This window comes from Phenylobacterium sp. CCH9-H3, assembly GCF_001557235.1.
Classification (GTDB): domain Bacteria; phylum Pseudomonadota; class Alphaproteobacteria; order Caulobacterales; family Caulobacteraceae; genus Phenylobacterium.
The window spans coordinates 1-55,057 of sequence record NZ_LSJI01000062.1; the positions used below are offsets into that span (position 1 = coordinate 1).

Here is a 55,057-nt window from a genome sequence, read left to right on the forward strand (position 1 = left end):
CAATAGGTCGAGCGCCGCCCGCCGCCCCGCTCGTGGTCCCACCCGCCCAGGGTCTGCGCCCGCGCCAGCGCCCGGCGGAACCGCCCGTGCGCCTTGGCCCAGGCGGTCACCGTCCCCCGGTTGGGCATGCCCTCGTCGGCGCAGATCCGCTGGATCGTCTCCCCCGCGGCCACCCGCCGGCAGATCGCCCGCCCCACCTCGGCCGAAAACCTCACGCCCGGCCGCCGCCCGCGCGGCGACGCCGCCTCAATCACCTCGTCCATGGGTCCGCCCCTGATGTCCGGAAACGAAAAAGGGTCCCGCCGCGCCACCAGGCGCAGATCGAGACCCTGACAGAACCCTCTCACAAATGCGCGCGAACGTCAAGAACAAAAGAAGAACAGTTGCGCGGCCGGAACGGCGCCCCGGCCGCGACCGCAACTAGGCCGAGGCCGCCGCCGCCGGCGCGTCCTGGCGATAGGGGCACAGCGGCCGGGCCTGCAGCCGCGCCACATAGGTGGTCAGGTGCGGCAGGTCGTCGGTCATCCCCTGCCACACGCCCCAACAGGCCGCATAGCCGGCGAAGATGTCGGTCAGCGAGAACCGGTCGTCCACCAGCCAGTCCCGGTCCTTCAGGTGGGCGTCCAGCACCGCCAGTCCCCGCCGCGCCGCCGCCGCGTTCTGGGGAAACACCGCCGGCAGCCGCTCGTCCTCCGGCAGGATGAACATGTTGCGCGCCGTGTGCCAGAGGAACGCCTCGATCTCCGACAGGGTGAAGGCCACCCACTGGTCGTGCAGCGCCCGCGCCCACGTGCCCGAGGGCGCGACCAGCCCCGCCTCCGGATGGCTGTCGGCCAGCCAGTTGCAGATCGCAGCCGACTCGAACAGCGGCCGCCCCCCATCGCGCAGCGCCGGCAGCTTGCTCAAGGGGTGGATCTCCGCCAGCTCCGGCATCGCGAACACCTCGCGCCCCGCGATGCTCTCGAACGGCAGGCCCAGCTCCAGCAACGTCCAGCGCACCCGCGCCGACCGGGTGGGTTGAAGCTCGTAAAGCGTGATCGTCATCGGCCATGTCCTCAAAGCCGCGACCCCCATCGGGCCGCCCGCAGAGGACGAACCAGCCACACCCCGGCCGACACTTTTGCGCGCCCCGGCCTTTACCTCCCCCGCGAAGCGTATTCCACGCCCGGACGTCAACCCCCTAGAGGTCGTTCGGCGGCGGCGTGATCGGCCCTTCCAGCACCGTGTCCTGGTCGGCGAAGGCGTTGAACGTGGTCCCCTTGGGGATCGTCACGTTCTTGCCCTTCACGAAGCCCGCGAACACGCCGACCAGCACCACCGTCACGATCTGGGTGCCGGTGCGGTGGTCGCCCTGGGCGCTCTTGGCCGCCCGCAGCCGCACGCGCTGGTCGCCCACCTTCAGGTAGTTGACCCGCAGGTTCACCTTGCCGGTCTTGCCCAGCGCCCCGTTCTTGCGCGCCTCGACCACCTCGCCCACGCCGCGATACCCGGCGCGCAGGATCGTCCCGTCGGACAGCTTCACGTCGTCCATCAGGCTCACGGTGAAGCGGTCGCCCTCGTTCGCCGTCTTGCTGGAGATGGTGTCCTCCAGGCGCAGCGGAAACTCCGTCCCCTCCAGCACCTTGGTCTCGGCCAGCGCCGGGCCGCAGGCAAGCGACAGCGCGGCCGCAAAGGCCGCAACAGATTGGATTTTCAAGATAAGCCCCCCAAGACTTGTAGTTCTACGGCTAAGCTATGCCGGGTTGTGTAGGACGTCTAGGGCAGCGAGCGCGCTTACGCTGCTGACCTCGACCCATCTACCCCTCTACAGCCGGCGGCGCGGCACCCGCCTCGGCACCCGCTGCTCAAGGGAAATGCCGGGCTAGTCACCTCCTATTTCCGTTTCCAATCGACCTGAGGCTGTGCGCGTGCGGCAAAACAATTGACGATCTCGATTGGTGTTGGCGATATGCGGCGCACTCTGGGGGATGAGTTTGACAAGCGCACCGGGCCGAGGTGGGATCTGGGAATGGCCGTTTGAACAATCCAGCACTCTTGAAGTTCAGGGGGTTGGATTCTGGCTCAACGTGGCCGGCCTGGGTCTAACACTTGGTGGCTTTGCAGTTACCTGGTGGCAGCTAGTTCGAACTCGAACGGCTGCGATTTCGGCAAAGAACGAAGCTCACCGGATCGAAATACAACTCAAGAGATACGACGCCGCGCAGGATGTATCTCGCGCCAGTTACGCTCTTCATACCGCAAAGCGACACCTTTCTAACGACGCATGGAGTGATAGTGCCGAAAGTTATGAAGATGTCGGGAGGGCGTTGTTGGCGATCAAGGCAAATCTGGATGCCTTGGACGATAAAGTAATAGTAGATATAGATAGAGCGATATCATATATACGAAAATACTGCGAGCGAGTAGATCGGGGTCAATTAAATGGACCTTCGGATTCGGCGAAGGCGAAATCGGTTATTCGACGGCATGAGCAGTTGGTATCAGAAATAGAAGCTTTTCTTCACAGGGGTGTGTTCTGATGACGGCTGTAAAGTTCGCGAAGCTTCTAGATAAGATTTCCGAGAACACCGACCTTGGAGCGATCCATTGGCAGCTCGACGAGTTTGGCGATCCCTATTTCGAGTTAAACGGGCGGAAAGTGTTTGTAGAGGAGTCGGTAAACGAAGAGATTGTGCCGGTCATGGTTGTGAGAATCTTGAATACCGCCGGCCAATTGGTAGAGAAGTTTACGGATGATGATCTAAGAAATCGCGAGCCGCCGGCCGGCATGAGTTTCTTCGACTATATGAAAGAGCTCCAGCAAAAAGCGATTCGTCAGGCAACAGGTGCCGATAAGGCTGTGGATGAGCTAATTTCTGATCTTGATGGCTTAGTGCCATTCTAGATCGGGTCTCCCCCACCACAGTTCCCCTTCCGTTCATCCCCCGTCCGGCCTAACCTCCCGCGGTGTCCGCCCCGCCGATTCCGCTCACGCTCGCCCCGGCGCTCGTCGTCCTGCCGGGCCCGCGCTGCGCGGTCTGCACGCCGGCCGGTGACGCCCAGCCCATCCGGCCCCCCGACGCCCGCGACCTCTTCGAAACCGCCCCGGTCCTGCTCGCCCACGCGGGCATGACCGCCCGGCGCCTGGGCCTGCACGCCCCGCCGCGCAGCCCGCGCATCTTCGACGCCCTCGAGCTCTTCGCCTTCGTCCGGCCGGCCCAGTTCACCGCCCCGTCCGCCGCGGGCCTGGCTCAGGCCCTGGGCCTGCCCGAGCCCAAGGGGCCGGAGAGCCAAGCGGCCAGCCTGCAACAGGCCGTCCACGCCCTGCTCGCCGACCTCGCCGCCGCGCCCCAGCCCTCCCGCGAGGAGGCGCTGGCCGTGGCCGAGACCCTGGCGCGGGCCGGCTGGCCCTGGGGCTCGGCGGTGCTGGGCGCCCTGCGCTCGGCGCCCGCCGGCAACCAGTTCCGCTCGTCCGGCCTCGACGTCTGGATGCGCATCCCCGAGTGGGAGGCCGAGGCCCCGCCGGGCGAGCCGGGGTCCAAGCCCATCCGCGCCGCCGACGCCGCCGCGCGGCTGCGGTCCCTGCTGCAGAGCGCCGGCCTCGACGAGGCGCGCCCGGCCCAGGCCGACTACGCCGCCGAGGCCGCCCACGCCTTCCAGCCCCGCGACCGCGAGGGCGAGCCCAACATGATGCTGGCCGAGGCGGGCACCGGGGTCGGCAAGACCCTGGGCTACCTGGCCCCCGCCTCCCTGTGGGCCGAGGCCAACGGCCCCGCCGTGTGGGTCTCCACCTACACCCGCGCCCTCCAGCGCCAGATCGAGCGCGAGAGCCGGGCCATCTGGCCCGACGAGAAGGTGCGCCAGAAGAAGGCGGTGGTGCGCAAGGGACGCGAGAACTACCTCTGCCTGCTGAACTTCCAGGAACAGGCCAACGCCGCCCAGCTCGGCGGGTCCGACCTTGTGGGCATGGCCCTGACCGCCCGCTGGGCCCGGGCCACCCGCGACGGCGACATGACCGGCGGCGACTTCCCCGCCTGGCTGCCCGGCCTGTTCGCCGTGCCCCCGGCGGCCCAGGCCAGCGCCGCCAACCTCGTCGACCGGCGCGGCGAATGCGTCCACGCCGGCTGCCAGCACTACCGCGCCTGTTTCGTGGAAAAGGCGATCCGCGGCTCGCGGCGGGCCGACATCGTCATCGCCAACCACGCCCTGGTCATGACCCAGGCGGCCTTCGACGGCGCCCGGGCCGCGCGCGGGTCCAAGGGCGACACCGAGACCACCCAGCTTCGCCGCATCGTCTTCGACGAGGGCCACCACCTGTTCGACGCGGCGGACAGCGCCTTCTCCGCGGCCCTCTCCTGCGCCGAGGCGGCCGAGCTGCGCCGCTGGATCCGCGGGCCGGAAGGTCGTGGAAGACGTGGTCGGGGCCTGGAAGCCCGCCTGCTCGACATGCTGGGCGACCGGGAGGAGGCGCGGGCCGCCCTGGACGAGGCGATCCGCGGCGCCGCCGCCCTGCCGGGCGAGGGCTGGAGCGGCCGCATCGCCAACCCCAACGGCGAGGTCAATCCGATCGGGCCGATCGAGCACTTCATCGTCGCGGTGCTGGAGCAGCTTCGCGCCCGGTCCCAGCCGTCGGAGGTGGGCATGGAGTGCGCCGCCCGCCCGGCCCTCGACCTGGTCCGCGCCACCGCCCGCGACGCCGCCGTCGCCCTCTCGCGCCTGGAGGCGCCGCTCCTGGCCCTGGCCCGGGCGCTGGAGGACGTCATGGACCAGGAGGCCGAGACCCTGTCCGGCTCCGAACGCGCCAGGATGGAGGGGGCCTTGCGGGGCCTGGACCGCCGCGCCCGCATGACCCTGCCGGCCTGGCGCTCCATGCTGCGCGCCATCGACGAGGACGCCGAGGACGACCCCGACTTCGTGGACTGGTTCGACGGCACCTTCCTCTACGGCCGGGTGGTCGACGCCGCCTGCCGCCGCCACTGGGTCGACCCGACCGAGCCCCTGACCAACGCCGTCATCGCCCCGGCCCACGGGGTGCTGGTCACCTCCGCCACCCTGGCCGACCCGACGCTGGAGGACCCCTTCGCGCTGGCCGAGATGCGCACGGGCGCCGCGCGCCTGCCCGAGCGGCCCAAGACGCTCAAACTGGCCTCGCCCTTCGACTACGCCGCCAACGCCCGGGCCCTGGTGGTCACCGACGTCAGCAAGGACGACGCCCGCCAGGTGGCCGCCGCCATGCGCGAGTTGTTCCTGGCCGCCGGGGGCGGGGGCCTGGGCCTCTTCACCGCCATCCGCCGGCTGAAGGCGGTGCACGAGCGGATCGCCGCGCCCCTGGCCGACAAGGGCCTGGCCCTCTACGCCCAGCACGTGGACCCGCTGGAAGTGGGCGCCCTCGTGGACATCTTCCGCGCCGAGCAGGACGCCTGCCTCCTCGGCACCGACGCCGTGCGCGACGGGGTGGACGTGCCGGGCCGCTCCCTGCGCCTCTTGGTCTTCGACCGCATCCCCTGGCCGCGCCCGGACATCCTGCACAAGGCCCGTAGAGCCCGGTTCGGCAACAAGACCTACGACGACGCCATCGCCCGCGGCCGCATCGCCCAGGCCTTCGGCCGCCTCATCCGCCGCGCCGACGACAAGGGCGTCTTCGTCATGCTGGACGCCGCCGCCCCCACCCGCCTGTTCTCCGGCCTGCCGCCCGGCGTCGAACTGCAACGGGTGTCGCTCGTGGAGGCCATCGAGCAGGTGGAGGCGTTCCTGAAGGTGGAGGGGGCGTAGGCCGGGGGGCGGCGCTTCTGGTGTTCGTGATTTGTTCTTTACAACGACGTCGCCTAACGGCTACGCTTGAAGCGAGTGCGGAGTAGGGGAACATTCACGGTTGCATTTCATCCTCCGCGCTCCGTCGGAGGAAGGATCGATCGTGAAAGTGCGTCCGCTCATCGCCCTGGCCGCGGCCGTTCTGGTCGCCGGCGGTCCCGCCCATGCCGCTCCGGAGGATGCGGTGATGAACAAGGAGGGCTACTGGGGCATCGACGCCGACGAAAGCGGTTGCGCCGCCAGCATGACGCTTCAGGGCGGCTCGGTTTTCGCGCTGCGCGCGGTGGACGGGAACGTCACCTTTGCCCTCTTCAGCCGCACGGCCCTTGCCCGCGGCAAGACGGGGCGGATCGAGACCGAGGCCTATGGAGTCGACTTCGAGCCCAGCTACGGCGAGGATTCCACCACCCTCTACTTCAAAGGCGACCTGGACGCCCGGGCCCTGGCCGCCCTGCGCCTGGCCCGGCAGGTGCGCGTCCTGACCGGCGGCCGGATGGTGGCCTCCATGACCTTCGAGGGCACCGGCTTCGAGTCGGCCCTGGACGGCGTGACAGCCTGCTCCAAGGGCGAGAGCGGCTGGTGGGGCAAGGGCGTGGGGGCGGAGCCCGCGGTCGCCGAGCACAAGGACGGGCTCTGGCGCATGATGGCGGACAACGAGAACGGGATCTGCACCGCGCTGGCCGCTGTGGACGACAAGTACACCTTCGCCCTGCTCGCCGCCGGCGGACAGATTGGCTTCAGCGTCCTCGGTGACAAGGCCTTCAAGCGTGGCCGCAAGGGGCGGTTCGAGACCGACAAGTACAGCTTCGACTTCAAGCCGGGCTACGACGAGGAGGTCATGTTCTCGGAGCAAAGCCTGGACAGCCAGGCCCAGTTCGCCTTGCGGCGGGCCAAGACCGCGTTGATCAGCATCGACGGCAAGCCCCTGATCGACATGGCCCTGGACGGCGTCGGCCAGGGCCAGATCATGGACGACCTCGCCGCCTGCGCCCGCGGCGAGGCCGGCTGGTGGGGCGAGGGGCTGAAGGCCCGCTAGATCGCCGCCTCCAGGGCGCCCAGGATCATCGTCCAGCCCTCGCGGTCCTGCTCGACCCACTCGGGCGGCACGTCGGTGTGGGTGAGCGTCAGGCGGCAGCCGTCGCCGTCGGGGACGATCTCCACCGTCACCGTCGTCTCGGTGGGGTCGAACTGCGGCACGCCGAAGGTGAAGACCAGGCGGCGCGGCCGGTCGATCTCCAGGTAGCCGCCCACGTGCTCGATGTCGCCGTCCTCGCGCCGGTCGACGATGGTGAAGCGTCCCCCGGGCCGGGCCTCGATGTCGCAGCGCACGATGTGTCCGCCGGGCGCGGTGAACAGGAACCGCGAGGCGACCTTGGGGTCCAGCCAGGCGTCGAACACCTTCTCCGGCGGGAAGGGGTAGCGGTGGGTGACGGTCAGCTCAGCCATCGGTCAGCGCCTTCTCCAGTTCGCCGAGGCGCCAGGCCCACAGCGTCTTCTGCTCCGCGATCCAGTCCGCGGCCTCGTCCAGCGGCGCGGGGGTCAGGGCCAGGAAGTGCTCCCGCCCCGCGATCCGCCGCCGGACCAGCTTCGCCCGCTCCAGCATCCGGATGTGTTTCGAGACCGAGTTCAGCGAGATCGCGAACGGCCGCGCCACATCCGTGACCCGCGCCTCCCCCTCAGCCAGCCGGCTCAGGATGGCCCGCCGGGTGGGGTCGGCGATGGCGATCAGCGTCTCGTCCAACATATTCACCTCTAAGGGTGAATATCGCGCCAAAAAGAAGGCCGGTCAACCCGGCCTCCTCGAGGGGTCAGCCGCCCCGCTGGCGCATGGCCGCCATGGCCGCGTCCAGCTCGGCGGCGGTGACCTTGCCGTCCTTGTTGGCGTCGACCGCGTCGAACCGCTCGGCCGGCCGGCCCGCCGCGGTCCACTCCGCCTTGTCCACGGCCCCGTCGCCGTTCTTGTCCCAGTTCTTGATGATGTCGGCCGGCGCCGGCATCTGGGCGAAGGCGGCCCCGGCGCTGGCCAGCAGGGCGGCGGCGGCGGCGAAAACAAGCTTGCGCATCGGGTCGTCTCTCTCCGAAATTGGAGGGCGAGTTGAGCTCGCCGACGTTACCCGCTTATTGCGCGATTGTGGCGGATCAGTGCTTGCCGCGGTCGCGGCCGAAGTTGGGCTCGGCGCTTTCCTGGCCCATGGCGACGATGCCGCGCCGGATCTCCCGGGTGCGGCTGAACAGGTCGAACAGCTTGTCGCCCTCGCCCCAGCGGATGGCGCGGCTCAAGGCCTGGAGATCCTCGGTGAACCGGCCCAGGACCTCCAGCACGGCGTCCTTGTTGGTCAGGAACACGTCGCGCCACATGGTGGGGTCCGAGGCGGCGATGCGGGTGAAGTCGCGGAAACCGCCGGCCGAGTACTTCATCACCTCGGCCTCCGCCACGCCCTCCAGGTCGGCGGCGGTGCCGACGATGTTGTAGGCGATCAGGTGGGGCAGGTGGCTGGTGATGGCCAGGACCAGGTCGTGGTGCTTGGGGTCCATCTCCTCGACCCGGGCCCCCAGCGCCGTCCAGAACCGGGCGAGCTCAGCCACCGCCTCGCGGTAGGGTTCGTCCTCCCGGGCCTCCGGCGTCAGGATGGTCCAGCGGTTCTGGAACAGCTCGGCGAAGCCGGCGTCGGGGCCCGACTGCTCGGTGCCGGCGATCGGGTGGCCAGGGACCACGAAGACGCTGTCCGGCAGCGCCGCCGTCAGGGCGTCGGCCACATGCGCCTTGACCGAGCCCACGTCGGTGACGGTGGCGCCGGCCTTCAGGCCGGGCGCGGCGGCCTTGGCGGCGGCGGCCATGGACATCACTGGCACGGCGAAAACCACGAGGTCGGCGTCCCGCACGGCCTCGGCCGCATCGTCGAACACGGCGTCGGCCAGGCCCAGGGCCACGATCCGCTCCCGCGCCGGCGCAGAGGTCTCCGCGACCGCGATCTCGCCGACCGCGCCCGCCTCGCGCGCCGCCCGGATCACCGACGATCCGATCAGGCCGCAGCCGACCACCGCCATCTTCGCGTACACGGGCTCGCCCATCGTCAGGCCTTCATGAACTCGGCCAGGGCGTCGACCACGGCGCGGTTGTGCTCTTCGAGGCCGATCGTGAGCCGCAGGTGATCGGGCAGGCCGTAGTTCAGCACCCGGCGGGTCAAGAGGCCGCGCGCGCTGAGGAAGTCGTCCGCCGCCGCCGCTGTCTTGCCCGTCTTGGGAAAGCCGATCAGCACGAAGTTGGTCGCCGAGGGGCCGACGATGTCCAGCCCCAGCCCGCCGATCTGCTGGGCCAGCCAGGACCGCCACTGCTCGACGTGGGCGATCGACCGGGCCTGGAAGTCCTCGTCCGCCAGCGCGGCCACGGCCGCCCGCTGACCGGCGATCGAGGTGTTGAACGGCAGGCGGATGCGGTCGACCGCCGCCGCGATCTCGACCGGCGCATAGCCCCAGCCCACGCGCAGGGCGGCGAGGCCATGCAGCTTGGAGAAGGTGTGGGTGACCACGACGTTCTCCGTCCCGCGCGCAAAATCCAGCCCATCCTGGAACGCCGGGTCGGTGGCGAACTCGCTATAGGCGCCGTCCAGCACCAGCACCACGCTGGGCGGCAGCGCCGCGTGCAGGCGCAGAACCTCGGAGAACGGGATCCAGGTGCCGGTGGGATTGCCAGGATTGGCCAGGAAGACCAGCCGCGTGCGCTCGTCGACGACCTTCAGCATCTCGTCGACGTCGATCCTGTAGCCGGGCTCCTTGGCCAGCTTCACGTCGGCCTGGCAGGCGCGTGCGCCGATGGCGAAGGCGGCGAAGCCGTATTCGCCCTGCACGATGTTGTCGCCGGGCTCGAGGAAGGTCTGGTTCAGCAGGGCGAACACCTCGTCCGACCCGCAGCCGAAGATCAACCGCTCCGGCTCCAGCCGGAACCGCTCGGCGATGGCGGTCCGCAGGATGGTGGTGCGGCTGTCGGGATAGACCTGCAGCTCGTCGACCGCGCCGACGAACGCCTCTCGCGCGTTCGGGCTGGCGCCCAGGATGTTCTCGTTGGCGGACAGCTTGATCGGATTGGCCACCCCGTCCGCCTGCGCCTTTCCGGGCACATAGGCGTGGATGTCCATGATCCCCGGCTTGGGAAGCGGCTTGGCCGCGCGGGCGCGGTTCACGGGATCGGCGGTGTCGGGCATGCGGGGCGTGGCCAGGAGCGAGCGGAAGCGTTGCGGCGGAGGCGTCGTCTTACACGTCCAGCGGAGCGGGCGCAGCCCCGATCACGCCGCTCAGCCGGCCGGGCGCCCGCGCGAGGCGCTCGTCCTCGCGCTGGTAGAAGCCGGCCAGCATGAACAGCTTCAACCCGCCGGCCTCGGCGACCAGCTCGCCGGCGACGCCGTCGCGCCCCAGCGCCTCTTCGACGCCCGCGGCGGGGCCGGGGGCGTCGGTGACCCAGAACGTGCGGTCGTCTCCGGTCGGCTCGACGTCCACCGCGGCCATGGCCAGGGCCGACATCGGCCCCCAGGCGGCGAGACACGGTAGGGCGGCGAACACCTTGAGCTGCGGCTCGGCGAGCAGGCGGCCCCACCAGGCGCTGTCGGGAGCGAGGGCGCAGACGGCCACGCCGCCCGGGGCCCGCGCCGCGGCGAGCGCCTCCTCCGCCTTGGCGAACTGGCGCAGCGGCGGCGCCGCGCCGAAGCGGTGGCGCGCCAGCTCCACCACGCGGCCCGGATCCTTGCCGCCCCAGGCGTTGAGGTGGAACGGGCCCTGGACCGACAGGCTGTCGCCGATCATCTCCCGCCAGATCCGCACCACCAGGCCCGGACCGGCTGCGGACCGCTCGGCGGCGATCAGGCGTCGCAGGATGGCCGCCTCACGGCCGGGGCGCAGGGCGAATTTGTCGCCGTCGCCGGCCGCGCGCTTGGCGGCGGCCACGACCCGGGCCAGGGAGGCGCGCTCGTCCACAAGGCGCAGGAGTTCGGCGTCCAGCGCGTCGATACGCTGGCGAACCGCGTCCAGCGACGGCGCGGAGCCCGTCTTCGCCTCGGACATAAAACTCCCCCAAAACAGGAGCTCGCGACCTAAGGGATTGCAGCCGGGGGCGCAATAGGGCCGCCCGACGCAAGAAAGTTGCAGGTGAAACCGTCTAGGCCGCCGCGGCGCTGCGCTGCGGATCCAGCGCCTGCTGGAGGGCCGCGAGCAGGTGCTCGGGCTTCATCGGCTTCTCGACGACGCCGTTCATCCCGGCGGCCAGATAGGCTTCGGCGTCGTCCGGATCGGCGTTGGCGGTCAGGGCGATGATCGGCACCACGCCGACGGGGCCGGGGATCGCACGGATCGCGCGAGTGGCGGCGATCCCGTCCATCCGCGGCATCTTGATGTCCATCAGGATCAGGTCGAACCGGCCCGTGCGCGCGGCTTCGACCGCCTCCTCGCCGTCCTCCGCCGACTCGCTGGTGCACTCGAACATCTCGACGAGCGACTGGGCCACCATGCGGTTCGTGGCGTTGTCGTCGACCACGAGGATGTGCGCGGCGCGGCCGGTCTCCTCGACAGGCTCCTCCACGGTCTCGGGGATCGGCGCGAGCTGGAGCTCGAAGGTGGCGGTATCGGAGGCGCCGGCGTTGGCCTCCTTCCGCAGCTCGCCGTCCAGGCTCTTGAGCAGACGACGCGCCAGCATGGCGCCCAGGGCCACTTCCAGGCCCAGGCGCTCCTCGATGGCGCGGATCCGGGTTTCCTCGTCGGTTTTGTCCCACCCGGAATCGCGGGGGCCACGAACGCGGCCCTCCAAACGCACGCCATCGGGGCCGGAATGGGCGAAAAGGCCGGCCTCGACCGCGCCGCGCGCCTGCGCGGCCACCGCCTCGCCGATGAAGCCGTCGAAGATCTGCAGGAGACGCTTGCGGTCGCCCATGGCCGCAGCTTCCGGATCGCCGTCGTAGGAGACCAGGAGCGTGATCCCGGCGGCGCCGGCGCGCGGCTGCCAGCGCGCCTCGATCTCATCCATCAGTTCGCGAAGGCGGATGGGCTCCGCCTCGATCCGCACGCCGTCCGCCACGGACTTCAGGTCCAGCGCGGTGTCCAGCATACGCCGTACGGCTTCGGCGGCCTCGGCCACGCTGGCCACGCACGCTTCCCCGTCCGGCGTCAGGCGCTGCCGCCCCAGTTGGCCGGTCATGGCGAGCATGCCGTCCATCTGCTGGCGGATGTCGGCCGTGACGCGGTCGAAGAAGAACTCGGGCAGGGACATGGGCCGCCGGGAAACGAGGAACCTTTAGGTACTCATTCTGTGGGGCGAGCACTTGCGCAGAGGTTAAATCCCGGAGCAGCCGGCCGGGATTCTCGTAGGCTGCGTCAAAAGGCGGCGTGTGGCGGGCCCCCCCGTCCAGTTCGCGACGGCGGCAAAGAAGAAGGGCGGCGGACCGAAGCCCGCCGCCCCAAGTGGGCACGTAAATGGGAGGAAACGCGCCTTAACTAGAAGCGGTACTGCAGCTCCACGCCGTAGGTGCGGGGCTGGATCAGGCCGCGCGTGATGGCGGTGCGCGTCTGGACGATCGACGTCGTGCCCGGGTTCGGGTTGTCGAAGATCGCCGTGGGCGTGGTCGAGCCATTCGACGTGTAACCCTTGTTGTCGAAGGCGTTCTTCACGTAGCCGATCAGGGTGTAGCGATTGTCGATATCGTTCCACAGCACCCGGAAGTCGGTGACGTCGTAGGCCTTCACCTTGTTCGCCGCGCTCTTGAACGGCTGGTAGAAGGTCTCGTCCGTCCAGGTGTAGGTCGCCGACAGGATCAGCGAACCCGGTTCGAAGTCGAAGGTGTAGTTCGCGTTGCCGGCGAACTTGTTCTCCGGCGACTGGTAGATCTTCGAGCCCTTGAGGGTCTGGAACACCAGGCGGGTGCCGTTCGAGACCACCACGCCGCCCGAAGGGGTGGCGTTGGGGTCCAGCGCGCCCGGATCCGCCGGATCGTAGAAGCAGCAACCCTTGGTGATCTTGGTGTGCAGGTAACCGTAGCTGGCCGACAGATCGAGGTTGTTGATCGGCCGCCAGATGGCTTCCAGCTCCAGGCCGTAGGCCTCGGCGTCGACGTTGACGAAGTTGTTCGCCGCCGCCGTGCCCGCCGCGTTCAGCTGCGACAGGTTGAGCTGCAGGTCCTTGTAGTCGTTGTAGAAGGCGGCCGCGTTGATCTGGAACCGGCGCGCGATGGTCTTCTTCAGGCCGACTTCGACGGCGTCGACCTGTTCCTGCTTGGCTTCAGGCTGCGAGGAGAGGGTGCCCAGCAGGAAGCCGCCCGATTTGTAGCCGCGGCTGTACTTGGCGTAGCCGAGGGTGTCGGTGTCCGGCGTCCAGTCCAGGTTCAGCACGCCGGTGACGGCGTCCCAGCTGTTCTTCAGCGAGCGGAAGTTCTGCACGCCCGGCGTGGTCGGATCCATGTCCGACGACACGTCGAACGCCGCGGCGCCGCCTGCGATCGCCGGCGACTGGATGATCAGCCGCTGGAACTCGGTGCCTTCCTTCTTGTCCTTGGTGTAGCGGATGCCGGCGGTCACCGCGAACTGATCGTTGAGCTCGTAGGTGGCCTGACCGAAGACCGCGTAGGCCTTGGAGTCGAGCGTGGCCTGGGTGTCGGCGAAGTTGCGCAGCGGGTTCGGAGCGGCCGGCGCGCCGGTCAGGGTCAGCGGGTTGGCCAACTGGGACTGGTTGGGGTTACCGAGCTGGATGCGCTGGCGGTACTCTTCCTCGTACTGGTAGACGCCGAGGATCCAGCGGAAGGGCCCGTCGCCGTTCGAGGTCAGGTTGATCTCGTTGGAGTAGTAGCGCTTGTGCTCGTCGAAATCGGTGGTCTGGGTCGGGAAGTACGGGACCAGCATGCCGGGGACGCTGATGGCAGTCGTACGGCTGGTGCCGTCATAGTCGCCGCCGGTCTGGTAATTGTACTGCTGGAAGCCGCCGATGTACTTCAACGAGGCGAAGCCCAGGTCGTAGGTCACCGTCGTCGTCAGGACGTGGTTTCCACGCAGCTGGCCATAACCGTTCGTATTCGTGTTCTGGACGTAGGGATCCTCGACGCCCGGGTTCGGCGTCGCATAGCCGAACTGCGGGTTCACCTGCAGCTGGCCGATCAGGCCGAACACGCGGGTGGTGTCATAGGGCGTGACCAGGTTCGACAGGCGGTCGCCGACGCCCAGGGTGTCGTCCCAGCTGGAGCGATTGTAGCGGGCGAAGATCGACAGCTTCTCGGTCGGCTCGGCCTCGACCTGGAACTCGAAGTAGGTCCGCTTGATCTTGGCGCCTTCGTTGGCGGTGCCGATGTTCTTGATGAAGCCTTCGCGCTGATGGTCCTGGCTGCCGCCGACCTTGAAGCGCAGGTTCTCGGCGACCGGCAGCGAGACGACGCCCTCGATCCGCGTACGGTCATAGTTGCCGTAGGACGCACGGATTTCGCCGCCGAACTCCTGGGCCGGGCGCTTGGAGATCTGGTTGATCGCGCCGCCGATGGCGTTACGGCCGTACAGGGTGCCCTGCGGACCGCGCAGGATTTCCGTCCGCTCGATGAACAGCGGGGTCTTGAACAGTTCGGACGACGAGGCCGAGTAGAAGCCGTCCGAATAGGACGCCACGCCCGGGTCGTTGCCGATGTAGAAGGTGTTACGGCCGGCGCCCCGCAGGCTGACCCGGTCGGTGCCGGAATAGTTCATGCCGGGCGTGAAGTTCACGAAGTCCTGGATGCCGGTGATGCCGGCGATATCCCGCTTCTCGGACGTAAAGGCCGAAACGGCGACCGGCACGTCCTGCAGGGACTGCTCGCGCTTTTCGGCGGTGACCACCAGTTCCTCAAGGGTCGCACCTTCGTCGGCGGCGGCCTGGGCCAGGGCGGGTTGGGCGATGGCGGCGAGGGCGACGAACGAGACGCCGGCAGCCAGAAGAGCGCGCGCGGGCGCGGTTTTGCGAGCCATGAAATCCTCCCGAGGCGCGGACGGGGTCGCCGGCCGGTCTCGTGCTTTTGATATTGTTGGAACGGACGCGGGGAGGCGTCCGGGCGGCGGACCCTCAATGTGTCCGAGCGGTTCCGTCAACTGTACGGTGATAACTTGCGCCGTTAGGACGCCGCTTTTTTCATAGTGTGGCGAAAAGACCGCATTTTCGAATCCTTCGTGCAAAATAGAACGACGGTCGCTCAATTCGGTCCCTGATGGGGGACTCGTGCGGCGACCTAACGCGTTCGATGCGTACCGTTCAGTCAAAAAAGGGTGAATCAGCGGCCGGACGGGCCCGTTCTGTGGTGATCAGCGGCGCGCTGTTGCCGGCCGGGCACGAAAAAGGGGCGGCGGATCGCTCCGCCGCCCCCGAAGGCTTCCCCTGGAAGGGCTGGGTGTTACCAGCGCTTGGTCACCGAGACGCCGTAGGTGCGCGGCTCGGTATAGAAGACGTTCCGGAACAGGCCGGAGCTATCGTCGGTGAGGTAGAAGTCGGTGATCGCCTTTTCGTTGGTGGCGTTCTTGACGAAGCCCGCCAGCTCGACGCCCAGGTCCCGGTTCTCGACCGTCAGGGTCAGGTTGACGTTGTCCCAACCTTTGATCCGGTCGGCCTCGGAGTTGTAGATCCGGGCGTAGGTCTTGGTCTGCTTGTAGTAGTCGCCGCGCAGCGTCGCGTCCCAGTCGCCCATCGTCCAGGTGTACTGGGCGCCCAGCGAGATGGTCCAATGCGGCGCGTTCGGCAGGCTGTTGCCGTCGAGGTCGACGGTGACGCCTTCCGAGACCAGGCCGCCGAAGGCGTTGGTGCCGGCGGCGATCGCGCCCGTGCCGTTGATATTCGTGCCCGCCCCGGCGGCCGAGGCCAGGGTGCAGACGCCGAGCAGGTTGAACGGGTTGGGCGTGAAGCCCGGCACCTGGCCGTTGGAGATGGCCAGGGCCGTGGCCGCGGCCGCCGTCGACACCACGCAGTTCGAGGCCGCGCTCGACTTCACCAGGGTCAGGCCCGCGTTGCCTTGGGTCCGGTTGAAGGTGTCGATCGAGGTTGCGTTCTTGATCTTGGTGTCGAGGTAGCCGATCGCCGCGTTCAGGCGCAGGCCCTCGACCGGCTGCCAGATCGACTCGAACTCGGCGCCCATCACCTCGGCGTCGATGTTCTCGTTGGTCGAGGCGCGGTTCACGATCTTGGAGACCTGGTAGCCTTTGTAATCGTAGTAGAAGCCGGTCAGGTTCAGCTGCATCGTGCCGTTGAGCAGCGTGTTCTTCGTGCCGATCTCGTAGGAGTTGATGAACTCCGGCTCGAAGGTGGCCGGCACGGGAACCACACCGATGCCCGGGCTGGGCGGCGTATTGAGGCCGCCGGCCTTGTAGCCGCGCGAGTAGAACGCATAGACCAGGGTCTCATCGGTGAAGCCCAGGTCCGGCTTCCAGTCGAAGCCGAAGCGGCCCGTCGGCTCCTTGAACTTGGTCTTCAGGATCGCCGGCGCGCCGGGAAGCGGGCCGCCGATGCCGACGCCGGGCGTGCCCAGCACGACCGAGTGGTTCTCGACCTCCTTGCTGTCCACCGTGTAGCGCAGGCCGAGCGTCCATTTGAAGTTGTCGGACATCTGCCAGTAGAACTCGCCGAAGGCGGCGTAGGACGTCAGGTCGTAGGGGCCGTAGCTGTCGTAGTAGTTGTGGCCGCTGCGGTTCGGATCGGCGTTGGGATCGATCGCCACGCAGGGGGCGGCCCCCGCGCAGTTGGCGTTGCCGGTCGTGAGCAGGTTGTTGATCTGGTAGTAGCCGGTCCCGGTGTTGAACATCACGTAGTAGTCGCCGGTCGCCTGGTAGCGCGAGAAGATACCGCCGATGTTGTAGTTGAACGGCCCGTCGAAGTTCGACTGCAGCCGAATCTCGTGGCTCCACTGCTCGGTGTAGGCCGAGGAGATGTCGCTGGTGGTGAAGCGGTTGAACGCGCCGTTCTGCGGGTCGTTGATCCTGCCGCCCGGGAACAGGCTGGCGTAGATCGCGGCATAGTTCGGCACCGCCGCGAACGCATTGACCGGGTTCGGCGTGGTGTTGAAGCTCGTGCTCGGCGTGTAGCGGTTGTAGTCCTGGCGCGTGTACAGCTTGTAGAAGGTGTAGGCCGACAGCCAGTTCAGCGTCAGGTTCTCGGTGACGTCGAAGGCGGCGTTGAACTCATAGATGTCGGTCTTGGACTTGTAGATCGGGTCGAACGTCGACTCGATGTCCCGGATGTTCGGGGTCTGCATCTTGCCGGCGTAGGCGTCGCCCGTCTGGAAGCCGCCCAGGGCGCCGAAAAGGCCGCCCAGCGTGGCTTGCGAGTTCACGGTGCCGAGCGCGCTCGGATCGTACAGCGAGGTGGCCGAGCAGCCCTGGCTGAACAGCCCGCGCTGGATCTGGCCGATCAGGCCGCCGGCGGCGGTCGAATAGCCCAGGCCGCCGACGTTCGCCGGACCGTTGTCCTTGGTGCAGAACTGCTTGCCGATCCGCGAGCGGTTGTCGTCCTCCTCGAAGTGATCCCACATCGCCCAGGCCCGGAAGCGGTCGGTGGGGTTGAGGGCGATGGTGGCGCGGACGCCGTAGAGGTCGCGATCGTCCGCGTCGTTGCCGGTGACCAGGTTCTCGCCGAAGCCGTCGCGCTTCAGGTACGAGCCCGCGAAGCGCGCGGCGAGCGTCTCGCCCAGCGGGATGTTGATCATCCCGCGCGCCTTCATGGTGTTGTAGTTGCCGTATTCGGCGCGGAGGTTGCCCTCGAAGATGTCCTTCGGCTTGGCGGTCAGCAGGTTGACCACGCCGCCGGTGGCGTTCCGGCCATAGAGGGTGCCCTGCGGGCCCCGCAGCACTTCCACCCGCTCGACGTCGTAGAACTCGGTCTCGAACAGGTTGTTGGCGATCAGCGGGGCGTTGTTCAGGTGGATGCCGGTGCCGGCGTCGCCCGAGCCGGCCACCAGCTTGGAGCCGATGCCGCGGATCTGGAAGTTGTAGCCGGTGAAATTCCCCTTGGAGAAGTTCACGTTCGGCACGGCCAGAACCAGGTTCGGGCCGCCGTCGATCTTGGATTTCTCGAGCGCGTTCTGGTCGAAGGCCGAGACGGCGATCGGCACGTCCTGGAGGGCTTCCTCCTTCTTCTGCGCCGTGACGACCAGTTCTTCGATCACGTTCGCCCCGGCCGTCTGGGCCATTGCGGGCATAGCGATCGCGGTCAAGGCCGTGGCGGAAACGCCAACAGCCAGCCAACTCCGAAGAGTGCGGATATCCTTCATATTGTTCCTCCCAGGGGCGTCCCGAGCTCTTTTTGGCCCGTGGTCCGCCGTTACGCCGCTAAAGCGCAAGCCAAACGGGGAGGCGGCGCGCCCCCCATTCGGCCGTGTTCACGGTCCACCCGTGTTCGCTGACTGTCAACGGAAGCTAAGCCGGCTAAGGGATTGCGGTGGCTAGTGTGGCGCCCGGAACACCCAAGCTTCCCTAGCGTCGCTTCCCTGAAAGGCGCTTTCCGCCCATATGGGGCCGATGCACGACGGCGCTCTCGTCCTCTTTTCCGGCGGCCAGGATTCCACCGCCTGCCTGGCCTGGGCTCTCGACCGCTACCCGCGGGTCGAGACCGTCGGGTTCGACTACGGCCAGCGCCATGCCGTCGAGTTGCAGGCGCGACAGGCGGTGCGAGCGCGCTTCGTGCGCGAGTTTCCCACCTGGGCCCCCCGCCTGGGCGACGACCACATGATCGATATCGCGAGCTTCGGGGCCCTGGCCGAGACGGCCATGACCTCCGACCGCGCGATCGAGATCACGGAGAAGGGCCTGCCGTCCACCTTCGTCCCGGGCCGGAACCTCGTGTTCCTGACCTATGCCGCGGCGCTGGCCGACCGGCGGGGCCTGAACGTGCTGGTGGGCGGGATGTGCGAGACGGACTTCTCCGGCTATCCCGATTGCCGGCGCGCGACGCTCGATGCGATGGAGACCGCGCTGAACCTCGGCATGGAACAGGCCTTCCGCATCGAGAGCCCGCTGATGCGCCTCACCAAGGCGCAGACCTGGGCCTTGGCCAAGGGGCTGGGCGGCGAGCCGCTGGTGGCCCTGACCGTCGAGGAGAGTCACACCTGTTATCTCGGTGAGCGCGGGACCCTGCATCCCTGGGGCTATGGCTGTGGGACCTGTCCGGCCTGCGAGCTGCGCCAGCGGGGGTATGAGGCCTGGGACGCGGAAGGCCGGCCCTCGTTGGGGGGCGAAATGGGATGAGCTACGCGGTCAAGGAGATCTTCCTGACCCTCCAGGGCGAGGGCGGCCAGGCCGGTCGGCCGGCCGTGTTCTGCCGCTTCGCCGGCTGCAACCTCTGGAGCGGGCTGGAGCGTGACCGCGACAAGGCCGTCTGCACGTTCTGCGACACCGACTTCGTAGGCATGGATGGGCCGGGCGGCGGGCGCTTCGCCGACGCCGACGCGCTTGCGCGCGCCGTCGAAGCGGCCTGGGTCGGCGGGCCTGACCAGCGCTTGGTCGTGCTGACCGGCGGCGAGCCGCTGTTGCAGGTGGACGAAGCTCTGATCGAGGCTCTGCACACTCGCGGCTTCTCCATCGCCCTGGAGACCAACGGCACCCTGGCGGTTCCGCCGGGCGTCGACTGGATCTGCGTCAGCCCCAAGGCCGACGCGCCCGTCGTGCAGACCCACGGCCAGGAGCTGAAGCTGGTCTTCCCCCAGGAAAAGGCCCGCCCGGAGCGCTTCGAGCACCTGGATTTCGAGCGTTTCCTGCTGCAGCCGATGGACGGGCCCGACCGCGCCGCGAACACTGAAGCGGCGATCGCCTATTGCCTCGCACACCCCCGGTGGCGTTTAAGCGTCCAAACCCACAAATACCTCGGCATTGCCTAGAGCCTGCAGGGCTTCGGCAGCCACTAGATTTGCGATGAACCAGCCCACGTTCGAAATCACCAAGGCCGCGACATTCGACGCGGCGCACTACTTCGCCGAGGGTCCGGAACACCGGCCCTACCAGAACCTGCACGGCCACTCCTTCAAGGTGGAGGCGACGGTCCGCGGCCACACGCAGGAGCCCGTGGGCTGGGTCGCCGACCTCGCCGACCTGGAGGCGGCGCTCAAGGGCGTGGCAGGCGAGCTGGACCACGGCCTGCTGAACGAAAAGCCCGGCCTGGAGCGCCCGACCCTCGAGCACATCTGCCTCTATTTCGCGGAACGCCTGCGGGTGAAGTTCCCCGGCCTCTCCCGGATCGTGGTCTCGCGGCCCACGATCGGGGAGAGCTGCGCGCTCAGTCTCTAGCCCTCAACCCACCTGCTTTTGAGTGTCGCCGCTGCGGCGGCGCGGGCCGCCGTAGTTGGGATCGTTCCGGCGGCGGCGATCGGGACCGAAATAGTCCTCCGTGCGCACGAAGGATCGGGGGTGTTCGACGGCCTGGTGCAGCCGCTCGATGACCCCCCGCGCCGTCAGCGGCTTGGCCAGGAACTCGCTCACGCCGGCGTCCCGCGCCTCGTTCACCCGGGCGAAGGTCGAGTGGCCCGTGATCATGATCACCGGGGCCATCTGGTTCGGGCTGTCGGGCGAGTTGCGCAGCAGGCGGACGAAGTCGATGCCGTCCAGCGGCTGCATCGACAGGTCGGTCATGACCACGTCGATGGGATAGTCCCGCATCATCTGCAGGCCTTCGGCTCCGTCGTTCGCCTCGTAGATGTAGTGCACGCCGATCGCGCGCAGGATCTCCGCCAAGAGAACCCGCATGTAGTGGTTGTCGTCCACCAGAAGTATCTTCAGGAGGTCGTAGCGCACGGCGCGATCTTAGCTGTCCACTGTGACGAACCGGGTTGAGCAAGGGCAATGCGCGCCCGGCGAACCGGTTTCGTGGATTAGGGTGACCCGCGTTCGGCGGTCAACGGAATATCGACGTCATGCGACGCGAAACGGGTTCCGGATCAGGGAGTTGGTCGCCCGGCAGTAGTCCGCGCGATCCTGTTCAACCGATGGATGGACCAGGGGCGAAGGCGCCGCCGCCGGTCTGGGCTCGATGGCGCAGGAACGCGTCGGCCAGGACGCAGGCGACCATGGCCTCCACCACGGGGACGGCGCGGATGCCGACGCAGGGGTCGTGCCGCCCCTTGGTGCGCAGGTCGATCTCCTCGCCCGCCTCGTTGATGCTTCGGCGCAGGGACAGGATGGAGGACGTCGGTTTGAAGGCGACGCGCGCCGTCACCGCCTGGCCGGTGGAGATGCCGCCCAGGACGCCGCCCGCCTTGTTCGACAGGAAGATGGGCCCATCGGCGCCCATCCGCATCTCGTCGGCGTTTTCCTCGCCGGAGAGCGCGGCCGAGGCGAAGCCGGCGCCGATCTCCACGCCCTTGGCGGCGTTGATCGACATCAGGGCCCCGGCCAGTTCCGCGTCCAGCTTGCCGTAGAGCGGCGCGCCCCAGCCGGCGGGGACGCCCGTGGCCTCCACCGCGACGACCGCGCCGGTGGAGGAGCCGGCCTTGCGGATCTGTTCGAGATGCTCTTCCCAGATCGGCACGATCTGCGGGTCAGGCGCCCAGAACGGATTGTCGCCGGTGACGGCGAAGTCCATCCGCGCGGGATCCACGGCGTGCGGCCCGATCTGGACGACCGCGCCGCGGATCGTCACGCCGTCGATCACCTTGCGGGCGATGGCGCCCGCCGCGACCCGGGCCGCCGTCTCGCGGGCGGACTGCCGCCCGCCGCCGCGATAGTCGCGGACGCCATACTTGGCGAAGTAGGGATAGTCGGCATGGCCGGGCCGGAAGGCCTGGGCGATCTCGGAATAGTCGCGGCTGCGCTGGTCGACGTTGTCGATCATCAGCGAGATCGGCGTGCCGGTGGTCACCTGGCCGGCCGTGCGCTCGTCCTGGAACACGCCCGAAAGGATGCGGACCACGTCCGGCTCCTGGCGCTGGGTGACGAACTTGCCCTGGCCCGGGCGGCGGCGGTCCATCCACGGCTGGATGTCGGCCTCCGAGAGGGCGATCCCCGAAGGGCAGCCGTCGACCACGCAGCCTAGCGCCGGCCCGTGGCTCTCGCCCCAGGTGGTGACGCGGAAGAGGTGGCCGAAGGTGTTGTGCGACATGGCGGGCGTTCTGTAGCCGGTTCGCCCGCCCGCGCCAAACGGCGGCGCTCTAGATGCGCAGGTCGACGAAGGCGCCCATGGCCTGGACGGGCGGAGGCGCGGTGCGGCGGGCGGTTTCGGCCAGGATGGCGGCCTCGGCCTGCAGCCGCTGCTGCGGCGGCAGCTTGAAGAGCGAGACCATGTCGACGCCGCGCTCGGCCATGACCTGGCGGCGAGCCTGTTCGCGGGCCTCGGCGCTGTTCTCGACCGGCGCCACGGGACGCACGTTGGACACCTGGAAGTTCCGCGCAGCCTGGCCGGTGATGCTCAGCCCGGCGGGCGTCTGGGCGACGTCCGCGACGGCGTAGGCCGCGCTGCGGGGCGTTGCGCCAAAATGGATCAGGCCGACGTTCATGCGACAGCACGTCGCAACGGCGGCGCCAGACGGCCGATCTCCCCCACCGCCACGGCAGCGGGGGAGGCCGAAGGCTTACGCCGGCTGCTTCTGTGCGGTGGCGCCGGGCAGGGTGGCGCGGTTCAGGTCGAAGAACTTCGGCGCCATCTTCGGCACAGCTTCCTCGAGGATCGACTTCACCGTCCAGCCCTCTTCCTTGGTGACGGTCTCGATGGGCCGCGGCTGCGAGTAGAGGATGATGTTCTCGCCCGACGAGCCGAAGATCTGGCCCGAGACGTGGGCCGCCTCGGGGCTGACCATCGCCACGGAGAATCGGGCCGGCTGGTCGGCGCGGATCTTCTCGGCCATCACCTTGCGGCGCTCGGCGGCGGCCTCGTCCTTGATCGGCACCGACTGGGTCATGCGCGTCCAGGCGACAGGCGCCAGGCAGTTGGACCGCACGTTGTTGCGGGCGCCCTCCATGGCGATGATCCGCGAGAGGCCGGCGATGCCCATCTTGGCCGCGCCGTAGTTGGCCTGGCCGATGTTGCCGAACAGGCCCGAGGTGGACGTGAAGAACATGTAGGCGCCGTCGTTCTGCTCGCGGAACAGCTCGATGGTGGCGCGGGCCACGTTGAAGGAGCCGCGCATGTGGACCGCGATCACCGCGTCCCAGTCGGCCTCGGTCATCTTGTGGAACATCACGTCGCGCAGGATGCCGGCGGGATTGATCACGGCGTGCAGGCCGCCGAATTCCTTCTTGGCCTGCTCGACCATGCCGTAGACGGCGTCCAGGTCGGTCACGCTGTCGGAGTTCGAGACGGCCTGGCCGCCATTGGCGCGGATCAGGGCCGCGACCTCCTCGGCGGGGCCGGCGGAGCCCGCATCGTCGCCCTTCAGCCCGGCGCCCAGGTCGTTGACCACGACCTTCGCGCCTTCCTGCGCTGCGATCAGCGCGCAGTCACGGCCGATGCCGTTGCCGCCACCGGTAACCAGAACAACCTTGCCGTCCAATGCGCCCATGACCGTCAATCTCCCTAAAATGAATGGGCGACAGTTATTCGAGGCGATCGGCCCGGCGCAAGTCGGGGAACAGCTTGGCCCAGAGGCCGGTGACCATCACCGCGCCGACCCCGCCGAACACCGCCGCGCCGACGGGGCCGAGGATGCGCGCCACGACGCCGCTCTCGAATTCGCCGAGCTCGTTGGAGGCCCCGATGAACACGGAGGAGACCGAGGCGACCCGCCCGCGCATGTGGTCGGGCGTGACCAGCTGGACCAGGGTCTGGCGGACGAAGACGCTCAGCATGTCGGCCCCGCCCAGCACCGCCAGGGCCGCCACCGACAGCCAGAGCGACTTGGACAGGCCGAACACGACGGTGGCCATGCCGAACACCGCCACACCCCCGAACATGAACAGCCCGGCCTTCGACCGGATGGGGTTGGCCGCGAGCCACAGCGCCACGGCCGTCGCGCCCATGGCCGGCCCGGCGCGTAGCAGGCCGAAACCCTCTGCGCCGACGTGCAGCACATCCCGCGCGAAGACCGGCAGCAGCGCCGTCGCCCCGCCCAGCAGCACCGCGAACAGGTCCAGCGAGATCGCGCCGAAGACGATCTTCTGCCGCCAGACATAGGCCAGGCCTTCCTTGACGAGCTGCCAGCGCGACCCGGGGTTGGTTTCCGGCTTGGCGTTGGCGCGGATGCTGAACACCAGCACTGCCGAGAGGCCGTAGAGGGCGAAGGTGGTGAAATAGGCCGTCTCGGCCGAGCGGGCGACCAGCAGGCCCGCCGCCGCCGGCCCGGCGATCGAGGCGGTCTGCCAGGCCAGCGAGTTCCAGGCGATGGCCCGCGGCAGCAGCTTGCGCGGGACCAGCATCGGCCCGAGCGCCGTGTTCGCCGGGGCGAAGAAGGCGCGGCTGGCTCCGAACAGCGCCGCCACGACCAGCAGCAGCGCGGGCGAGGCGTGACCGTTCACGGTCGCGAAGGCCAGCACCAGCACGCTGACGATCTCCCCCGAGAGACAGAGCAGCAGCACCTTCTTGCGGTCGTACCGGTCCGCCGCCTCGCCGGCCGGCAGGGTGAGCAGGAACACGGGCACGAAGGCCGCCAGCCCGATCATCCCGACCAGGAAGGCGCTCTCCTCCACCGACCGGTCCAGCCGGGCCAGGGCGTACATCTGCCAACCCATGGCCACGCTCTGGATCTGGCTGGCGAAGCTGCCCGTCCAGCGGGTGCCCCAGAACAGCAGGTAGTCGCGCTCCTTCAGCAGGGCGCGGGCGGAAGGGACGGGCTCGTCGGGCGGGGAAAGGTCGACCATCTGAAGGCCTGCGAACCTGCCCTGCGCCGCACATCGTCGCAACGGCGTTGACGCGAGGGGGCGATGGCCCTATCTGCGCGCCTCCGATCCACGGCCCGGAGGGCCTTTCGATGCGACGACGTCCGCTGGCCTGAACCGCCGCCGAACCCGCACCGGCGCCGGGCGTTCGCCCGACGCCGAAACGTCGTCCTTCGCCTTTAGAGATCGGTCCATGTCCCTCCAGCCCGACCGGCCCCCGCCGGAGCTCATCTTCGTCAACGAGACCCCTGCGCACGGCGCAGAGGTCGAAGCCCTGCTGAACCGCGCCTTCGGGCCCGGCCGTTTCGCCAAGGTCTCGGAGCGCGTCCGCGAGTTCGCCACCTTCGCGCCGGAACTGTCCTTCTGCGCCCTTGAGGCCGACAAGGTCGTCGGCGTGGTGCGCATGTGGCGCGTCAGCGTCGGCGACCAGCCGGCGGTCTTCCTGGGTCCGCTGGCGGTCGAGGAGAGTGAGCGGCGCCATGGTCTGGGCGCCCAACTCGTCGAACGCGCCTGCGCGGCGACCCAGGCGGCGGGCGAGCCTGCGGTCCTGCTGGTGGGCGATCTCCCGTACTTCCAGCGCGTCGGCTTCGCGATCGCCCCGGATGTGATCCTGCCCGGCCCGGTGGACGCCCGGCGCGTCCTCGCCCGCAGCTTCGGCGACCTTGCGCTCAGCGGTCCGGTTCGGCCGCGCTGAGCCCTTCCGCCCGCGTCGCGCTTGAGCCGACTCCGGCCGACGCCTACCTTCCGGCGATGGCGGAGGTTTCTTCCCAGTCCGGTCTCGACGGCATAGCGGCGGCGGCCAAGCAGGCGCCGGGCCGCGGTCTGCCGCCCGTACATCTGTGGAATCCCGCCCACTGCGGCGAGATCGACATCGTCATCAAGCGCGACGGGCGCTGGCTGCACGAGGGCGCCCAGATCAACCGCGAGGCGCTGGTGCGGCTGTTCTCCACAGTCCTGCGCAAGGACCCCGACGGCTTCCACCTGGTCACGCCGGTCGAGAAGATGCGCATCGAAGTGGAGGACGCGCCCTTCATCGCCGTCCGGGTCGATCGGGAGGGGGAGGCGCTGCGCTTCGTCACCAACGTCGGCGACGAGGTGGAGGCCGGTCCCGAGCACGCCCTGCGCGTCGAGCTGGGCGAGGACGGTGAGCCGCGGCCCTACCTTCACGTCCGCCGGGGGCTGGAGGCGCTGGTCGCCCGGCCGGTCTTCTACGAACTGGTCGAGATGGCCGAGGAGCGGGAGACGCCGGAGGGGCGGATGCTGGGTGTCGTCTCGAACGGCGCGTGGTTCCCGCTGGGACCCGCCGAGGCGCAGACGTGAACCATCTTTCGCCGCGAGGGCTGCGCGACTGGATCGCCGAACATTTGGACCCGCTTCAGGACCACGCGGTGGAGGGCGGCCAGCGCCGCTCGGACTTCGACCTGACGCCCGGCGGCTGGGCTGACGCCGCGGCCGGGCCGCTGAAGTCGGCCGCCGTCCTGATCGGCCTCGTCGAGCGCGAGGCCGGGGTCAACGTACTGCTCACCCGCCGCTCGGACACCCTGCGCAGCCATACCGGCCAGGTCGCCCTGCCCGGCGGGCGCCAGGATCCGGGCGAGCGACCGTGGGAGACCGCCCTGCGCGAGGCCCACGAGGAGGTGGGGCTGGCGCCGCATTTCGTGGACCTGATCGGGCTTTCCACCCCCTACCAGACCGGCAGCGGCTATCTGATCACACCGGCGGTCGGGTTCGTGCGGCCCGGCTTCACGCTGCAGCCCAATCCCGACGAGGTGGCTGACATCTTCGAGACGCCGTTCGGCTTCCTGATGGACCCGTCGAACTACGAGGAGCGGGAGGGCCAGCTGCCGTCCGGCGAGAAGCGCCGCTTCTACGCGACGACCCACGAGGAGCGGTACATCTGGGGCGCGACGGCCGGCATCCTGCGCGCGCTCTACGAGCGACTCTACGGGGCGTCGCTTGCTTAGCCTGGTGCTGAGCCGCGTGGCCCTGGCGGCCGTTCCGTTCCTGCTGTGGTTCCTGTGGGCGGCCTGGGCGCGTCGCACGGGCAGGCCCATGGGTTCGACGCCTTGGCCCTGGCTGATCGCGGTGGCCGGCGCGCTGATCGGCCTGTCCTTGATGGCGACCGCGGTCTTCCATAGGGACAATCGCGCAGAGCGCTACGTGCCGGGCGAAGTCCGTCCGGACGGGCGCGTCACCGAAGGCCACTTCGAACCCAAATGACCGACAGCCTGGGCCAGCCCCGTTGGATGACCGCGCCGGCGACGGCGGCGGTCCTGGACGCTCTGGAGGCGGCCGGCGGGCCCGACTGCGCCCGCTTCGTGGGGGGATGTGTGCGCAACGCCCTGGTTGGCCGGCCGATCGACGACATCGACATCGCCACCCGGCTGACGCCGGAGCAGGTCACGGCGGCGCTCCAGACGGCGGGCATCCGCGCCCTGCCCACCGGCATCGAGCACGGGACCGTCACGGCCGTCTCGAACCACCTACCGCACGAGATCACCACCCTGCGTCGCGACGTCTCCACCGACGGCCGCCGCGCCACCGTGGCCTTCACCGACGACTGGCATGAGGACGCCGGGCGCCGCGACTTCACCCTGAACGCCCTCTACGCCCGCCGGGATGGCGGCATCTTCGACCCCACCGGGCATGGGGTGGCCGACACCCGCGCCGGACGCATCGTCTTCGTGGGCGAGCCCGAGCAGCGGCTGCGCGAGGATCACCTGCGCAACCTGCGCTTCTTCCGGTTCTACGCCTGGTTCGGAAAGGGGGCCGCCGATCCGGCCGCCGTTACGGCCTGCGCCGCCCTGAAGGACAGTATCGACAACCTGGCGGCCGAGCGGATCTCCAAGGAGCTGCTGAAGCTGCTGGCGGCCGACGACCCCCGGGCCTCGGTCCGGCTGATGGCCGAGACGGGGGTCCTGGAGGTCGTGCTCAAGCTGCCGGCCGACCTGGACCGCTTCGAGGCGCTCTGCGGCATCGAAGGCGACCAGCTGTTCGAGAACGATCCGGTCTTGCGTCTGGCCGCCCTGTTGCCGAACGACCAGATGGCGGCCGCCCGGCTGGCCGAGCGCTTGCGGCTGTCGAACCCCGACCGCGACCGCATCGTGGCCGCCCTGTCGCCGATGCCGGTCCTCAAGAGCTGGATGAGCCCGCGCGAGATCCGGCGGGAGGTCTATCGGGGCGGGCAGGGGACCTTCCGCGACCGCGCCAAGCTGGCCTGGGCGGCGGCCGCCCGCACGGCCACGACCATGCAATGGCGCGGACTGATCGCGCTGGCCGACGGTTGGAGCCCGCCGACCCTGCCCCTGACCGGCGACGAGGTGATGAACGCCGGCGTGCCGAAGGGCCCGCTGGTCGGCCAGGTGATCCGCGAGGTCGAAGACTGGTGGGTCGACAACGACTTCCTCGACGACAAGCTGTCGATCATCGAGAAGCTCAAGGCCGTGGCCCAGGGCATGGTCTATTGAAGGTCGGCATTCTCAAAACCGGGCGGCCGCCTAAGCCGGCGATCCCGCAGTTCGGGACCTATCCCGACATGTTCATGCGTCTGCTGGGGCCGGACGCCTACGACTGGCGGGTCTATGCGGCGGACGAGGGCGAACTGCCATCCGCGCCGCAGGATTGCGCCGCCTACATCGTCACCGGCTCGGCGGCCGGGGTCTACGAGAGCGATCCGTGGATCGGCGAGCTGCTGGACTGGCTGCGCGCCGCCAAGGGCCGCACGAAGCTGGTCGGGATCTGCTTCGGGCACCAGGCCATGGCCCAGGCCTTCGGCGGCCAGGTGATCAAGTCGCCCAAGGGCTGGGCGATCGGCCAGCAGGACTACCACGTCCTCCGCGCCGAGCCCTGGATGGACGGCCCGCCCGCCATCCGCCTGCCGGGGTCCCACCAGGACCAGGTGGTCGAGCTGCCGCCCAACGCCGAGGTGATCGCCGCCAGCGCCTTCACGCCGCTGGGCGCCCTGGCGTGGCGCGACCAGCCGGCGATCTCGATGCAACTGCATCCCGAGTTCGAGCCGGCCTACGCCCGGGCCTTGATCGAGGCGCGGCGAGGCAAGGTCTATGGCGACGAAGAGGCCGACCGCGCCGTCGCCAGCTACGACGGCTCCGACGACCGCGCTCGTGTCGGCGCCTGGATCAACCGCTTCCTGCAGGGCTGACCACTCGCCTCATTCGCGAGTGCGCTTGACGAAACCCATGTCTCCGATTGTATTGACATGAATAATGTCATTTGTTGGGGCGGGGTTTCCAATGCGGGTTTCGAACATGCTGGCCGGCGCCTTGGGCGCCGCGATTGTAGCCGGGTCGCCGGCCTCGGCGGCGGTGATGATGGCGACGTTCTACGGGTCCACGGACTTCGGCGGTTACGACTACGCGGGGCTGTTCGGGCCCCCCGACAGCAGCCTGGCCTACAAGTCGATGTCGGTGACCTTCGTCTACGACACCGCCCTCGGCGTCCGCGTGACGACGGCGGGCGAGGACATGGTGGTGCAGTCTGGCGGCCTGAACCCGATCCTCAGCGCCTCGATCACCATCGATGGCGTGACCCTCGATCTCGACCTGGCCGACTACGGCTATGCCAGCTCGACCGACAACTATTGGACCTGGCTGTCAGCCCGCGGGACCAATCCCTCCAACTACGACAACGAGTTGAGTGCGATGGTCATTGGCGCCGGCATGCCCGGCGACCTGGAGACGCCTTTCATGGCCTACAGCTATGGCGGCGGGTCCCTGCGGCTGTGGTCGCCCACCAACTTCGGCGAGGCCCTGGCCGAGACAGACTTCAACCTGGGCGGCGTCGAGGTGACCTATGTCGGCCCGTCCAGCCCCGGACCTGTGCCCGAGCCCACGACCTGGGCGCTGATGATCGTCGGCTTCGGCCTGGCCGGCGCCGCCCTGCGCGCTCGCCGGCTGGCGGCGCCTTAGACGCCAAAGGTCATCCACACCACGGACTTCGGCCCCACGCCCTCCAGCCGCCGCCAGCCATAGCGCGCGTAGAACCGCTGCGCCCGGTGATTGGCGGGTTGGCAGCCTAGGTGGGCGCGACCCCCGACGGTTTCCAGCCACCGGTCCATCAACGCCCGGCCCACGCCTCGGCCCTGAAGCTGCGGCAGCAGATCGATGTGCAGGTGTGCCGGCGCGGCGTCGACGACGGGTTGCGGGACCGAAGGCGGATGGTGGATGTGGAAGGCGTCCCATTCGTCGCGCGTGCGGTCCGGCGGCGGCACGTCCGCGGTGTCGGCATAGCGGCTGCGCAGCGCCGGCCACCACGCCGCCTCGCAACGCGCCTCGAACGGGCGGGTGTCGGCGGTCCCGAGGATGTATCCCGCCACCGCGCCGCTATCGTCCTCGGCGACGAAGGCGAGGGCCGGCTCGAGGGCGGCGTAGGGCGCGGCGTAGATTTCACCGATGATCCGCGGATCCGAATAGAGGTGTGTGGCGTCGGCGCCATTGTCGCCCGTCTTCAGGCAGATCTCGTACAGTGCGGACAGGTCGTCCGGCCGATAGGGGCGGATGAGGCTCATTTCGCGCCGCGCTGCAGGTCGCGGAGCGGCGCAAAACTGATCAGGGTCGCGCCCGCCGCCGCGATCATCGCCGGCGTCTCCGGATCGGTCATGAGCGCCAGATCATCCACACGGATCTGCGGATGGTCGGGGTCGTAGGCGCGCAGTTCCGGGCCATCCTCCACCGGGTGGACATAGACCTCGGTCACCCCCGGCCGCAGCCGGGCGAGGATGTCGGCGAACGCCGCCTTTGCCGGCCGGCCCCAGGTGGTGGTCAGATGATCGGGGAACACCAGGCCCCGGTCGGCGGCGAGGCTCCGACCCGGGAAACCCAGCTCCGCCTCCGCCCGCGACCCGAACATCCGCAGCGGCAGGTCGTATTCGGCGGCCAGGTCGACGAAGAGGCCGAAATAGCGCCGGTCGACCTGCATCGTGCCCATGTGCGCGTCCAGGTGGGTGACGTCGACACCCCAGGCCAGCGCCTGATCCACCTGCGCCCGGCATTCGGCGCGGACGGCATCGAGGTCCGCGGCGGCCCAGACCGCCTGGGCGGTCGCGGGCATGTAGCCTTCGCTGTCGTGAAGGGAGGCGGTCCCGGTCAGGCTGCGCCAGCGGTAACCGGGGTATTCGCAGGTGAGGGTCAGATGAACGCCGATCCCGCCCTTGAACGACCGCAGGCCGTCCAGGGCCCAGGGGCAGGGGACCATCAGGGTCGCGCTGGTCGCGACGCCGGCGGCGTGGGCCGCGGCGGTCGCCCGATTGGCCGCGGCGCTGGAGCCCAGGTCGTCGCAGTTGACGATCAGCAGCTTGGCGTCGGGGCCGTACCCCAGACGTTCGGCGAGGGTCGGCATCCGCTCAGGTCCAGGCCACCAGGGGCGGCATAGAGGACAGGATGGTCTCGATGTTCCCGCCGGCCTTCAGCCCGAACATCGTGCCGCGGTCGTAGAGCAGGTTGAATTCCACGTAGCGGCCGCGGCGGACCAGCTGTTCCTGGCGCTCGGCCTCGCCCCACGGCTCGCTCATCCGATGGCGGACAATGCGGGGATAGACGTCCAGGAACGCCTCGCCGACCGCCCGGGTGAAGGCGAAATCCTTCTCGAAGTCGCCGGAATTGTGCCGGTCGTAGAAGATGCCGCCGACGCCGCGCGGCTCGTTGCGGTGCGGCAGGAAGAAGTACTCGTCGCACCAGGCCTTGTATTTCGGGTGCCACTCCGGATCGAACGGATCGCACGCCGCCTTCATGGCGGCGTGGAACAGCACCGCATCGTCCGCGTCCTGGCTACGCTGCCCGTCCAGCACGGGCGTCAGGTCGGCGCCGCCGCCGAACCAGCTCTCGGCGGTCGACAGGAAGCGGGTGTTCATATGCACCGTCGGCACGCGCGGACTGCGCGGATGGACGATCAGGCTGATGCTGGCCGAGACGTAGGACGGGTCCTTGTCCGCCCCCGGCATCTGGGCCGCCATCTCGGGCGAGAACGTCGCCAGGGCGGCCGAGGTGTGGACCGCGGCCTTTTCGAACAGGCGGCCCTTGAAGAAGGCGCCGATCCCGCCGCCGACGCCGGTCTCGCGGGTCCAGGGCTTGAATTCGAAGCGGCTGGCGGGCTCCGGGTAGAGTTCGGGCGGGGCCTCGTCCTCCAGTCGCTCCAGCTCGGCGCAGATGCGCTGCTGGAGGCTTTCGAACCATTCCTTGGCGCGCGCGCGGCGCGTGAGGATCTCGGCAGGCAGGCTGGACATCGGGCTAGTCTGTTCGTTCGGCGATCGGAAAGGCGTTGATCTGCCTCAAGGCTTCGCCGAGCGCCAGCGTTGCGGCGGTCACGAGGTTCAGCGAGCGTGCGCCCGGCGCCAGCGGGATGAGCAGCCGTGCGTCGGCCACGGCATGCACGTCGTCGGGAACGCCGGCGCTTTCGCGGCCGAAGAGCAGCACGTCATCGGGCCGGAAGGCGAAGTCGTGGAAGGGCCTCGAGCCCCTGGTCGTGAACAGGACGAGGCGTCCAGACCGCGCCGGATCGCCGCGGAAGGCCTCCCAGCCGCTGTGCCGGCGCACCTGTGCGATGGCCGCATAATCCATGGCCGCGCGGCGGATCGCGGCGTCGCTCAAGGGGAAGCCGCAGGGCTCTATGACGTCCAGCGGAACGCCTAGGCAGGCGGCCAGCCGGATGGCGGCGCCCAGGTTTTGCGGAATGTCCGGTTGAAAAAGGGCCAAACGCATTCTAAGGCCTCTCGCCATCGGGCGTGGCCGGGGCGCAGGGGCACGAATCGCGGGTTGGCGGGCAGGTCGTTCGCATTCTTCCGTGTAACGTGCTCAGCCCCCGACCGCTCTCGGAACCGGTTCCTCCAGCACACCTGGCGCGAGCCGCAAGCTTAAAGGTCCTCCGGCGCGTCGTGAGGGCCTCTATTCGAAGGGTAGCTTCAAGGTGGCCGACACCGTCGTGGGCGCAACTCCCGACCCGCACGCTCCGGGCGCAGACCCGAGCCGTCGCGACTTCATCCATATCGCCGCTGGCGCGGCCGCAGCCGGCGCCGCCGTGGCTGTCGTCTGGCCGCTGGTCGACCAGATGAACCCGGCTGGCGACACGCTGGCGCTCGCCTCGATCGAGTTCGACCTGACTAAGGTCGAGCCCGGCCAGCAGGTGGTCGTGAAGTGGCGCGGCAAGCCGCTGTTCGTGCGCAATCGCACGCCGGAGCAGATCGCCGCGGCCGTCAAGGATGACCACGCCGCCCTGCGCGATCCGCAGACGGACGAAGAGCGCCATAAGCCCGGCAAGGCTGAGTGGCTGGTCCTGGTCGGCACCTGCACGCACCTGGGCTGCGTGCCCACGGTCGGCGGCGGCGACTACGGCGGCTGGTTCTGCCCGTGCCACGGTTCGCACTACGACACCTCCGGCCGCATCCGTAAGGGTCCCGCGCCGAAGAACCTGGAAGTGCCGACCTACGCCTTCCTGTCCGACACCAAGATCAAGGTGGGCTGAACCCGATGAGCGGACATTCCACCTACGAGCCGAAGACCGGCATCGAGCGCTGGCTCGACACCCGCCTGCCGATCGTGCGCTTCGCGTATGACACGGCCATCAGCTTCCCGACCCCGAAGAACCTGAACTACTGGTGGACCTTCGGCGGCATCCTGGCGCTCATGCTGGGCATCCAGCTGGTCACGGGCATCGTCCTGGCCATGCACTACGTGCCGCACGTGGACTACGCCTTCGCCTCGGTCGAACGCATCATGCGCGACGTCAACTACGGTTGGCTGATCCGCTACATGCACGCCAACGGCGCCTCGATGTTCTTCCTGGCGGTCTACATCCACATGATCCGCAACCTCTACTACGGCTCCTACAAGGCGCCGCGCGAGGTGCTGTGGATCCTGGGCTGCCTGATCTACCTCGCCATGATGGCCACGGCCTTCATCGGCTACGTGCTGCCCTGGGGCCAGATGAGCTTCCACGGCGCCGTGGTGATCACCAACCTGTTCGGCGCCCTGCCGATCATCGGCACGCCGATCACCACCTGGCTGTGGGGCGGCTTCGCGGTGGACAACCCGACGCTGAACCGGTTCTTCTCGCTGCACTACCTGCTGCCCTTCGTGATCGCGGGCCTCGTGGTCCTGCACATCTGGGCGCTGCACGTGCCGGGGAACAACAACCCGACCGGCGTCAACGTGAAGTCCGAGAACGACACCGTGCCCTTCCACCCGTACTACACGGTGAAGGACGGCTTCGCGATCGCGGTCTTCCTGCTGCTGTACGCCAGCTTCGTGTTCTACAATCCGAACGTCCTGGGCCACGCCGACAACTACATCCCGGCCAACCCGCTGGTGACGCCCGCGCACATCGTGCCCGAATGGTACTTCCTGCCGTTCTACGCGATCCTCCGCGCGGTGCCGGACAAGCTGGGCGGCGTGCTGCTGATGTTCGGCGCCATCGCCACCCTGTTCGTCCTGCCCTGGCTGGACACGTCCAAGGTGCGCTCCATGCGCTACCGCCCGCAGGCCAAGCTGTACTTCTGGATCTTCATCCTGGCGGCCCTGGTCCTCGGCTACTGCGGCGGCCAGCTGCCCGACGATCCGGTGATCGCCCAGCCCAGCGGCCTGATCCTGCTGGATGCGGACATCAACAGCTTCGTCTGGCTGAGCCGCGTGGCCACGCTCTACTTCTTCGCCTACTTCTGGATCATCCTCCCGGTGCTCGGCCTGACGGAAAAGCCGCTGCCGGTGCCGGAATCGATCTCGGAACCTGTCCTGTCGCATCCCGCCACGACGCCTGCGGGCGCCACGGCGTCGCCTGAAAAGAGGGGCTGAGCCTGAAGATGCTGCGCAAAGGTATCGCGCTCGCGGCGCTGGGGCTCGCCTTCCTCGGAGGCCCCGCGCTCGCCGCCCACCCCACGCCGGTGCTGAAGACGGTCGCGTGGTCGTTCGACGGCCCGTTCGGCAAGTTCGACACCGCCCAGCTCCAGCGGGGCTACAAGGTCTACCGCGAGGTCTGCGCCGCCTGCCATGCGATGAGCATGCTGTCGTTCCGCAACCTGGGTGAGCCCGGCGGTCCGTTCTACGATCCCGAATACAAGAACCCGAACGACAACCCGTATGTGAAGTCGCTGGCCAAGGACATCCAGGTCAACGACATCGACTCGGATACGGGGGACGCGATCCAGCGCCCGGCCACGCCGGCCGACCGGTTCCCGTCGCCGTTCCCGAACGAGGCGGCCGCCAAGGCGTCCAACGGCGGCGCCATGCCGCCGGACCTGTCGGTGATCGCCAAGGGGCGGACGGGCGGTCCTGACTACCTCTACTCGCTTCTCACGGGCTATCGCGCCACGCCGGCCGGGCTCACCGTCAGCGCGGGCCAATACTACAACGTCTCGATGGCGGGCGACCTGACCAGCGCCTGGACCGGCGACCACCACAAGGTGCCGCCCGGCGGGGTGATCGCCATGCCGCCGCCCCTCGCCGACGGCAAGGTGACCTTCGACGACGGCAAGCCGTCGACGGTGGACCAGCAGGCGCGGGACGTGGCCGCGTTCCTCTACTGGGCCGCCGAGCCGAAGATGATGGAGCGCAAGCAGTTCGGCCTGGGCGCCATGGTCTATCTGCTGATCTTCACGGTGCTGCTGTACTTCAGCTACCGCCGGATCTGGCGGAACGTCGCCCACTAGGCTGCGGCGCCAAACAGAGTTCGAGGGGCCCCGGAGCGATCCGGGGCTCTTTCGTTTGCGGCTACCGAACCGGCTGGACCAGCAGGCGACCTGCAGGAAAATCGAACCTCAGGCGGAAGTGGGCGAGCACCGCGCCCCCGATGACGCCGGCCACGTCGCCTTCGGGGGTCATCAGCCCCGCGGCCACGTCGCGCCCGGTCGCCCCGGCGAACCGGACCTGCGGCAGGCGCGCCATCCAGACGCCCGCCGGATACAGCTCCCTCGTCTCCCGCGCGCCGGGGGCCTGGGCCAGGTCGTCGGCCAGCCGCACCGGAACGTCGCCGCCCGTGGCGATCACGAAGCGGCCCGAGACCTCGTGCGCGTCGTCCGAGACCGAAGCCTGTGCCGTGGGGCGGCCCAGGTCCCAGCCCAGGCGCAGCGTCCGTCCCGCTAACCGCGGCGCCTGTCCGGGCCGCGACAGGCGCAGACGGCACGGGGCGTAGGCCACGTCCACCACGAAGCCCCGCAAGGCGTCTGCGCCGATCACCCCTGCGCTGGGCGTCGGCAGGTTCCATGTGCGGCCGTCGAGATCGGCCACCTTCAGCGGCAGCGTCTTCACGCTCACGCCGGCGAGGCGCACGTCGCCGGTGACGTCGGTGTCGGCGATCCCCTCGGCCTGGGCCTTGGTCTCATGCAGCATCGTCTGGGCCGCGCCGGTGTCGATGATGTAGTCGCCAGCGATGCCCGCCACGCTGGCGGGCGCGGTGATGACCCCGCGCTCGAAGCGGCAGGCGATCTCGCCCGCCTCGGCCGATCCGGCGGCGGGGATCACGGCCAGGAAGGCCAAGGCGGAGGCGGGGCGGGGACTCAAACGGCGCACGCCGAACCATAGCGCGAGTTTTCGCCTTACCGCCGCCCCGTCTTGCCGCCTACATTGGAGACATGCCCCATACGCCCGCTTGGCGGAGCTTCAAGCGCACCCAGGACCTCACCGTCGCCACGGCGGCCCTGATCTATGCCGGCGCCGTCGCACACGCGTTCGGGCGTCTGCCCGGCGGCAGCGAACTCATTGTCCAGCGGACCCTGGTCTGGCCCGCGCTCTTCCTGAGCCTGTCCTTCACCCTGCCGCTCTTGATTGGCCCGGTGCGGCGGCCGCTGGCCCGCTATGTCTGGATGAGCTTCCAGGCGGGGTTCGGTCAGAACCTGCGCTCGATCCTCTACGGCGTCGCCTTGCTGGGCGGGGCCGCGGGGTTGATCTACTGGCAGATCTCCAACGCCGCGAATGGCGGCCGTTACCCCGCGGGCGTGTTCTCGGGATACGCCGCCGGCATCGGCATCCTGGCGGCCCAGGCGGCGCTGGTGCGGGTGCTGGAGAAGCATCCCGACGTCAGGAAGCAGATCGAACTCTAGACTTCGCCGCCGCGCCCGCCGCCATTGCGGGCGAAGAGGGCGAGGGTGCGCAGGCGCGAGAGGCGGGCGCTGTCGGCGTGGAAGCCGTTGGGAGCCACGAAGGCATGGCCGGCGTCGTACATATAGACCGGAAGCTCGGGGTGCGTCTCGCGGATGGCCGCCACATCGGCCGGCGGGATGAGCTCGTCCGACTTGCCCAGGTGCAGGATGGTGGGGACCTTCGGCGTTTCGGACAGATAGTCGGTGATCTGGCCGCCGTAGTAGGACGCCACGGCCGACAGGCCGGTGCAACGTGAGGCGGCCAGCCAGGCGGTGGTCCCACCGAAGCAGAAGCCCAGCAGGAAGACCGGCGGCGACAGCGCATCGATCGCCGCCTGCACGCCGTCCAGCACCTCGGCGCCCCACTGGGTCGCCCGGGCGAAGCCGTCCTGGCGCTGAAACAGGGCCGGGTCGGTGTCCCGCTCCGCGAAGCCCCTCTGGAAGCGGTCGAACAGGCTGGGGACCAGCACCTCGTAGCCGTCCTCGGCGAAGCCGTCGGCCAGGTCGCGCAGATGCGGCGTCACGCCCCAGATGGCGTGGCAGATGACGAGGCCGCCTCGCCGGGCGTCCGTCGGCGCGGCGCGGTAGGCGTCGAAGGCGAAACCGTCGCGCGCGCTCCGGAGCTGGACGACCTCGCCCATGCCTCAGGCCTTGTCGAACAGCTCGAGCGTGCGGTGGCGGGCCAGGTCCGCGGCCTCGGCGTTGTAGCGCTCGGGGCTCTCGTTGTTGAAGCCGTGCCCCGCGCCTTCATAGATGTAGACCGGCACGTCAGGGTTGGCGGCGGCCAGGGCCGCGGCCACGTCCTCGGCGGGGATGCCGGGATCGGTGCGGCCCAGGTGGACGATCACGGGGCACAGGGGCTTCAGGCCCGCATTCGCCTGCACCATGCTGCCATAGTAGCTGGACGCGGCGGCCAGTCCCTCGACCTTGGCGGCGGCCAGCCAGGCCAACGAGCCGCCGTAGCAGTAGCCCACCACATGCACCTTGCCGCCGTGCTTGTTCAGGAAGTCGCGGCAGGCGCCGATGTCGCCCAGCGCCTGCTCCAGCGGCGTGGCGCGGGCGTGGGCCAGACCGGCCTGCAGACCCTCGGCGTCGTGGTCGGCTGTGAAGGCCCATTCGCGCCGGTCGAACAGGGACGGGGCCAGGGCTTCGTAGCCCATCTTGGCCCAGCGCTCGACGTCGGCCCGGACGTGCCGGTCGATGCCGAAGATCTCCTGCAGCACGATCACGCCGCCCTTGTGCGGCGTGAACGCGGGCTCGTGATAGGCGCTGAACTCGAAGCCGTCGGCCCCCGCGATCTTGATCGTCTCGCCCATTCCTCGCCCTTCCGATGCTGACCTAGACGTTGAAGCGGAAGTTCATGACGTCGCCGTCCTGAACCACGTACTCCTTGCCTTCCTGGCGGAACTTGCCGGCCTCGCGCGCGCCGGCCTCGCCCTTGAACTTGATATAGTCCTCGTAGGCGATGGTCTCGGCCCGGATGAAGCCCTTCTCGAAGTCGGTGTGGATCACGCCGGCGGCCTGCGGGGCCGTATCGCCCTTGTGGATCTGCCAGGCGCGGGCCTCCTTGGGACCGACCGTGAAATAGGTCTGCAGGCCCAGCAGGTGATAGGCCTCGCGGATCAGCTTGTTCAGGCCGGGCTCGGTGAGGCCCAGGGTCTCGAGGAACTCGGCGCGTTCCTCGGCGTCCAGCAGGGCGATCTCGCTCTCGATCTGAGCTGAAATCACCACATGGTCGGCCCCGTCGCGCTTCGCCCGCTCGGCCACCTTGGCGGAGAGCTCGTTGCCCGTAGCGGCCGAGGCCTCGTCCACGTTGGAGACATAGAGCGCCGGCTTGGAGGTGAGGAGTTGCAGCATGCGCCACGCCTTCTCGTCCTCCTTCGACACCTCGGCCTTGCGGGCCGGCCGGCCGGCGTTAAGCTCGGTCAGGGCCAGCTGGACGAGGCGCAGGGTCTGGGCGCTCTCCTTGTCGCCGGTCTTGGCGCGCTTCTCCAGGTTGACGACCCGCTTCTCGAGGCTTTCGAGGTCGGCCAGCATCAGCTCGGTCTCGATGGTCTCCAGGTCGGCCAGCGGGTCGACCTTGCCTTCCACGTGGGTGATGTCGTCGTCGATGAAGCAGCGGGCGACGAAGGCCACGGCGTCGCAGTCGCGGATGTTGGCCAGGAACTGGTTGCCCAGGCCCTCGCCCTTCGAAGCGCCGCGCACCAGACCGGCGATGTCCACGAAGTTGATCCGCGCCGGGATGATCTCCTTGGACGGGATGATGGCGGCCAGCGCCTCAAGGCGCGGCTCGGGCACCGCCACGTCGCCGGTGTTCGGCTCGATGGTGCAGAACGGGTAGTTCGCGGCCTGGGCCGAAGCGGTCTGGGTCAGGGCGTTGAACAGGGTCGACTTGCCCACGTTGGGCAGGCCGACGATGGCGACTTTCAGGGCCATGGGTCGGTGCGGTTCCTTGGATAGAAGGCGCCGCACCTAGCATGGACGACCCGCGAGGCGAAGCGGTGTCGGCCGCTTCCGCGGGCCTAGTTGTTGCCGCCGATGAGATCGCCGAGGCCGCCGAGGATCGAGCCTTCGCCGCGGTTCTGGCCGGTTCCGCCTGCGGCCGCCAGCATACGGCCGGCGAGGCGGGAGAAGGGCAGGGACTGGATCCAGACCTTCCCCGGGCCACGCAGGCGGGCGAAGAACAGGCCCTCGCCGCCGAAGAAGACGCTCTTCACGCCGCCGGCCATGACCAGGTCGAAGTCGACGCCGGGCGTGTAGGCGGCCAGGCAGCCGGTGTCGACGTGCAGTTCCTCGCCGGCCTTCAGCTCGCGTTCCACGACCGTGCCGCCCATCTGGACGAAGACCCAGCCGTCGCCCTCCAGCTTCTGCATGATGAAGCCCTCGCCGCCGAACAGGCCGGTCATCATGCGCCGCTGGAACTCGATGCCGATGGAGACCCCGCGGGCGGCGGCCAGGAAGCTGTCCTTCTGGCAGATCAGCCGCCCGCCCAGCTCGCCCAGGTTCAGCGGCAGGATCGCGCCGGGGGTAGGGGAGGCGAAGGCCACCCGCGCCTTGCCCGAGCCATTGTGGGTGAAGACGGTGGTGAACAGGCTCTCGCCCGTGACCAGGCGCTTGCCGGCGCCCAGCAGCTTGCCCATGAAACCGCCGTCGGCGCCGCCCGACCCGTCGCCGAACACCGTGGTCATGCCGACCGCCGCGTCCTTCCAGACCAGGGCGCCGGCCTCGGCCACGGCGCTCTCGCCCGGGTCCAGCTCGATTTCCACGAACTGCAGTTCCTGGCCCTTGATCTCGAAGTCGATGTCGTCGGCGACGCTGGCGTTGCGATGGTGGACCCAAGGGCTCTGGGACATGGAATGGCTCCTGATTCTGCGCTCGCTATGTACGTCGGGGGACCAAGGCGGGCCAGACCGTCGTGCGGCCTGGCCCGCGCCGCATCAGATGCTGGCCTGCATCCGATGGAGCCCGGCATAGACGCCGCCGGCGGCCATCAGCTGGTCGTGCGCGCCTTCCTCCGCGATCCCGGCCGGGGTCAGCACCAGGATGCGGTCGGCGTGGCGCACGGTGGAGAGCCGGTGGGCGATCACCAGGGTCGTCCGCTGGCGGCTGAGGGCGAACAGGGCGTCCTGGACCGCCCGCTCGCTCTCGTTGTCCAGGGCGCTGGTGGCCTCGTCGAAGATCAGGATGGGCGGGTCCTTCAGGAAGGCCCGGGCGATGGTCAGCCGCTGCTTCTGGCCGCCGGAAAGCTTCACGCCCCGCTGGCCGATGTCGGTGTCGTAGCCTTGCGGCAGCGCCCGGATGAAGTCGTGGGCGTTGGCGGCCTTGGCGGCGGCCACGACGTCCTCCTCCGAGGCTTCCGGGCGGCCGTAGCGGAGGTTGTCGGCCACCGTGCCGGCGAACAGGTAGACGTCCTGCTGCACGATCCCGATGTGCCGGCGCAGCGAGGCGAGGGTGACGTTGCGCACGTCCGTGCCATCGACGGTGATCCGCCCCTCCGCCACGTCGTAGAAACGCGGGATGAGGGCGCACAGGGTGCTCTTGCCCACCCCGGAGGCGCCCACCAGGGCCAGGAACTCGCCGGCCCGGATATCGAGCGACAGGTTGCGGAACACCGGTCCTGCGCCCTCGTATCCGAAACCCACGTCGTGGAAGGCGATGGCGCCGCGCGGCCGAGGCAGGTCGCGGGCCCCCGGACGGTCGCGGACGTCGGGCCGGGTCTCCAGGATTTCCATCACCCGCTCGAACCCGGTCCACCCCTGCTGCCAGAGGCGCGCGAAGTTGGCGAGGCGCTGGATCGGGTCGACCAGCACCGCCACGCAGAGCAGGAAGGTGACCATGCCGGCCACGTCCAGGCCGCCCTGGACCACCCGCACGCCGCCCACGACGATGACAAGGACCGTCAGCAGCTGGGCGAAGGTGGCCGTGCCGGCCGAGAAGAAGGCCTCGCTGAGATAGCCGGCGCGCCGGCTTTCCAGGAACCGGTCGTTCTCGACATCGAAGCGTCGGGTCTCGAGGTCCTCGTTGGCGAAGGACTTGACCACTCGGATCCCCGCCAGCGAGTCCTCGACCCGAGCGTTGATCTCGCTGATCCGCTGGCGGCTGAGCTTGAGCGCCCTGCCCATCCGCCGGTTGAAATGCAGGGCGTACAGCGCCGCGAGCGGCATCAGCCCGAGGACCAACAGGGCCAGCGGCGCGTCCAGCCAGGCCAGGATCGCCGTTACCCCCGCCAGCTTCAGGCCGGCGATGGCCAGGTCCTCCGGCCCGTGGTGGTAAAGCTCGCCCAGCGACGACAGGTCGTGGGTGATCCGGCTCATGAGCTGGCCCACCCGCTGGCGGTCGTAGAAGCTGAACGACAGCTTTTGGCAGTGCTCGAACAACTCGCGCCGCAGCGCGCCTTCCATCCGCGCGCCCATGACGTGGCCCTTGTAGTCCACGAACAGGAAGCTGGCTGTCTGCACGACCAGCAGCGCCAGCATGACGCCGCCCATGGCGTAGATCGGGGCGAGGTCGGGAAGCGGACCGTCCTGCAAGCGCTGGGTGACGCTTCGCGCACAGAGCGGCAGGGCCAGCGCCGTCAGGGAGACGAGCAGGGCGCAGCCGATGTCGGCCGCCAGCAGAGGCAGATGGGGTCGGTAGTAGGAGAGGAACCTGCGCAGGCGGCCGGGCGGCTGGACCGCCGGATCGTCGCGCTGGATGGCCTCGGCCGCGCGCGGCGGCGGAGACGGAAGGCTACAGGCGGCGTCGGGCCGCGCCGGCGCCCTCCGGGTTTGGGTCGGCATGGATCTTCATGTCCTGAAGGTGAGAGGGGGCTCCTTTCGGGTTGGACATGAAGGTTTTCATCTGACTCTCCCCAGCCGCCGTAAGCGCGACGCGGAGGACTATGTCGTGGGGCGGACCGTCGCGCAACGCCGGTATCCGCCGCCTCAGCCCTCGGCGAGCGCCTTGGCGGCCAGGTCGCGCCAGTGCTTGCCTTCCCTGCGGAACTGGGCGGCGAGCTTGGTCAGGCGTTTGTCCATCTCGGCGATGGCGGCCCGGGCCTCGGCCTTGCGGCCGTTGCGGGCCATGAAGGCGGCGTACCGGGCCTGTCCCTCGAAGCCGGGCATGCGCAACACGGCTTCGGCATAGGCCGCGTCCGCTTTGGCCGCGTCGCCAAGACGCTCATGCGCCCGGGCCAGGACAAGCACTGCGGCCGGCGCCAAGGGATCGACGGTCTCCCCGCCCGGGATCAGTTCGATCACCCGCAGCGCTTCGTCCGCGCGGTCCAGTTCCAGGAGCGCGGTGGCGCGACCCAGCAACAGGGCCGGGTCCTCGGCGTGGATGCCTTGGGCCGCCTCGGCATAGAGGCGCTCGGCCTCGTCGTGGCGGCCAAGGGCGGCGGCAGCCTGGGCCAGTCGGGACTGGTTGCGGACGGTGGGCGTGTCCTCGCACGCTTGCTTCGCTTCGCGGTACTCGCGCAGAGGATCCAGGGCGGCGCGGGCAGAGCGCTCCAGCCGCCGCGCAGCCGGCCCGCGGGTCAGTTCAGGCAGGAGGATCGCCAGGAAGTAGACGAGCCCGCCGATCGGCTGGAAGATCAGGATGATCCACAGCCAGAACAGCTCGCGCCCGGTGCGGACCACATGGACGGCCAGGGCGATCGAGACGATCAGCGACAGGCCGATGAGCGGCAGCGAGCCGCCGAGCAGGTTGAACAGGCTCATGGTTCACCCCGAGCAAGCTTGCGAGGGTCCAGCTTCTCGGCAGGCGCCAAGCGCATGACCTCGGCCTGGTACTTCTCATCCTCGCCCATGGCCAGCAGCGGCGCGGCGTCGGCGCAGGCCTGAAGCAGCGGCTCGACCCACTTCATGTCGGCCTTGTGGAAATCGGACAACACGTGGCCCTGGACCAAGGCCTTGTCGCCAGGGTGCCCCGTTCCCAGGCGGGCGCGGCGAAAGTGGGGCCCGACCTGGGCGGTGATGGAGCGGACGCCGTTGTTGCCCGCAGCCCCGCCGCCGGCCTTCATGCGGAAGCGGCCGGGCGCCAGGTCGATCTCGTCGTAGAAAACGACCAGGTCCTGGGCGGGATCCAGTTTGAAGAACTTCACCGCCTCGCCCACCGAACGGCCGCTCTCGTTGTAGTAGCCCTGGGGCTTGAGGATCAGCGCGCGCACCGGCCCCTGAGGCGTGTCGATGGAGCCCTCCGACGCCTGGCCCTGAAAACGCGAACGCGCCGCTGAGAAGCCCCAGCGGCGCGCGATCTCGTCAACGGCCATGAAGCCGATGTTGTGGCGGTTCTTCGCGTAGGTCGGACCGGGATTGCCCAGGCCGGCGATGATCAGCACATCGACCCCCGCGGGAACGCGACGCCGTTAGGCCTCGGCTTCGCCTTCGGCGGCTTCGCCCTCGGCGGCGCCGGTGTCGACCTTGGCGGCGGCGATCGAGGCCACGACCACGTCGGCCTCAACGGCCGCTTCCACCTTCGCCGGCAGCTTCAGGTCGGCGATGCGGATGCTGTCGCCGATTTCCTTGCCGGTCAGGTCGACGACGATCTCTTCCGGGATCGAGTCGGCGTGGCAGGAGACGGTGACCGTGTGCAGGGCGATGTTCAGCGAGCCGCCGCGCTTCAGGCCGGGCGATTCATCCTGGTGCGAGAAGTGCACGGGCACTTCGATCTTGATCTGCTGGTGTTCGTCGACGCGGTAGAGGTCGAAGTGCACCGGCTCGTCGGTCACCGGGTGCATGTCGACGGCCTTGGCGATGACCGGCTGGGTCTCAGCGCCGTACTTCAGCGTCACCAGGTGGCCCAGCAGCTTGCCGGTGTAGAGCGCCTTGCGGAACTCGTTCGACTTCACGGCGATGGCCACGGGGGCCTTGTCCCCGCCGTACAGCACGCCGGGCACCATGCCCGAGCGGCGGGTGTCGCGGGCGCCGCCGGTGCCGGTCCGCTCGCGCACTTCAACGTTCAAAACGATCTCGGCCATGGCCTTGCCTCAAAACGAAACCGCCGCGCGTCTCGCGCGCGGCGATGGGAAGTCAAACCCATATGGGTCGAAAGGGTGCGCGTAGATACACAAAAGCCTTGGCCGGCGCAACCGGCCCAAGCTGCGGCGCGTCAGCTCTTGCGTTTGCCCTTTTTCGGCGCGGGCTTCTTCGTCGGCATGCCCTTGGCGATGGTCTTGGCGTCGGGGATGTAGCGGGCCTCGTAGGGCTCGGGCAGGCCGGCGGCGCGGATCACGCAGCGGCCCGTGTCCATCATGGCGTGTTGACCGAGGCAGAAGACGTCTTCGTAGTTCGGGCGGGCGACCGCCAGGCACTGGTAGAGGTTGAGCTTCGACGTGCCCATGCACATGCCGATGTTGGGCTCGTGGGTGAGGGCCATCAGCTGTTCGGCGTTGGCGTCGGTCGCCTCGCCCAGGGCCGCGAGGGCGGCGATCGCCAGCCCGCGGATCACCGTCGGCGTGTAGGGCGGCGGCGCGGCCGTCGCGGTTAGGCCCAGCGACGAGACGCCCATCGACGCCTGCTGCAGGCGCGCGGTCTCCTCCACGTCTCCCAGCATGGCCGAGGCCGACAGGCTCTTGGCGCCGGCCAGGCGCGCCTCGCGGCCCGGCACCTCGGCCTTGGACCAGGGCTGCTTCTGGATGTCATAGGCGGCCTGCTTGACCGCCTTGCCCTGGTCGTAGAGCCGCTGGGCGTCGCCGCCCAGGGTGGCGATCACCAGGCCGGCGGCGCTGGCCGAGCCGGAGATGCCGACCGCATAGGCCGGGTCCTTCATGATCTCGTAGGCGATCTGCCGCCGCTGGACAGGGTCCTTGGCGTAGACGCGGACGCCTTCGACGAAAGCCTTGTCCTGGAGGGCGATGACCGCGGCATAGGCGATGGAGCCGCGGACCAGCTGCTGCGGCTCATAGGAGGCCCCGGTCTGCAGCGAGCGGGCCACGGAGGCGCCGTCGGTGAACTCGGGCGTGATCCCCGTCGTGCGGACCATGTAGTAGCGGTAGGCCGAAGCCAGCTCGATCAGCTTGGGCGACAGGCTCACCGTCGGCGCGGCCGGCGGCGGCGGCGTGATCACGGGCGGTGGTTCGGCGCATCCGGCCAAGAGTGCGGCGCCAAGGGCCGCGATGGCGGCGGATCGGATCGGAAGACGGAACGGCATCAGACGCTTTCCCCCTCTTGCGAGTGGTGATTCTCGTTGTCCGCCCCCGGAGACCCCATGGATTACCCGCCCAGGCGCCGCCTGGGCAAGCCATGGGATCAGTCGAACAGTTTCGACACGCTCTCTTCGTTGGCGATGCGGCGGATCGCCTCGCCGATCAGGCCGGAGCAGCTGACGTAGCGGATCTTCGGCGCGGTCCCGACGCGATCCGGTGGGGCGATGGAGTCGGTCATCACCAGTTCCTTCAGCACCGAGGCCTCCACCCGCTCGATGGCGCCGCCCGACAGCACCCCGTGGCTGACGTAGGCTGAAACCTCGGTGGCGCCGCCGTCGATCAGGGCCTGGGCCGCGTTGCACAGGGTGCCGCCGCCGTCGATCATGTCGTCGAACAGGATGCAGCGGCGTCCCGAGACGTCGCCGATGATGTTGGCCACCTCGCTCTTGCCGGGGCCGGAGCGGCGCTTGTCGACGATGGCGAGCTCGGTGTTGAGCCGGCTGGCGACGGCCAGCGCCCGAACCACGCCGCCCACGTCGGGCGAGACGATCATCAGGTCCTTGGGCTTCTCGTAGTTCTCCTTGATGTCGGCGGCCAGCAGCGGCGCGGACAGCAGGTTGTCGGTGGGGATGTCGAAGAAGCCCTGGATCTGCCCCGAATGCAGATCCATGGTCAGGACCCGGTCGGCGCCGGCGCGGGTGATCAGGTTGGCCACCAGCTTAGCCGAAATCGGCGTGCGGCCCCCGGTCTTCCGGTCCTGGCGCGCATAGCCGAAGTAGGGGGTGACCGCGGTGATCCGCCGCGCCGACGCCCGCTTCAGCGCATCGATGCAGACCAGCAGCTCCATCAGGTGGTCGTTGGCTGGATAGCTGGTGGACTGCAGGATGAACACGTCCTCGCCGCGGACGTTCTCGTCGATGGTGACCCAGACCTCGTTGTCGGCGAAGCGTTTCACCTGGGCCCGTGTCAGGGGCACGTCGAGGTGAGAAGCGACGGCCTGGGCCAGCGTACGATTCGAGTTGCCGGCCAGCAGCTTCATCGACCCCGACTCCCCTAGGTGGATTTGCGCGGCTTGTAGCAGGGGATCGCGCGCGGGCAAGGGGCGATCCGGCGTTCGATCACGGGGGCTCTATTGGCCACGGCGCAGCCGGACGGCTATCCGGAAGGCCGACGCCACCTCTCGACGCCCGACCCAGGAGACGTATGCCCCATCATACCCCGCTGATCGCCACAATCGTCGCGGGCCTCACCGTCGCCTTCGGGCTCGGGGCGCTGGCTCATCGGTTCCGGATCTCGCCGCTGGTGGGATACCTGGCGGCGGGGGTCCTCGTGGGGCCGTTCACGCCCGGCTTCGTGGCCGACCAGGAACTCGCGCAGGAGCTCGCCGAAATCGGCGTCATCCTGCTGATGTTCGGGGTGGGCCTGCACTTCTCGCTGAAGGATCTGCTCTCGGTCCGGACCATCGCGATCCCGGGCGCGCTGGGTCAGATGGCGGCGGCGACGCTCCTGGGGATGCTCCTGGCCCATGTTATGGGCTGGCCGCTGGTTTCGGGCCTCGTGTTCGGCCTGGCGCTCTCGGTCGCGTCCACCGTGGTCCTGCTTCGGGCGCTGCAGGAGCGGCGGATCGTTCAGACCGACCGCGGCCGGATCGCGGTCGGCTGGCTGATCGTCGAGGACCTGGCGATGGTCCTGGCCCTGGTGCTTCTGCCCGCCCTGGCGGACGCGCTCGCCCCCTCCGGCGCCGGCGCGGGACAGGGCTGGGCCATCCCGCTGGCGATCACGATCGGCAAGGTGATCGCCTTCGTGGCCTTCATGCTGATCGTCGGCCGGCGTGTGATCCCCTGGATCCTGCATTGGGCCGCCCACACCGGATCGCGCGAGCTGTTCCGGCTGGCCGTCTTCGCAATCGCCCTGGGCGTGGCGTTCGGGGCGGCCCTGCTGTTCGACGTCTCGTTCGCGCTGGGGGCGTTCTTCGCCGGCATGATCCTGGCCGAGTCCGAGCTCAGCCAGCGGGCCGCCGAGGAGACGCTGCCGCTGCGCGACGCCTTCGCGGTGCTGTTCTTCGTGTCCGTGGGCATGCTGTTCAACCCCAACGTCCTGGTGGAACAGCCGTGGGCCCTCGCCGCCACCGTCGCCATCATCGTGCTGGGCAAGTCGCTGGCGGCCTTCGCCATCGTGCGGGCGTTCCGGCACGACACCTCGACCGCCCTGACCATCGCGGCCTCGCTGGCGCAGATCGGGGAGTTTTCCTTCATCCTGGCGGGGCTCGGCGTTGGCCTGCAGCTGCTGCCCGAGGCGGGCCGCGACCTGATCCTGGGCGGGGCGATCATCTCGATCCTGCTCAATCCGATGATCTTCGCCGCGGTGATGCGCGCCCGGCCCAAGGTCGCGGCCGCCGAGGCCAAGGTTCCCGAGCCGGCCAACGACTTTCTCCCGACCGCGCTTACGGAGCACGTCATCGTGGTGGGCTTCGGCCGGGTCGGGGCATCGGTGGCCGAAGGCCTGGAGGCGGCGGGGCGGCCATTCCTGGTGGTCGAGCTCGACGACGCGGCGCGCCGGCGCGCGCGGGATGCGGGGTTCGAGGTGCTCGCGGGCCATGCGGCCGATCCGCAAGTGCTCGCCGCAGCCGGGGTCCGGGCGGCCCACCGACTGATCTGCACCATTCCGGACGGCTTCGAGGCCGGCGGGGTCATCGAGCAGGCGCGGCGGGCGAACCCCGACCTGGAGATCATCGCGCGCGCCCATTCGGACGCCGAGGTGGAGCACCTGCTCAAGCACGGCTGCGACCGGCCGGTCTCGGGCGAGCGCGAGCTGGCGGCGGCCATGCTTGCGAAGGCGCCGCTTCTGCAGTCTGAGCGTCCGGCGGGCCCGGAAATTGCGCCAGAACCGCCGCCGCCGGCTCCGGAGGGACGGCCTCTTCTCGACGACGCCGAGTGGGCGCTGCTGTCCGTCGCGCGCCTCGATGGCCTGACGGTGGGCCAGGAGATCGACCGTGGCGCGCTGTTCCTGGGCGCCGAGCGGATCGGCCGGTTCGGCGAGGAGCGCTTGCGTGAGGCGACAGCCGGCCTAGCCGCCAAGGGCCTGCTGGCGGAGCTGGGCGGCGACCGGATCAGCCTGACGCCCGCGGGCCTGAGCCTGGCCGCCCTGGCGCCGGTCTACTAGGTCAGCACGATCGCCGAGAGCAGGCGCCCATAGTCGGGCTCGCCCTGCTTGAAGGCGCGGCGATTGGAAAAGAACAGGTCCGGCTCGGCGCAGGTGTCGCGGCCGATCCATTCGCACCGGGCGACGCCGGCGGCGCGCAGCCGCGAGAGGACAAAGGCCGGCAGGTCGAACTGGCGCTTGTCGGGCGCCGTCCCGGCGCTGAAGAAGCGTCCGTAGGCGGGGTCCGCGTCGGTGAACCGCTGCACATACTCCAGTCCGACCTCATACGACGCCGGGCCGATGCAGGGGCCGACGGCGGCCACGATCCGGTCGCGCCGGGCGCCTAGGGCTTCCATGCGGGTGATGGCGTGCTCGGCGACGCCGGTGAGAGCGCCTTTCCATCCGGCGTGGGCCGCGGCGACCACCCGGGCCGCGGCATCGGCGAACAGGATCGGCGCGCAGTCCGCGGCCAACGCGCCGCAGACGACACCAGGGGTGGCGGTGACGACCCCGTCGGCCTGCGGCGGCCCCGCCGGCCAGGGGCCATCGGCGACCAGGGCGGTGGCCGAGTGGACCTGGTAGGCGGTGACCAGATCGCCGCCCAGGTGGGCCGCGGCGCGGCGGCGGTTCTCGCTGACGGCCTCGGGATCGTCCTTCGACCCCACGCCGACGTTCAGGCTGGCGTAGATCCCGGTGGAGACGCCGCCCTGCCGCGTAAAGAAGGCGTGCCGGATCCCCGGCAGATTCAGCAGGGGCGAGGTGAGCACGGGGAGCTGGGTCACGTCAGGCCTCCTCGAACGCCGGCGGCGTCCAGCCGGGGGAGTGGATGCAGCAGGCCTTGAACAGTTCGCCCATCTGGTCGCCGCCCACCAGCCGGTTGAGCTGGCGACCGATGACGGCGGCCTTGTCGGGACGGGCGCGGACCAGGGCCTCGGCCCGCTCGCCGATCCCGGCCCGCGCCAGGAAGGCGGCCTGGGTCAGGATGGCCGCCTCGGCCCCCGCCTTGCGGGCCGCCCCCATCACGGCCGGGAAGTCGGCGTGGACCGTGAGATCGGCTTCGCCGGGACAGGCCAGGGGATCGACCCGCTCGTGCCGGACCAGCGCCTGCAGCGTGTCGCCGAATCCGGGCTGGTCGCGCCCGTAGTCGATGAGCAGCGCCGCGCCGCCGTCCCGCGCCAGCCGCTCGCCGATCGCTGCGCCCAGAGCCTCCTGCGGCGCCGAGCGCTCGTAGACCACGCCCTCCCGGGCGTCAGGCAGGGCGACGGGCGCGGGGACGAGGCCGAAGCTCAGGCGTCGGTCGTCGGACAGCCCCACCACCTGTTCCGCCCAGCCCACAGGCGTGCGGACGAACTGGCGGACGGGCAGGCAATCCAGGAGTTCGTTGGCGACCAGGATCGTCGGCTGCCCGCCCGGAACCTCGTCCAGGGTCTGCGCCCAGCGAACGCCGTCCGGAAGCCGCGCGGCCTGCAGGGCGGCCAGGGGCTCGGACGTTTCCACCAGCCAGACGTCGGCCGCATCCAGGAAGGAGGGCAGGAGCCGTGCGGCTCGCAGCAGATCGGCCATCAGCGTGCCGTCGCCCGGACCCATCTCCACGAGGGTGAACCGCGGGGGGGCGCCCATCGCCTGCCAGACGGACATGGCCCACACGCCGATCAGCTCGCCGAACATCTGGCTCACCAGGGGCGCGGTGATGAAGTCGCCGTCCTCGCCCAGCGCCGGCCGGGTGGCGTAGTAGCCGTCCTGCGGATCATGCAGGCAGGCCGTCATGTACTGGGCGAGCGTCAGCGGCCCGGTCTGGGCGATCTGGGCCGCCAGCCGCTCGCGAAGGCGCTCGCTCACGCAGGGGTGCGGGCGGGCTGGCCCTCCGGCTCCACGCCCGCCGCGGGCAGGGCCGGGGGCAGGGGCTCGCGCATCCCGCGCCAGATCAGGTAGAGGCCGCCCAGCACCATCGGCGCGGACAGGATCATCCCCATGGTCAGGCCCAGCGGCAGGTTGTCGAGGCCGGCGTCGGGCTCGCGCACCGTCTCGATGGCGATGCGGAAGATGCCGTAGAAGAGGACGAAGATGCCCGCGATCACGCCGCGCCGGTTTCCCAGCTTCGCCCCGTGCGTAGCCCAGCGCAGGATGAGGAACAGGATCAGGCCCTCGAAGGCGGCCTCGTACAGCTGGCTCGGATGGCGGACGACCTCGCCCGCCGGGCAATAGCCGAAGGTCTCGCGGATCTGGTCGTTGCAGAAGACGAAGCCCCAGGGCAGGCCCGGCGCCTCGCGTCCCCAGAGCTCGCCGTTGATGAAGTTGGCGCAGCGGCCCAGGAAATGGCCGATGGGATAGGCCGGCGCCACCACGTCGGCGATGCGCAGCAGGTCCAGCTTGTTGCGCCAGGCGAAGATGATCATGGCGAGGGAGACGCCGATGACGCCGCCGTGGAAGCTCATGCCGCCCTCCCAGACCCGGAAGACGCTGAGCGGGTCGGCCAGGGTCTGCGAGAGGGGGGTGTAGAACAGCACGTGGCCCAGGCGGCCGCCGCCGATCACCCCGATGGCGATCCACAGGATCAGGTCGTCCATCTGCTCGGGCGTGAACGGGGCCGGACGGCGCGTCCACAGCGCCGTGTTGCGGAGCAGCCCCGTGGCATAACGCCACCCCAGCAGGATGCCCGCCACATAGGCCAGGGCGTACCACCGGATGGCGAAGGGCCCGAGCTGCACGAGGATCGGATCGATGTTCGGGAACGGCACTTCTCAGGCGACTCCTGCGTTCAGAACAGCGACTTAGAGGAGAAGGCATTCGCTTTCATCCCCCGAAGGACCATATAGACAGGCGGACGGGCCAGTTTCGGCCAAAGAAGACAAGAATGCAGACGCAGAACCCCATCCTCGACGAGATCGCGAAGCTCAGCACCGCCGCCATGGGCCTGGCCCAGGCCGCCGGCGAAGAGGCGAAGGCCGCTTTCCGCAGCCAGACCGATCGGCTGGTCGCGGAAATGGACCTGGTGCGCCGGGAAGACTACGACGCGCTCAAGGCCGAAGTGGCCGCGCTTCGCCAGGAAATCGAGGCTTTGAAGGCCGCGAAATCGCCGCGAAAGGCCGCGAAAGGCTCGTGAGAACACTGCACGCCACGCGAAAGCTGTTCGCGTGTCGCAAGAACCCGGTGACACTGACCTCGAGAAACGGTCTAGGGTCCTTCATGCGGACGATTCGGGGGCGGCGTTCCGCTCTCCGTCCGAGTCATAAGGGGTCGTAATGGACACCTCCCAGACGGACGAAAACGTCGTCCTGACGAACGACCCCCTCGACGTCGTCGAGCATGTGCTCACCGCCGAGAATCTGCCTTTCGACCGCACCGAGGACGGCGACCTCGCCTTTACCCTCGCGGGCGACTGGAAGGATTACGAGCTCTGGTTCGCCTGGCGGCCGGAGGGCGACACCCTCCAGCTCTGCCTGTCCATGGACCTCGCGGTGCCCAAGGCGCAGCGCCAGACGGCGCAGGAACTGATCGCCACGATCAATCCGCGCGTCTGGCTCGGCCACTTCGAACTGTGGGACGAGGGCGAGATCATCTTCCGGCACGGCATGGCGCTGATGGCCGGCGAACAGCCCAGCCTGGCGCAGGCCGCGGCGATGATCGACGTGGCGGTCGAGGCGGCGGACCGCTTCTTCCCGGCCTTCGACTTCCTCCTGCGCGGCGCCAAGACCCCGCAGGAGGCCATCGCCGCCTGCATGTTCGAGACGGTCGGCGAGGCCTAGAAGGCTTCCCTCCCCATCAAGGGAGGGAAAGCACCTTCTTCAGGAACACCACCTCGGTCGCCCGCACGGCTTCCTGGTTGGCCTTCTTGTAGATGCCATGGCCCTCGTCCTTGGCCAGGACGTACCAGACCTCGGTCCCCTGGGCCCGCAGCTTGGCGACCATCTGCTCGGACTCGGTGCGCGGCACCCGCGGGTCGTTGGCGCCCTGGAAGACCATCATGGGCTTCTTCATCCGCTCGCTCATGCGGATCGGGGCGATGCGGTCGAAGACGGCGCGCATCTTCGGGTCCCGCTCATCGCCATACTCGGCCCGGCGATTGTCGCGCCGGTAGCCCTCGGTGTTCTGCAGGAAGGTGACCCAGTCGGAGATGCCGTAGAGGTCGATCGCCCCGGCGATCCGGTCGTTGTAGTGGCCCGCCACCGCCAGGACCATGTAGCCGCCATAGGACTGGCCGACCACAGCCACCCGGCTGGCGTCCAGGTCGGGCTGCGTCGCCACCCAGTCCAGCAGGGCGCCGATGTCCTTGACCGAGTCCTCGCGCTTCTCGGCGTTGTCGAGGCCGAGGTAAGTGCGGCCATAGCCGGAGGACCCGCGGACGTTGGGGATGATCACGGCCGCGCCCAGCTCGTTCACCCACGACTGCCGCCGCGGGTTGAAGTTCGGCTGCTCCTGTCCTTCCGGGCCGCCGTGGATCTGGATCACCACCGGCAGCTTGCCGGCCTTCGCGGCCTTGGGCTTGTAGATGAAGGCCGGGATCTGGCGGCCGTCGAAGGTCGGGTAACGGAACAGCTCGGGCTCGACGAGCTTGGCGGGATCGAGGCCGCCCAGCTCGCTTTCCGTCCAGCGCACGAGCTGGCCGCTTTTCAGGTCATAGCTCCAGACATCCCCGGAGCTGGTGGAGGTGGACAGGCTGAGACCGATCTTCGATCCGTCCGGCGAGAACTTGGCCGCGGTCAGCACCCCTTTGGGCAGCTTCGGCCCCGGCAGCACCTTGCCGGTCGCCACGTCCCGCAGAACGAGGGTGGAATAGCCCTCCTCGTTGACCCATAGGGCCACGGTCTTGCCGTCGGGGCTAACGTCGAAATCCTCCGAGCCCCATTTGGCCCCCGGCTCGAGGTCGCGGAGCTTCCCGGACTTAATGTCGATCACCACCGGCCGCGTATGCTCCGCGCCGTCGTCCGAAAGCGTAAGGACCGCGGCGCCGCCATCGACGAAGGCGCCGCCCTGATAGGCCGCTTTCCGCTTGGGCCCGATCTGGGTCAGCTTGCCGCTGGCCACGTCCAGGGTGAACAGCTCGACCTGGGTGGAGGACTGGTAGCGGTTGACCAGAATGGTCTTGCCGTCCGCCGTGATGTCCTGCGGCGACATCGAGCCCGTGCCTTCCAGCACCGTCCTGCGGCTGGCCGGATTGGAGGGATCGGCCACGACGATGTCGTAGTTGGGATCGCCTGGCGTGACCTGGGCCCAGGCGACCGTCTTGCCGTCGCGGGTGAAGACGAAGGCCTGGTTGCGGGTGTTCGGCGCGGTTAGCTGGGTCTCGGCGCCCGCCAGGTCGCGCAGGTAGGCCTGGTAGTATTCCGCACCGCCCACGTCCCGCGGATAGAGGTATGTGGACGTACCGGGGCGGACCCGCGCCACGCTGATCGGCTCGCTGAAGAAGGTCAGCTGCGTGCGCGCCGCGCCAGGGCTGGCCACGCGGTGGATCTGGTTGGTGTCGCCGAAACGGGTGGCGATCAGCATGGAGCCGTCGGGCAACCAGTCCTCGAACACCGCCGAGCGGGCATTGTAATAGGGCGCGAGCGCGGCCTGCAGCGCGGGCGGCGTGGGCGGCGCGCCGTCATAGACGATATTGCCCACCTCGCGCCGGGCCGTCTGGCCGAGGGCCGACGACCCCAGGGCCAGGGCCATGACCGTTCCGAACAGCAGCGCACGCGACGTCTTCACCAGCAACCCCCAAGGCAATCCAGGATGGCGCGAGGCAAGCGCGCCCGGGCTCCGGCGTCAATCGGAGTCGGCGGACCATCGTTCGGGGTTTTGCGCCGGAGCGGGGTCCGCTAAGGCTGCCCGTATGATCACGCCGATCCTGATGCTGGGCGCCGGGCGCATGGGCGGCGCCATGACCGAGGGGTGGCTGGCCGCCGGCGCCTTCGCCGCGTCCGACCTGATGATCCGCGATCCGAACCCAGGGCCGGCCGCGAAGGCCGCCGAAGCCGCCGGGGCCGTTCTCAACCCGCCCGACGCGGGCCTGGCCCGGGCGCGGACCGTCGTGCTGGGCGTGAAGCCCCAGGTCTGGCGCGAGGCGGCGGCGGAAGTTGCGCCCTGGCTCGGGTCGGGCGCGATCGTCGTGTCCATCGCCGCTGGGGTGAAGGCGGCCGACATCGCGCGGGAATTCGGCGGCCGCTGCGTGGCGCGGGTGATGCCGACGACGGCGGCGGCCATCGGTCAGGGGACGGCCAGCCTCTACGCCGACGAGCCTGAGGCATTGGCCCGCGCCCGCGCCCTGTTCGAGCCGCTGGGCGCGGTGGTGGCGCTGACCGACGAGAACCTGATGCATGCGGCGACGGCGGTGTCGGGTTCGTCGCCGGCCTATCTTTACGCATTCATCGAGGCGCTGGAGGCGGCGGGCGCCGCCGCCGGCCTGTCGCCGCAGGACGCCCAGCGGCTGGCGCGCTCCACCCTGACGGGGGCCGCGGCCCTTCTGAATCGGACCGGCGAAGACCCCGCCGAGCTGCGCCGACAGGTGACGTCGCCCGGCGGCACGACCCAGGCGGCGCTGGACGTCCTGCTGGCGAACGGGGCGCTGCCCGACCTGATGCGCGAGGCGGTGGCGGCGGCCGTGCGCCGGTCGAAGGAGCTGGGCGCCTAGCTGCGCCGCCAGGTCTGGGCCTGACAGATCACCGCGATGCAGCCTT

58 protein-coding genes (1 of these 58 cut by a window edge) are annotated in these 55,057 nt (G+C 69.3%); 21 read left to right on the forward strand and 37 right to left on the reverse strand.

Features of this window, described 5'->3' with window-relative positions; translation table 11 throughout:
* From AX721_RS05455 to AX721_RS05465, 3 genes are all read right to left on the reverse strand, one after another.
* Positions 1-263, reverse strand: a 263-nt coding sequence (locus tag AX721_RS05455; protein WP_197422476.1) for a hypothetical protein, incomplete at its 3' end; no start/stop codon positions are given.
* A gap of 157 nt (positions 264-420) precedes the next feature.
* Complete coding sequence (locus tag AX721_RS05460; protein ID WP_068875010.1) at positions 421-1,044, reverse strand: glutathione S-transferase family protein; 624 nt, start codon at positions 1,042-1,044, stop codon at positions 421-423.
* Positions 1,045-1,180: 136 nt separating this feature from the next.
* Positions 1,181-1,696: a hypothetical protein gene (locus AX721_RS05465; protein ID WP_068875011.1), complete on the reverse strand. Its 516-nt coding sequence runs from the start codon at positions 1,694-1,696 to the stop codon at positions 1,181-1,183.
* An 822-nt stretch (positions 1,697-2,518) separates the two neighbouring features.
* On the opposite strand from AX721_RS05465, the gene AX721_RS05470 reads away from it, so the two are divergent.
* From AX721_RS05470 to AX721_RS05480, 3 genes are all read left to right on the forward strand, one after another.
* On the forward strand, positions 2,519-2,884 hold the full coding sequence (locus tag AX721_RS05470; protein ID WP_068875012.1) for a hypothetical protein: 366 nt from the start codon (positions 2,519-2,521) through the stop codon (positions 2,882-2,884).
* 62 nt (positions 2,885-2,946) lie between these two features.
* The gene (locus AX721_RS05475; RefSeq protein WP_068875013.1) at positions 2,947-5,751 is read left to right on the forward strand and encodes an ATP-dependent DNA helicase; all 2,805 of its coding nucleotides are present in this window, start codon (positions 2,947-2,949) and stop codon (positions 5,749-5,751) included.
* 142 nt (positions 5,752-5,893) lie between these two features.
* Positions 5,894-6,826, forward strand: a complete 933-nt coding sequence (locus tag AX721_RS05480; protein ID WP_156467023.1) for a hypothetical protein — start codon at positions 5,894-5,896, stop codon at positions 6,824-6,826.
* On the opposite strand, the gene AX721_RS05485 is transcribed toward AX721_RS05480, so the two are convergent.
* The 9 genes from AX721_RS05485 to AX721_RS05525 all read right to left on the reverse strand — a co-directional run bounded on the left by AX721_RS05485 (position 6,823) and on the right by AX721_RS05525 (position 17,975).
* Positions 6,823-7,236 (reverse strand): SRPBCC domain-containing protein, encoded by a 414-nt coding sequence (locus AX721_RS05485; protein WP_068875015.1) that lies wholly within the window; start codon positions 7,234-7,236, stop codon positions 6,823-6,825. The two genes, AX721_RS05480 and AX721_RS05485, sit on opposite strands and share 4 nt — an antisense overlap.
* Entirely contained in the window at positions 7,229-7,534 is a 306-nt protein-coding gene (locus AX721_RS05490; RefSeq protein ID WP_068875016.1) for a helix-turn-helix transcriptional regulator, read from the reverse strand. The genes AX721_RS05485 and AX721_RS05490 overlap by 8 nt, the downstream gene beginning before the upstream one ends.
* A 64-nt stretch (positions 7,535-7,598) precedes the next feature.
* On the reverse strand, positions 7,599-7,853 hold the full coding sequence (locus AX721_RS05495) for a hypothetical protein (RefSeq protein ID WP_068875017.1): 255 nt from the start codon (positions 7,851-7,853) through the stop codon (positions 7,599-7,601).
* Between the two features lie 76 nt (positions 7,854-7,929).
* Positions 7,930-8,862 (reverse strand): prephenate/arogenate dehydrogenase family protein, encoded by a 933-nt coding sequence (locus AX721_RS05500; RefSeq protein WP_068875018.1) that lies wholly within the window; start codon positions 8,860-8,862, stop codon positions 7,930-7,932.
* A 2-nt stretch (positions 8,863-8,864) separates the two neighbouring features.
* Positions 8,865-9,992 (reverse strand): histidinol-phosphate transaminase, encoded by a 1,128-nt coding sequence (locus tag AX721_RS05505; RefSeq protein ID WP_068875019.1) that lies wholly within the window; start codon positions 9,990-9,992, stop codon positions 8,865-8,867.
* A 49-nt stretch (positions 9,993-10,041) separates the two neighbouring features.
* Complete coding sequence (locus AX721_RS05510) at positions 10,042-10,845, reverse strand: chorismate mutase (protein ID WP_068875020.1); 804 nt, start codon at positions 10,843-10,845, stop codon at positions 10,042-10,044.
* A gap of 94 nt (positions 10,846-10,939) precedes the next feature.
* Entirely contained in the window at positions 10,940-12,043 is a 1,104-nt protein-coding gene (locus AX721_RS05515) for a response regulator (protein WP_068875021.1), read from the reverse strand.
* 224 nt (positions 12,044-12,267) lie between these two features.
* Positions 12,268-14,751, reverse strand: coding sequence for a TonB-dependent receptor (locus AX721_RS05520; RefSeq protein WP_068875022.1), 2,484 nt, complete (start codon positions 14,749-14,751; stop codon positions 12,268-12,270).
* Positions 14,752-15,170: 419 nt separating this feature from the next.
* Complete coding sequence (locus AX721_RS05525) at positions 15,171-17,975, reverse strand: TonB-dependent receptor (RefSeq protein WP_369807892.1); 2,805 nt, start codon at positions 17,973-17,975, stop codon at positions 15,171-15,173.
* A 295-nt stretch (positions 17,976-18,270) separates the two neighbouring features.
* Between AX721_RS05525 and queC the strand changes: the two genes are divergently transcribed.
* Genes queC through AX721_RS05540 form a run of 3 tightly spaced genes read left to right on the forward strand, consistent with a single transcriptional unit; the run spans position 18,271 to position 20,040 of the window.
* Positions 18,271-19,005, forward strand: a complete 735-nt coding sequence (gene queC / locus AX721_RS05530) for a 7-cyano-7-deazaguanine synthase QueC (protein WP_068875024.1) — start codon at positions 18,271-18,273, stop codon at positions 19,003-19,005.
* Positions 19,002-19,634, forward strand: coding sequence for a 7-carboxy-7-deazaguanine synthase (gene queE / locus AX721_RS05535; RefSeq protein WP_068875025.1), 633 nt, complete (start codon positions 19,002-19,004; stop codon positions 19,632-19,634). Before queC ends, queE begins: the two co-directional genes overlap by 4 nt.
* A gap of 34 nt (positions 19,635-19,668) precedes the next feature.
* Entirely contained in the window at positions 19,669-20,040 is a 372-nt protein-coding gene (locus tag AX721_RS05540; RefSeq protein WP_068875026.1) for a 6-carboxytetrahydropterin synthase, read from the forward strand.
* Between the two features lie 3 nt (positions 20,041-20,043).
* On the opposite strand, the gene AX721_RS05545 is transcribed toward AX721_RS05540, so the two are convergent.
* The 5 genes from AX721_RS05545 to AX721_RS05565 form a co-directional block, all read right to left on the reverse strand.
* The gene (locus tag AX721_RS05545) at positions 20,044-20,544 is read right to left on the reverse strand and encodes a response regulator (RefSeq protein WP_068875027.1); all 501 of its coding nucleotides are present in this window, start codon (positions 20,542-20,544) and stop codon (positions 20,044-20,046) included.
* Between the two features lie 184 nt (positions 20,545-20,728).
* On the reverse strand, positions 20,729-21,847 hold the full coding sequence (gene aroC, locus AX721_RS05550; protein ID WP_068875028.1) for a chorismate synthase: 1,119 nt from the start codon (positions 21,845-21,847) through the stop codon (positions 20,729-20,731).
* Positions 21,848-21,896: 49 nt separating this feature from the next.
* Positions 21,897-22,241 carry a hypothetical protein gene (locus AX721_RS05555; RefSeq protein WP_068875029.1) on the reverse strand — a complete coding sequence of 115 codons (345 nt, stop codon included), beginning with the start codon at positions 22,239-22,241 and terminating at the stop codon, positions 21,897-21,899.
* Between the two features lie 75 nt (positions 22,242-22,316).
* Positions 22,317-23,243 carry an SDR family NAD(P)-dependent oxidoreductase gene (locus AX721_RS05560; RefSeq protein ID WP_068875030.1) on the reverse strand — a complete coding sequence of 309 codons (927 nt, stop codon included), beginning with the start codon at positions 23,241-23,243 and terminating at the stop codon, positions 22,317-22,319.
* 34 nt (positions 23,244-23,277) lie between these two features.
* Positions 23,278-24,537, reverse strand: a complete 1,260-nt coding sequence (locus tag AX721_RS05565; protein ID WP_068875031.1) for an MFS transporter — start codon at positions 24,535-24,537, stop codon at positions 23,278-23,280.
* A 211-nt stretch (positions 24,538-24,748) separates the two neighbouring features.
* Here AX721_RS05565 and AX721_RS05570 point away from each other — a divergent pair, with 211 nt between their 5' ends.
* The 7 genes from AX721_RS05570 (at position 24,749) to AX721_RS05600 (ending at position 29,480) form a co-directional block, all read left to right on the forward strand.
* On the forward strand, positions 24,749-25,249 hold the full coding sequence (locus AX721_RS05570; protein WP_068875032.1) for a GNAT family N-acetyltransferase: 501 nt from the start codon (positions 24,749-24,751) through the stop codon (positions 25,247-25,249).
* A 56-nt stretch (positions 25,250-25,305) separates the two neighbouring features.
* Positions 25,306-25,875: a DUF1285 domain-containing protein gene (locus tag AX721_RS05575; RefSeq protein WP_068875033.1), complete on the forward strand. Its 570-nt coding sequence runs from the start codon at positions 25,306-25,308 to the stop codon at positions 25,873-25,875.
* On the forward strand, positions 25,872-26,519 hold the full coding sequence (locus AX721_RS05580; RefSeq protein ID WP_068875034.1) for a CoA pyrophosphatase: 648 nt from the start codon (positions 25,872-25,874) through the stop codon (positions 26,517-26,519). The genes AX721_RS05575 and AX721_RS05580 overlap by 4 nt, the downstream gene beginning before the upstream one ends.
* Positions 26,512-26,775, forward strand: coding sequence for a hypothetical protein (locus tag AX721_RS05585; protein WP_156467024.1), 264 nt, complete (start codon positions 26,512-26,514; stop codon positions 26,773-26,775). Before AX721_RS05580 ends, AX721_RS05585 begins: the two co-directional genes overlap by 8 nt.
* Complete coding sequence (locus AX721_RS05590) at positions 26,772-28,022, forward strand: CCA tRNA nucleotidyltransferase (protein ID WP_068875036.1); 1,251 nt, start codon at positions 26,772-26,774, stop codon at positions 28,020-28,022. The genes AX721_RS05585 and AX721_RS05590 overlap by 4 nt, the downstream gene beginning before the upstream one ends.
* Positions 28,019-28,714: a type 1 glutamine amidotransferase gene (locus AX721_RS05595; protein WP_068875037.1), complete on the forward strand. Its 696-nt coding sequence runs from the start codon at positions 28,019-28,021 to the stop codon at positions 28,712-28,714. The genes AX721_RS05590 and AX721_RS05595 overlap by 4 nt, the downstream gene beginning before the upstream one ends.
* 91 nt (positions 28,715-28,805) lie before the next feature.
* A complete protein-coding gene (locus AX721_RS05600) occupies positions 28,806-29,480 on the forward strand; it encodes a PEPxxWA-CTERM sorting domain-containing protein (RefSeq protein WP_068875038.1) in 675 nt (224 codons plus the stop codon).
* Here AX721_RS05600 and AX721_RS05605 read toward each other — a convergent pair.
* Genes AX721_RS05605 through AX721_RS05620 form a run of 4 tightly spaced genes read right to left on the reverse strand, consistent with a single transcriptional unit; the run spans position 29,477 to position 32,267 of the window.
* The gene (locus tag AX721_RS05605; protein WP_068875039.1) at positions 29,477-30,079 is read right to left on the reverse strand and encodes a GNAT family N-acetyltransferase; all 603 of its coding nucleotides are present in this window, start codon (positions 30,077-30,079) and stop codon (positions 29,477-29,479) included. The genes AX721_RS05600 and AX721_RS05605 overlap by 4 nt on opposite strands.
* Positions 30,076-30,909, reverse strand: a complete 834-nt coding sequence (locus AX721_RS05610) for a ChbG/HpnK family deacetylase (RefSeq protein ID WP_068875040.1) — start codon at positions 30,907-30,909, stop codon at positions 30,076-30,078. Before AX721_RS05610 ends, AX721_RS05605 begins: the two co-directional genes overlap by 4 nt.
* Positions 30,910-30,913: 4 nt before the next feature.
* Positions 30,914-31,792: an oxygen-dependent coproporphyrinogen oxidase gene (gene hemF / locus AX721_RS05615; protein ID WP_068875041.1), complete on the reverse strand. Its 879-nt coding sequence runs from the start codon at positions 31,790-31,792 to the stop codon at positions 30,914-30,916.
* 4 nt (positions 31,793-31,796) lie between these two features.
* Positions 31,797-32,267 (reverse strand): tRNA (cytidine(34)-2'-O)-methyltransferase, encoded by a 471-nt coding sequence (locus AX721_RS05620; protein WP_068875042.1) that lies wholly within the window; start codon positions 32,265-32,267, stop codon positions 31,797-31,799.
* Between the two features lie 205 nt (positions 32,268-32,472).
* On the opposite strand from AX721_RS05620, the gene petA reads away from it, so the two are divergent.
* The 3 genes from petA to AX721_RS05635 are packed head-to-tail and all read left to right on the forward strand — an operon-like array spanning position 32,473 to position 35,206.
* Positions 32,473-33,027: a ubiquinol-cytochrome c reductase iron-sulfur subunit gene (gene petA / locus AX721_RS05625; protein WP_068875043.1), complete on the forward strand. Its 555-nt coding sequence runs from the start codon at positions 32,473-32,475 to the stop codon at positions 33,025-33,027.
* Between the two features lie 5 nt (positions 33,028-33,032).
* Positions 33,033-34,352, forward strand: a complete 1,320-nt coding sequence (locus tag AX721_RS05630) for a cytochrome b/b6 (protein WP_068875044.1) — start codon at positions 33,033-33,035, stop codon at positions 34,350-34,352.
* Positions 34,353-34,360: 8 nt separating this feature from the next.
* On the forward strand, positions 34,361-35,206 hold the full coding sequence (locus AX721_RS05635; RefSeq protein ID WP_068875045.1) for a cytochrome c1: 846 nt from the start codon (positions 34,361-34,363) through the stop codon (positions 35,204-35,206).
* Positions 35,207-35,267: 61 nt separating this feature from the next.
* Here the strand turns inward: AX721_RS05635 and AX721_RS05640 are convergent, their stop codons facing one another.
* Positions 35,268-36,056 (reverse strand): hypothetical protein, encoded by a 789-nt coding sequence (locus tag AX721_RS05640; protein WP_156467025.1) that lies wholly within the window; start codon positions 36,054-36,056, stop codon positions 35,268-35,270.
* Between the two features lie 71 nt (positions 36,057-36,127).
* Between AX721_RS05640 and AX721_RS05645 the strand changes: the two genes are divergently transcribed.
* Positions 36,128-36,595 carry a hypothetical protein gene (locus tag AX721_RS05645; RefSeq protein ID WP_068875047.1) on the forward strand — a complete coding sequence of 156 codons (468 nt, stop codon included), beginning with the start codon at positions 36,128-36,130 and terminating at the stop codon, positions 36,593-36,595.
* On the opposite strand, the gene AX721_RS05650 is transcribed toward AX721_RS05645, so the two are convergent.
* The 10 genes from AX721_RS05650 to AX721_RS05695 all read right to left on the reverse strand — a co-directional run bounded on the left by AX721_RS05650 (position 36,592) and on the right by AX721_RS05695 (position 46,296).
* Positions 36,592-37,275: a dienelactone hydrolase family protein gene (locus AX721_RS05650; protein WP_068875048.1), complete on the reverse strand. Its 684-nt coding sequence runs from the start codon at positions 37,273-37,275 to the stop codon at positions 36,592-36,594. The genes AX721_RS05645 and AX721_RS05650 overlap by 4 nt on opposite strands.
* 3 nt (positions 37,276-37,278) lie before the next feature.
* Complete coding sequence (locus AX721_RS05655) at positions 37,279-37,950, reverse strand: dienelactone hydrolase family protein (protein ID WP_068875049.1); 672 nt, start codon at positions 37,948-37,950, stop codon at positions 37,279-37,281.
* Between the two features lie 22 nt (positions 37,951-37,972).
* Positions 37,973-39,070 carry a redox-regulated ATPase YchF gene (ychF, locus tag AX721_RS05660; protein ID WP_068875050.1) on the reverse strand — a complete coding sequence of 366 codons (1,098 nt, stop codon included), beginning with the start codon at positions 39,068-39,070 and terminating at the stop codon, positions 37,973-37,975.
* A gap of 86 nt (positions 39,071-39,156) precedes the next feature.
* Positions 39,157-40,002, reverse strand: a complete 846-nt coding sequence (locus tag AX721_RS05665) for a TIGR00266 family protein (RefSeq protein WP_068875051.1) — start codon at positions 40,000-40,002, stop codon at positions 39,157-39,159.
* 69 nt (positions 40,003-40,071) lie between these two features.
* Positions 40,072-41,913, reverse strand: coding sequence for an ABC transporter ATP-binding protein (locus tag AX721_RS05670; protein ID WP_082765828.1), 1,842 nt, complete (start codon positions 41,911-41,913; stop codon positions 40,072-40,074).
* 144 nt (positions 41,914-42,057) lie between these two features.
* On the reverse strand, positions 42,058-42,831 hold the full coding sequence (locus tag AX721_RS05675) for a hypothetical protein (RefSeq protein ID WP_369796699.1): 774 nt from the start codon (positions 42,829-42,831) through the stop codon (positions 42,058-42,060).
* Positions 42,828-43,451 carry an aminoacyl-tRNA hydrolase gene (gene pth / locus AX721_RS05680; RefSeq protein WP_068875052.1) on the reverse strand — a complete coding sequence of 208 codons (624 nt, stop codon included), beginning with the start codon at positions 43,449-43,451 and terminating at the stop codon, positions 42,828-42,830. The genes AX721_RS05675 and pth overlap by 4 nt, the downstream gene beginning before the upstream one ends.
* A 27-nt stretch (positions 43,452-43,478) precedes the next feature.
* Positions 43,479-44,090 (reverse strand): 50S ribosomal protein L25/general stress protein Ctc, encoded by a 612-nt coding sequence (locus AX721_RS05685; RefSeq protein ID WP_068875053.1) that lies wholly within the window; start codon positions 44,088-44,090, stop codon positions 43,479-43,481.
* Between the two features lie 131 nt (positions 44,091-44,221).
* A complete protein-coding gene (locus tag AX721_RS05690) occupies positions 44,222-45,262 on the reverse strand; it encodes a hypothetical protein (protein ID WP_068875054.1) in 1,041 nt (346 codons plus the stop codon).
* Between the two features lie 98 nt (positions 45,263-45,360).
* Positions 45,361-46,296, reverse strand: coding sequence for a ribose-phosphate pyrophosphokinase (locus AX721_RS05695; RefSeq protein WP_068875055.1), 936 nt, complete (start codon positions 46,294-46,296; stop codon positions 45,361-45,363).
* Positions 46,297-46,460: 164 nt separating this feature from the next.
* Here AX721_RS05695 and ybaL point away from each other — a divergent pair, with 164 nt between their 5' ends.
* Positions 46,461-48,419, forward strand: coding sequence for a YbaL family putative K(+) efflux transporter (gene ybaL, locus AX721_RS05700; protein ID WP_082765827.1), 1,959 nt, complete (start codon positions 46,461-46,463; stop codon positions 48,417-48,419).
* Here ybaL and pgeF read toward each other — a convergent pair.
* The 3 genes from pgeF to lgt are packed head-to-tail and all read right to left on the reverse strand — an operon-like array spanning position 48,416 to position 51,136.
* Positions 48,416-49,180: a peptidoglycan editing factor PgeF gene (pgeF, locus tag AX721_RS05705; RefSeq protein ID WP_068875056.1), complete on the reverse strand. Its 765-nt coding sequence runs from the start codon at positions 49,178-49,180 to the stop codon at positions 48,416-48,418. The genes ybaL and pgeF overlap by 4 nt on opposite strands.
* Before the next feature lies 1 nt (position 49,181).
* Entirely contained in the window at positions 49,182-50,237 is a 1,056-nt protein-coding gene (locus AX721_RS05710) for a class I SAM-dependent methyltransferase (protein WP_068875057.1), read from the reverse strand.
* Positions 50,234-51,136, reverse strand: coding sequence for a prolipoprotein diacylglyceryl transferase (gene lgt, locus AX721_RS05715; RefSeq protein WP_068875058.1), 903 nt, complete (start codon positions 51,134-51,136; stop codon positions 50,234-50,236). The genes AX721_RS05710 and lgt overlap by 4 nt, the downstream gene beginning before the upstream one ends.
* 116 nt (positions 51,137-51,252) lie before the next feature.
* Here lgt and AX721_RS05720 point away from each other — a divergent pair, with 116 nt between their 5' ends.
* Together AX721_RS05720 and AX721_RS05725 are read left to right on the forward strand one after the other, a co-directional pair.
* Positions 51,253-51,501 (forward strand): accessory factor UbiK family protein, encoded by a 249-nt coding sequence (locus AX721_RS05720; protein ID WP_068875059.1) that lies wholly within the window; start codon positions 51,253-51,255, stop codon positions 51,499-51,501.
* A gap of 139 nt (positions 51,502-51,640) precedes the next feature.
* Positions 51,641-52,144 (forward strand): YbjN domain-containing protein, encoded by a 504-nt coding sequence (locus AX721_RS05725; RefSeq protein WP_068875060.1) that lies wholly within the window; start codon positions 51,641-51,643, stop codon positions 52,142-52,144.
* Positions 52,145-52,160: 16 nt separating this feature from the next.
* On the opposite strand, the gene AX721_RS05730 is transcribed toward AX721_RS05725, so the two are convergent.
* Positions 52,161-54,089, reverse strand: coding sequence for an alpha/beta fold hydrolase (locus AX721_RS05730; RefSeq protein WP_231733468.1), 1,929 nt, complete (start codon positions 54,087-54,089; stop codon positions 52,161-52,163).
* A 127-nt stretch (positions 54,090-54,216) separates the two neighbouring features.
* Here AX721_RS05730 and proC point away from each other — a divergent pair, with 127 nt between their 5' ends.
* Complete coding sequence (gene proC / locus AX721_RS05735) at positions 54,217-55,011, forward strand: pyrroline-5-carboxylate reductase (RefSeq protein ID WP_068875072.1); 795 nt, start codon at positions 54,217-54,219, stop codon at positions 55,009-55,011.
* On the opposite strand, the gene AX721_RS05740 is transcribed toward proC, so the two are convergent.
* Positions 55,008-55,057: the final stretch of a DUF2147 domain-containing protein gene (locus tag AX721_RS05740; protein WP_068875061.1), read on the reverse strand. The gene runs 373 nt beyond the window's last position; only the last 50 of its 423 coding nucleotides appear in the window; its start codon lies off the right edge, out of view; it ends in the stop codon at positions 55,008-55,010. The two genes, proC and AX721_RS05740, sit on opposite strands and share 4 nt — an antisense overlap.

Excerpts from the sequence above, each read along its gene's own strand:
- AX721_RS05460 (WP_068875010.1), bottom strand. The coding sequence starts at position 1,044 with ATGACGATCACGCTTTACGAGCTTCAACCCACCCGGTCGGCGCGGGTG.
- AX721_RS05470 (WP_068875012.1), top strand. The coding sequence starts at position 2,519 with ATGACGGCTGTAAAGTTCGCGAAGCTTCTAGATAAGATTTCCGAGAAC.
- AX721_RS05485 (WP_068875015.1), bottom strand. The coding sequence starts at position 7,236 with ATGGCTGAGCTGACCGTCACCCACCGCTACCCCTTCCCGCCGGAGAAG.
- AX721_RS05490 (WP_068875016.1), bottom strand. The coding sequence starts at position 7,534 with ATGTTGGACGAGACGCTGATCGCCATCGCCGACCCCACCCGGCGGGCC.
- AX721_RS05495 (WP_068875017.1), bottom strand. The coding sequence starts at position 7,853 with ATGCGCAAGCTTGTTTTCGCCGCCGCCGCCGCCCTGCTGGCCAGCGCC.
- AX721_RS05500 (WP_068875018.1), bottom strand. The coding sequence starts at position 8,862 with ATGGGCGAGCCCGTGTACGCGAAGATGGCGGTGGTCGGCTGCGGCCTG.
- AX721_RS05505 (WP_068875019.1), bottom strand. The coding sequence starts at position 9,992 with ATGCCCGACACCGCCGATCCCGTGAACCGCGCCCGCGCGGCCAAGCCG.
- AX721_RS05510 (WP_068875020.1), bottom strand. The coding sequence starts at position 10,845 with ATGTCCGAGGCGAAGACGGGCTCCGCGCCGTCGCTGGACGCGGTTCGC.
- AX721_RS05515 (WP_068875021.1), bottom strand. The coding sequence starts at position 12,043 with ATGTCCCTGCCCGAGTTCTTCTTCGACCGCGTCACGGCCGACATCCGC.
- AX721_RS05520 (WP_068875022.1), bottom strand. The coding sequence starts at position 14,751 with ATGGCTCGCAAAACCGCGCCCGCGCGCGCTCTTCTGGCTGCCGGCGTC.
- queC (WP_068875024.1), top strand. The coding sequence starts at position 18,271 with ATGGGGCCGATGCACGACGGCGCTCTCGTCCTCTTTTCCGGCGGCCAG.
- queE (WP_068875025.1), top strand. The coding sequence starts at position 19,002 with ATGAGCTACGCGGTCAAGGAGATCTTCCTGACCCTCCAGGGCGAGGGC.
- AX721_RS05540 (WP_068875026.1), top strand. The coding sequence starts at position 19,669 with ATGAACCAGCCCACGTTCGAAATCACCAAGGCCGCGACATTCGACGCG.
- aroC (WP_068875028.1), bottom strand. The coding sequence starts at position 21,847 with ATGTCGCACAACACCTTCGGCCACCTCTTCCGCGTCACCACCTGGGGC.
- AX721_RS05555 (WP_068875029.1), bottom strand. The coding sequence starts at position 22,241 with ATGAACGTCGGCCTGATCCATTTTGGCGCAACGCCCCGCAGCGCGGCC.
- AX721_RS05560 (WP_068875030.1), bottom strand. The coding sequence starts at position 23,243 with ATGGGCGCATTGGACGGCAAGGTTGTTCTGGTTACCGGTGGCGGCAAC.
- AX721_RS05565 (WP_068875031.1), bottom strand. The coding sequence starts at position 24,537 with ATGGTCGACCTTTCCCCGCCCGACGAGCCCGTCCCTTCCGCCCGCGCC.
- AX721_RS05570 (WP_068875032.1), top strand. The coding sequence starts at position 24,749 with ATGTCCCTCCAGCCCGACCGGCCCCCGCCGGAGCTCATCTTCGTCAAC.
- AX721_RS05575 (WP_068875033.1), top strand. The coding sequence starts at position 25,306 with ATGGCGGAGGTTTCTTCCCAGTCCGGTCTCGACGGCATAGCGGCGGCG.
- AX721_RS05590 (WP_068875036.1), top strand. The coding sequence starts at position 26,772 with ATGACCGACAGCCTGGGCCAGCCCCGTTGGATGACCGCGCCGGCGACG.
- AX721_RS05600 (WP_068875038.1), top strand. The coding sequence starts at position 28,806 with ATGCGGGTTTCGAACATGCTGGCCGGCGCCTTGGGCGCCGCGATTGTA.
- AX721_RS05605 (WP_068875039.1), bottom strand. The coding sequence starts at position 30,079 with ATGAGCCTCATCCGCCCCTATCGGCCGGACGACCTGTCCGCACTGTAC.
- AX721_RS05610 (WP_068875040.1), bottom strand. The coding sequence starts at position 30,909 with ATGCCGACCCTCGCCGAACGTCTGGGGTACGGCCCCGACGCCAAGCTG.
- hemF (WP_068875041.1), bottom strand. The coding sequence starts at position 31,792 with ATGTCCAGCCTGCCTGCCGAGATCCTCACGCGCCGCGCGCGCGCCAAG.
- AX721_RS05620 (WP_068875042.1), bottom strand. The coding sequence starts at position 32,267 with ATGCGTTTGGCCCTTTTTCAACCGGACATTCCGCAAAACCTGGGCGCC.
- AX721_RS05630 (WP_068875044.1), top strand. The coding sequence starts at position 33,033 with ATGAGCGGACATTCCACCTACGAGCCGAAGACCGGCATCGAGCGCTGG.
- AX721_RS05635 (WP_068875045.1), top strand. The coding sequence starts at position 34,361 with ATGCTGCGCAAAGGTATCGCGCTCGCGGCGCTGGGGCTCGCCTTCCTC.
- AX721_RS05645 (WP_068875047.1), top strand. The coding sequence starts at position 36,128 with ATGCCCCATACGCCCGCTTGGCGGAGCTTCAAGCGCACCCAGGACCTC.
- AX721_RS05650 (WP_068875048.1), bottom strand. The coding sequence starts at position 37,275 with ATGGGCGAGGTCGTCCAGCTCCGGAGCGCGCGCGACGGTTTCGCCTTC.
- AX721_RS05655 (WP_068875049.1), bottom strand. The coding sequence starts at position 37,950 with ATGGGCGAGACGATCAAGATCGCGGGGGCCGACGGCTTCGAGTTCAGC.
- ychF (WP_068875050.1), bottom strand. The coding sequence starts at position 39,070 with ATGGCCCTGAAAGTCGCCATCGTCGGCCTGCCCAACGTGGGCAAGTCG.
- AX721_RS05670 (WP_082765828.1), bottom strand. The coding sequence starts at position 41,913 with ATGCCGACCCAAACCCGGAGGGCGCCGGCGCGGCCCGACGCCGCCTGT.
- AX721_RS05675 (WP_369796699.1), bottom strand. The coding sequence starts at position 42,831 with ATGAGCCTGTTCAACCTGCTCGGCGGCTCGCTGCCGCTCATCGGCCTG.
- AX721_RS05685 (WP_068875053.1), bottom strand. The coding sequence starts at position 44,090 with ATGGCCGAGATCGTTTTGAACGTTGAAGTGCGCGAGCGGACCGGCACC.
- AX721_RS05690 (WP_068875054.1), bottom strand. The coding sequence starts at position 45,262 with ATGCCGTTCCGTCTTCCGATCCGATCCGCCGCCATCGCGGCCCTTGGC.
- AX721_RS05695 (WP_068875055.1), bottom strand. The coding sequence starts at position 46,296 with ATGAAGCTGCTGGCCGGCAACTCGAATCGTACGCTGGCCCAGGCCGTC.
- ybaL (WP_082765827.1), top strand. The coding sequence starts at position 46,461 with ATGCCCCATCATACCCCGCTGATCGCCACAATCGTCGCGGGCCTCACC.
- AX721_RS05720 (WP_068875059.1), top strand. The coding sequence starts at position 51,253 with ATGCAGACGCAGAACCCCATCCTCGACGAGATCGCGAAGCTCAGCACC.
- AX721_RS05725 (WP_068875060.1), top strand. The coding sequence starts at position 51,641 with ATGGACACCTCCCAGACGGACGAAAACGTCGTCCTGACGAACGACCCC.